Below are 55,766 nucleotides of genomic sequence, written 5' to 3' on the forward strand. Positions count from 1 at the left end.
TTTTCAGCACGCTGCCGTGCCGGCCGGACACTGTTTTTCGCCGGGACAGCTGCAGACGGGCCGTGCCCAGATTGATAGCTGGCAAATCCCCGCGGTTAACGACCAGTCGCGCGGTCGGCTCAGCATGGCCGGGCATGGCCGGGCGTAGCCGGACACGCTGCCTGACCAGCTTCTGGGGAACGCTCGTCTCCTTTGCAACCTCGCGTGTGCAGCGCGTAATGACGCGACGGGCTACACGGTTCACCGCCTGCGCCAGCGCGCGGGGCACGAGCTGACGATCGAGCTCATGCAGGTTATTCAGTGCCTGTTTCAGTCCCTGCACGTTTATCCTCCTCAAGCCAGATTTGCGGCTTGCCGTTGTAAAACTGCCAGCGGGTTACCCGCCAGTGTTTCTCCTGCCATTCAACCCGATCATGTCGTTCGGGCTGATAAGCCCGGTCGAAGACAATTAACGACACGCCCTCTCCGGACAGTGGTCCCATGTCAGCCGTAAAGGCATGTTCAGCTGCGCATATCGTTCGTCCATTAATCACCACGGCCTGACCGAACCGGCGTGCGGTGACATCGTCCATCCTGTCAGTCAGACGGAAAAACGGGCTAGCCAAAAAGCTTAACGGCCACTACGGCCGCCTTACTGTCGGCATTTTCCCAGGCGGTACCTAAGGGCACGGCCCCCTCGGTCTTGCTGGCTACCACCTGATGGCCCTGCTCATAAACAGGCTTGCCGATCTGCACAGAGACATCTGCTTTTTTCGGCAAGGTGAAGACGCCTTCCGCCAGGCCAGTTCCGGCGCAACCTTTCGGGGTATCGGTTACGGCAATAACGATACGATCCCCCACATGCACCATATCGCCGCTTTTATAGTCTTCGTCCGCAATGAACGTCAGCGTCTTACCATCCTGCAAATAATTTTTTGCCATGCTTCTTCTCCTTCACGGTTCCTGATGACCGGATTTCAGGCATAAAAAAAGCCCTTTCGGGCATTCAGATTTTTTACGACATATCAGGCAACGCACTGCACCAGACCACGATAGTCAATCGGCGCAACGCCGGCATCAATACGCACTTTGGTGGTGACACCATCAGCAGTAAAGCCTTCCGTCTGGTCAATAAATGGCGTATCAACACCGTTGAGGTAAGCCACCTCAATCGTGTCCGAGCCCTTTGCGGCAGCCAGATAGAACGTGCTCTGGCTGGCGTCGTCCAGACGCGGTTCGGCAATCACCGTCGCGAAATTCTGCACGGGGTTAATGATACCGGCGTTGATGTCGGCGCCTTTAACAGACGTTGAGCGGATGACCTGGCTGGCAGTGGACTCCATGGCCGTCGGTACCAGCACAAAAGCCGGGCGGATGTTGAGATGGCGTTCGCCTTCTTTCTGACGGCGCATCATCTGGCGGGCTTTGTCCAGAGACGCCACGTCCATTGCCGCTGCTTTCAGCACGTTGGCATGACGCGCGCTGTCAAACAACGGCACATTATCGGTGGAAAGATTCGGGTTAGTGGTCAGAATGGCGTAAACCAGATCCGCCACGGTAGCTTTTGCGGCGCGGCCCAGCTTCATGGGGACATCGGTCAGCATGCTCAGGTCATCATTGATAATGGCCTGGCGCGTGATGCTGAACAGCTCACCGTAAGTGGCCAGAGCAATCGTGGCCTGCTTGTCTGACGTCGTGACGTATTTGTATTCCGCCCCCTCGCGGACCTGACGCAGGGAGGGAAAACCGCCCAAACCCACACGGTGCGCGATTTTGAAATCGGAAAGCTGTCCCTTTTTGGTCCACTCACCGAACGTCTCAGGCGCCTCTTCCCAGCCCTGTAGAAGGGATTTGTAGGACACATCCAGCATGATATTGCCATAATCGGACGTGCTGTGCGTAAACGCCAGCCCGACGATCTGCACCGGGTTATAACTGGCCACACCGAAGCCCCGTTCGGTCAGCGACAGGCGCGCATGTTCACGAAGCGTCATGCCGTTGTAAGGGTTATCCGGCTGGAGTGGCTCATACCCGGCCCGCGCCATGATGGCCTGCCGGATGCCGTCACCGGTAAAATTCCCGTTTCCGGCATAGATGTGAGGTGCGGCTGATTTGTTAGACGGCGTGCTGTCTTTGCCCATCTGCGTCAGCAGCTTCTCGCGTGCCAGCTCAAGCGTGCACGTCGGATCCGCGATGCAGGCTGCCTGCAGGGCACTGTATTTATCACCGAACATCCCAAACAGGTCACTGAGCGCCCGTGCGCGGACACGCTGTTCTTCAATGAACTGTTCACGTAAACCCGCTTCGTTCACACCTGCCTGAGGTGGAGCAGGATCATGCGTCAGGCTGTTCTGCGGCGGCGTCAGCATATTGCGAAGGTTTTCTGGCATTTTTTCGTACTCCTCGATACGTTTTGAATCAATGCGGGCCATTGCCTGAACGACGGGCGCCAGCTGGTCAGCGAAGCCCAGTGAGACGCACTGGGTTCCGTCCATCCAGGTCTCTTCTTTCAGCATCCCGGCGATAACCTCATGGGCCAGCCCTGTTTTGGCGGCATAAGCCGGGATGAGCACAGCTTCTGTTTTATCCAGTAGCTCAGCGAAATCACGCATGTCATCGGCATCACCGCCCGCGACCGCCCAGGGTTTATGGATCATCATGAAACTGTTGGCCGGCATGATGACCGGATTACCGACCATGGCGATGACGGAGGCCATCGACGCGGCCACGCCGTCGACATGAACCGTAATGGCAGCAGGGTGATATTTGAGTGCGTTAAAAATGGCGATCCCTTCAAAAATGCTGCCACCCGGCGAATTGATATGAAGGTTGATGTGTTTAATCTCGCCGAGTGCCTGGAGGTCGCTGATAAACTGTTTTGCCGACACCCCCTGAAAACCGATTTCGTCATAGATATAAATTTCTGCCTCAGTTTCGCCCCGTGCAGCCATCCGGAACCAGGATTCAGTCTTCTTCACCTGTGTCGCCTGACGCTGGCTTATCTGCTTTACTTTCTCGGTCACTGCTGACTCCTTTGTCGTTTGCCGGGTCAGTGTCAAACACCAGCCCCTCTTTCTGGTTTTCATCGACTTCCGCTTTGCGGCGACGTTTAACCTCATCAGGGTTGCGCCCGCATGCCCGTGCCCAGTCGGATTCGGTTGCCGCCCCACCCCGTATCTGAATCTTCCAGGCAGTCGCCTCTTTCACAGGGTCGATCCAGGGCATACCCGGTCCCGAGTAAATGGCGTCATACAATGTGGAAAGTTCGATATCTACGGGTGGCTTAATCACACCCGCTGCAAGCGCCTGCTTCAGCCATGCGCGATAAACCGGCCGGGTGACAGCAGCAATAAAACAGTCCTGCAGAATGAGATATCCGTCCGTAGACTCCACCAGCTCCTGCCGCTGCGCGCTGTATGTGCCGTTGTAATTGCGGGCTGTGCTCGAAAAGCTCAGACGTGTACCGGCAGCCACGGCACGCAGCTGCCCGTTCCGGAATGTTTCAAGGTTGGTGTTGGGCCGGTCTGACTTGATCATGCCAATCTCTTCACCCTGCCGGAGATCGTCATACAACATGCCCGGCTGAATAGTCAGTTCACGCTCACTGCTGCCACTCAGGCTTTCTGAATAGTCCTGCCCGTCACCTTTTTTGATGTACATCCCCAGAGCAGCGGCGATGCGCGCGGCCACCATTTCGCTTTCTTCATAATCTTTTAGTGCGCTCAGGCGGATCATCACACCGGACAGGATGGTAATGCCCCTCACCTGGTGCAGACGCCGTGCAAATTTAAGATGCAGCATGGCGTCAGAAGACACCTCTTTGGTATCAGAGAGCAAACCGCTGACGGGGAGATTTTTATAGACCTGATACTTAAGCGGCTTACCCCACTCGTTCAGCCAGACGCCCTGGATGAGCCCGGCGGCAGGCTCGGAGTTCATGGTCACGAAATCTGGCTCAAGTGCTTCAAGCCAGAAAGGTACGCCGCCATCTGCCCTGAGTCCGGCACCATGGCCGCTCACCAGCTGAGCAAAAACCTCTCCGTCTCTGAGCCAGGTGCGCAGCATCAGACGCTCCAGTACTGGCCGGGAAAACTCGCCGGTGACATCAGGCCGCAGTGACCATTCACCCCATTTTTTGCGTATGGTTTTCACCAGCTCCGTGGCCACACGGCCGTCTTTCAGCAGCGGATGCGGGTCAACGATGATGCCTTTTGCGCCGATAACACGCTCTTCCAGCTTGTCCAGTATGCCAATCACCAGGTCATGATTCGCATCCAGCGCCCGGGCCTGCTGACGAAGGGAAACCGCCCCGGCCTGACTGAGCTGGTTGGCGGAGCGTGTTTCGCGTCTGGCCTTGTGGGTGCGGGTGGGAAGCGCGGCTTCGTAGGCGCGGATCTGCATGCGGGCACGCAGCCTGGCAGCCTTCCACGACGGCGAAAAAACACCGATTGCATTATCCAGGAATGACATCAGAACCTCGCTAAACGATATCCCGTCTGACCACAGTGTTTTTTAAGGTATCCGGCCAGGCGGCGCTCCCACTCCTGCCGTCCCTTTCGAATGTCTGTCAGATTCTCCATCGTCATGGACTGCCCGTTCAGCATGATGGTTTTGCCGCTCAGTACGGCAACCTCTGCCTCGGTGTAATAGCGGATCATGGCTTCCACATCGCTCTGGTTCATATCCAGCCTCCGTTTGTAATCCAGGGATTGTTGGTCATGTCGGGAGTCGGGCCTGATGAGGATTTGCGGGTACGGGCTTTCAGTGGCGGAGACGCACTTTCCAGAGTGTTGTCTGTATCACTGTCTTCAAGCCAGGTTTCCCGACGAGCCCATGAAGGTGCATCGGGCCATTTGACTTTTTCGTAGCCATGCAGAATGACCAGCGCATCGGCATAGACGAGCAGGTCAAACCCTTCATTGGCTCCCCGCCCCGGTTTACGCCACCGGCCTTCTGGCGAGCGCTCCTCATATGTGAGTTCGTCGTAAAACCAGCTCCCGATCCAGGCCGGAAAATGAATGTAATTGGGCCCCGGAGCTTCACGCCACAGCGCGTTGTTCACCCGGTCCTTGAGCGCATCGGTCTGGAGCAGATAAAGCGGAACATCCCCCGCGGCCTTTGCCCGGCGCGCTGAGCGTCCGGTATTGTCAGGCCATGTCCGGGTGATCAGCTTTTCACGCTTATGGCTGTCGCCCTTGAAAAGATAAACACGCTTTCCTTCCCCCTCCCGACGACATTTTCGCCAGAAGCAATAGGCGTTGTCGGTCACACCGTCCTCGCCTCCCGAATCCACAGCCATCGCCATAAGGGACATTCGTTTTGACGGATCGCTGGCCAGCGCCCAGGTTTTGTACAGCACGTCCGAGAGAAGCAGCTCCCAGTCCTCAGGGTAACTGCCGGGATCGAGAGGACGGCTTTCGCCAAGGTCATCGCTGCGTAACGAATGACGGATGTTGTAGCGGTCAACGACCCATCGTTCTCCCATCGAGCCGTATCCGGTTATCTGCACCACGAAACGACGATGCCGGCCGCCCTGCACATCAACGGTCGCAACAAGAAACCTCACCCCGTCTGCAACCGTTCGCTCGGGAATATCCTCTGCCCGGCTCTCCAGATGTTCTCCCTTACGTTGTTCAAGGGCGGACCGGGGAAAATAAGGCCTGCCGAAATCCGTATTGAAGACGGCTTTAAGGGTTTCTTCACTGCCTGTTGCCTGATACTCCTGTTCGGCAGTGAGATATTTATAAATCAGCTGAGTCCATGTCTGATATGCCGCCGCTGGCCCCTCCATCCAGAAAGAGGCAATCCGGGACTGGCGTGCCTTCCCGCTGAGTTGCCCCTCACGATCCATGCTCTGCCCGTCACGCAGCCAGACGCCGCGGCTATTCAGGACACGTTTCATATCGGGTTCAATCAGTTCAGAGCAGGCCGGACACTGCAGACGTGCAGCCTCACTGGCCAGTACCGGATCGGTATAGCCGCGATAGCCTGTCATATTGGCTATTTCCGGCTGGAAATATTCCCCACAATGCGGGCACGGCCAGTACCACCGTCGGCGATCCCCCCGGTTATATAACGAGAGGATCCCTGTTGCTGGCGGTGCTTCATGTGGCGTCGAAGCCTTCCATTTCGTATCGCAAATATCCCGGCCCGGGGAGCTCTCCACCAGCGTCATGCCAGCTGACATAAAGGTGGTGGTGCGTTTGGACGCCAGGGAAAAACCATCCCCCTCTCCGTCTATATCATCGGGCCAGCGGTCATAGTCAGTGAGTGCAACATATCGATAATCGGATGAGGACATGATATTGACGGATGGCCAGCCAATTTTCAGGTAGTTGCCGGCGCGAAAAGTCCGGTCATGCACATTATTATCGCTGGCGCGTGGGCTGAGACGTCTATAAAGCTCAGGGCTGCAGCGAAAAGTGCGTTCAAGGCGTTTCTTTGAATGTTCGCGCGCCTTTTCTTCAGTCATCTGTATCAGCAGGAAATCAGCCGGGTCGCAGACCACAGAATAGGTTATCCAGCCATCAATCAGACCCAGCGTTTTACCCGTCCGCGCGGGGCCGACAAAAACCACCGCGTCATAATTGCGCGACGTCAGGCAGTTCATGGGTTCAACAATATAGGGTGTCAGCGTCGCATCCCAGGGGAGTGAACTGCCGCCACCCAAAGGCACGCGCATGTAACGTTTAACCGCATCAGCTACCGGCATTCGATGCGGAGCCTTGAAGAGTTCGGATACGTCTTGACGTATCTCAGCAGCTGAGGCGTATGTCATGGCTCACTCTCTTCGATAATATCTGCACTGCGGATCTCCGCAGCCAGTGATTCCCGAATTTCATCAACAATGCTTTGTGCTTCTGAAATCTGATGCGGAGACCATCCGCGATCGCGCTCCAGCCTGTCAGGCCATGTATCCAGTACCTGTAAAACAGACTTCGCCATCATGGCCATCTCGCGATGTACTTCATTAGCAGGTACGAGCTGGCTGAGCGCAGCTTCAAGCTTTACGCGCTCATTCTCAGACTGAAACCAGTCCTTCCGGGATTTAGGATCCATGCGAGAGGGATCATGAAGTGTTTCAGGTGTGGCTGCTTCGTCAGGAGTAAAGAGAACAGGACCGATGTCTTTGAGGGCATAGACCGGGTTTCCACGAATGTTTCCGGCGGATGCAATCTGCGCGTTCATGATTTTCTTTCTGACTGTCTTGCGATCTATGCCGAACGCTTCAGCAATTTTCGCAATACTCCAGTTATAGGCATCCCCGATTCTGCTGATGTCTGACATTCCTCACCTCAACACACCAGCTCAGTTACGGATTTCCTTTTTAATATCATGTAATTAACCGCTATCCACCTGTCCCTGCTTTTGGCGAAATGGACACCTCAAAACCTGATTTAGTTCTTATATTCAATTAGTTACGACACGTGGTGGTGTCCCTATGAAAATCGCAAAACTAGCCGTTTTCTGCGGGGCCGCCGCCTCGTGGACGAGGTACCCCACCGGGAGGACCCGCGGCTCAGAAAGGAGTCCGCTCATTCGTGGACCGGCTTTGCTCACTATCATGGACCGGCTTTGCTCAATCTCTCTGATGGCGGCCTTGTCCAGGTTGCAGTTTTCAATGACAGTAAGAAGTTTTTCATTCAACTCCAGGCTGTCACCGTAAGTCATGTGCTCAGGAATATCAGGGATTTCACAGTCCATCAGCAATTCCGGTGGTACCGGAATTACGGGAGTGGGCATTAATTCTGTCTCTGTGCGCGCGCAGCTGGTCAGCAACAGCGGCAGGCACAGGCTGGTGAGCACAGGCGTCTTCATGCATCTCTTTCCTGATACGGGCAATACGCTTCTCGCTTTCGGCATCATTACTTCGCCTGTCTTTATGCGTGATCCGGGCTAAATCCTGAAACAGCATGACTGCTGCCAGTGTGTTTGTGAGGGCGGACTGAGATTTCAGCTGTTCTTTTCGGGCGTCACGCTCAGCCTTTTGAGCCCGGAGCATTTCATTATGGAAATGGTCGGTAGCCCAGCCGAGAATAAGAATAAAAATATAGGGCATGCTGGATAGACACTTGTTCATTTCACCACCAGCGTATAGCCCATATAAAGATAGCAATCGATATAAGACGAATCGCGAAGGCAGCCGCTTTAGTTATTTCAGGGTTATCTGGTGCTTCCAGTTCGAGACCATTTTTCATAGTTAACCTCAACAGAATTCGTTTATAGTTCAGCTATGTTCCTCGTTAGTTGTGTAACGCTGGAAAGCAGAAGCCCCGGAGTGCGGTCAACACTTCGGGGCTTCGTTATCTTTAACTTTTTTTGAGAGTATTTACATCAAAATGACCCACTCACTATCAGCTTCCCCTTCCTTCTTCTTTCTCCACCATCGAACGGTGTGAATCAGGCTTGGTATGCTCGTCAGCATCAAAACGATCCACATTAAAAGAAACAAAAGGTTACTTATGTGCTAATTCCTCCGCTCTTTTAAAGACGGCAGCATCGTATGGCTGATATCCGTTTTCATGAACAATAATGGCCCGGATGAGTTTCAACATCGTCGTGCCGTCTGTTACATCAATATGCTGCTGAGCAGGAATACCGGTTACAGTGGACACACCATCAATGTAAGCCTGCGTATCGCTTTCGTGAGGCGGTGCCCAGCGGTGAATGATGTCCGTGATGGTATTGAGGCCATGCTGAGTATGATAGTGGTTCAGAATAATCATCATGGCGCGAATACCATATTCAGGGCTGATGAACTGACAGAACGATTTATCAGATCGCAGCGATTCAGGAACAAGTCCCCGCCACTCATCACCCCATCGGATATTACCGGGATTATTGTTGCGTATGCCTCGGGCTTCACTCCTTGTCATCTTTCACACCGATACGATTACCGATAAAGCGCAGGATAAAGGCGCGAAGAGAATCGACTCCGATAAATCCAACCACTCCGCCGATTGATATGGTGGCGGTGCGTGGCCAGTCGAGATAAGCCAGCCCGGAAGCGACTGTCAATGTCAGTGCACCGCACAATAATCCTTCAAGGATCATTCTTCTCCAGCCTCCTCCCGTATAGGCTATGCGCAATACAGCCATGAACATGGCCAGCAGAATAGCCCCTACAGGCGTTTCACCCCGCCACCAGCTTTGTACCAGTTCTTGCAGATCTGGCCAGCCACTTGGATTGGTTTGCATTGTTTTCCCCAATAATTCTCCCCAGACATGGGGGGTTAGTCCTGTCAGGCAGTAATAAAAATGAACATTATTGAAATCGAGCTGGTGTAGGCTCACCCGAAAAAAATGAGTGAGCCTAACGGACCACACGGTCAGGAGGTATTTAATATCGGCGTTTAATCAACATCTGATCAGGTGTATAAAAGTCAGGGCTTCGACTAGATGCGCAGTTCACCATTTGATAATGTGCAGTTTCGCTAACTGATCACAAGGTGGTGGAATATGCAGCTAGAGGGCCTTCGTTCACTTCACGCAAGCATGCGTGCAAATAACGTCACACGAACGCAATTTCAATATCGTCATAATAACGTCGTTTTCGATGTGCTTTTTTTTACTGACCGCACGCCCTATAAACTGCTGTTCGGTGCGATTGGGCATAAATGCAGTTTTATTCTAGATGTCCGCCAGGGTTATGACGTCGCTCCAGTCATAAAACCTGAATCGGCTTATTCAGATCTGTGTAAGGCGTTAGGACTGACATTCGATCCAGCCAATCCCTTCCGTCCATCTAAATTTCTGGGGCACTTCGCCCAGCATATTCCTTCTTCCATTGAAAGCACCAAAGAGCCTTCAGTTCCAGTGAATCAGCATGCAGAAATAATTGATGAGGGGGACAAGGTATTCTTCAGTCACTGGCGTAATAATGGGAGCAGTAGCCATGTCAGCGAAAAGAATCTCGACAAAACCTATCGCGCATTTGGGAAGTTAATCTCTGATTTCTGCTTAGACAGAAATATCAGTAGTTGCTGGACCGTACATGACAAGAAAAATTAGCCTGAACGTTATCTGACTATGATAACGTCGGCTGCCACAGAAACCGCATGGTTGACAGATTACGCCAACTTTTACGTACGTAAAGTGGTTTCACGTTCAGGTGATGACGATGTGTGATGCGCTTATCAGCCCAATTAGCGGACGTTTTTTAGCATACGCTGCAAAAGATTATCTTCAGGCCATGAATACTCAGACATGACGCTGACAATATAATCATCAGATTGATTCAGCTTTAACCCCGGATGGATGTCTTCAAGGGGTTGTATTACAACCATATCGATTTCCAGCAGAACCGTCTCAACTGCAGTTCTGTAACATTCTGACTCCTGGAGACTAATTCGGGATTCAAGGGAAGAGATTGACTTAACAAATTCTTGCTTTGATAAAAGCATCTGGGTATGGATAGCATTTGCCAGATTAAAATCACCGATATAAAGGGATTTATCAGCGCTAGATGAAAACGCATGAGGACTTATGCATTCAGTTATGCCAGGTAAATAAGGTCTGTTTACATAATCCATTATCATCCTGCTGGCGATACTGTCAGTGGGCCATGAATGATCTGCTAGCAGCCTATCCATGTAACAGACATATTTCTCATGGCCAGAACCGTTTGATTCAGGCACAGGGATGTGACCCCGTAATAGCTCGACAAAATTGTCATGCAAGTTACCGTAAACTTCATATAACACAGATGCTATCGCAAAACTTAAACTTTCCTGATGGTCCTCACAAATGAGGCCTTTTAAAAGGGGTGGCAGAGAAGCGAGATCTCGAAGTTGTGAATAAACCATCCCCTGAACAGGCAGAGCAATCCTTAATACATCAATCATCCTCAACCCCTCAATCATCATAAACAGCCACGTTGCATCATAAAATCATTCTTACATCGTAAAAAATCCCAATGATTTTTACCCGGCTGGTTAAGAATGCCGTGACATTGCTCAACAGCCTGATTTTTTATACGCTGACACCGCCTGGTGAGTGGCCAGCCACGCTGCTTGACGGGCTTATCGGCAGCGCACTGGGGAGTAAGGTGCTCATGTTGCTCAGGTTCGGCTTCAGAACTGACTGTACTGTATGTTGCGGCTTTTCTGTTGTACTCATTATCCTCTTCAAAGCCCCTCTCAGCTGAAGATATGCATCCGGAAAATAACAAACTGGACGCGAGAATCGCGTATTTCATTTTGTTTTGCACTACGACTTCTCCTTTTCAAACTGAAACCAAATCCATGCTGTACCAATCTTCTACCGTCAAAGGAGAGATTAAAAAGAAATCAAGGCTTCTGTCTGTTGAGAGATGAAAGGCAATGTAACAGTTGGTTCATTACTCTGCTTCCTACAATGACTAGGGTTTTGCTGCAGTTGAAAATCTCTATATCTGCTCGAGTAAACTCTGCTACCTCGTCAGATGGCTTCTCACATACTCACCACCTGACCGAAATAAGAGAAAGAAACATCTACATAAGTAAGTGCATATGGCATAACGTATTGAATTTGCGATACAAGGTTGCGTGATTTGTATCACGTAAGTAAAAAGAAGTGACTAAAACAAACGGGATAAACAATGCGCCTTTATCACGGTACATCTCTCAGTGCCTCTCAAAGCATTATCAGCTCCGGAAAAATCCTTCATGATATTATACGTACCTATGATGAATCATCGCTGTTCCCCACAACGAACGGACTCGTTTATCTGAGCGATAACGTTGGTTACGCGATTTATGTAGCTAACAAAGAAGCCATTTTCCGTAAGGAAGATTTTTTATCTGTGTTCGAAGTGGAAGTGGAAGAAGCGGAATTATTACCTGATTTTGACGAACTCGATTACGTGCATAGGATTAAGCACGCAGAAGCAGCACATTTCAATTACTCTGACTCGCTTGATAAAGCACAATCATGCTGCGTAGCCCGTAGTTTGATTCTACAAACAGACATCAAAAGACAATTAATTTTGCCTTCTAACATGAACCGTGAACATCCTCTCCGGCCTATGACTCGTGAGTTAATCATGCTGAGAGATAAAGGTGATCATCAAGGAGCAGTCAAAATGCTCCATGGTCAGGTATGGAAAATGTTCGATAAGCCCCAGGCTCAATAGCTTGAGGGTTCAAAGCTTGACCAAGATGGTTATACACTGTGCCAACTGAGTTAAGGGTGTCGTGCATGATGGTTTAATTTTGACAGAATACTGAGAATTTTACGTACGTAAAGTGGTTTCACCTGAATAAGGGAGTGGTGTGAGCTGTGCAAACCGGTCCATTTCCAGGGACACATCTAGCATGACAAGCATCCCCTCAACAATGCCTTCCGCCTTTTGCAATTTCTTTCCAATGAGTCCGTCTGAACACTGATGCATTCTCGCCAGACTCATGAAGCTGTGGCCAAGCACGTAATAGTCCACCAGCAGGTCATGCAGATCCTGATTTCTCGCTCTCAGCTTAGCAATACACTGGCTAATGATTAGACCATCCTCATCACAGCATTCTGGTCGGGAAGTGCCCTTCTTTGGGAAAAGCCCATTGAAGCCAGCGGCAACCCGATACCACATGACCTTCTCGGGATGATTGAACGCCCATGCTCCCCAGCGAACCAGTATTTCCTGTATATCTCGCATTGCATTCCACCTGTCCTGTTATCAACCAGACAACGCTCATGAAACATACGCCCATAATGTGACGAAATCACAATCAACTTTATCCCGAGCGCAAAACTCATCTCCTACACCATATTGCCCGCAAGATTTTTTCACATTCTCTTACTGGCAACCTGAGACACTTACCTTATTTGAACTCAGGTATCAAGCTGGTGAGATACATTAGAAGAACAAAGACAAACGCGAAATTTAGCTAAAGATTTAATCTGAAAAGAATGCACTTTCAGATTTACCTACAAAACCATTAATACTTAGAAACACGAAAATGGTATTTTCTGACATTGTGTCAACGTCTATCGACATTGAAATTATAAATCCTGACAAAACTCAGCATATGATTGAATTGCCTTAGGGCTAAAGCGGCTAAATGCCCGTATAGAGGCAGAGCTGATTACAAACCTGACCTGAACGCTCCCTCACCCATTTGGTGAGGGAGATTTTTATAGACAAAGAGGGGATTAATTACGGAGGAATGATGTTCAGATTGGCAATAAGGGGGTGGGTTTTCGCTGCCACATTTTATACAGTGTACAACCCTGCGAGACAGTTATGCCTGGTCTATCCGGATAAAACCAACATCATTATGGTCACAGGAATATCCCTGAATATCATAATCAATTACTTATGTTTGAAATATTTTGAAGAAAATGAGGGCGCTTAAGCTCCATCTTAAATGTTAAATCCTTGTACTCTTAAACTGGAGAACTCAACAATGATTCAAAAGATCCTTGATGGAACGAACTTCCCAAGCATTGATGAAATGAGATATGTCCATATAGCCGAAAAGAAGCAGGACTTTGCTGTTTATACAGGCATGATCCCTGTGGTTTTTTTAAACAACCCAAGAAAAATAAATCTTCACTCACTCCAGATATCTTCTGGATACGGGATGGTATTTTTTCGATCCGGGGCTGAGCAGAAAGTTAAAAGTATATGTAATATTTTTTCAGGATTTGACTGCTATTATTCTACCCATTTCTCCCAAAAGTTGGGGCAAACTGACGACTGGCCTTTAGCTGAAGGGGATTCCATTAAGCCAGCGGCTAAGTCCTGTAACCAATATATTCTTCCTACTGGACTCGAACCACATGAAGGTATTGAGTATCCTCTTATGCACAAAGCACTCAAACATGTTGCGATCTTTGAATATTTCATACCTGTTGAATTCATCACGAATCCCTTATGTCTGGATCTTAAATTTATTGAATATAAAGGAGGTTCAGGAAGGATTTATTATAGACCAGGCCATGACATCACTGCTAAAGAGCTGAAAAAAGAGGTTTCAAACAATATTAATCCCTACGATGAAGAACATGTTCGACGTATTGGCCGTTTGTTAGGGTATCAACCGAGCGATATAGCTCATTTAATAGATTACATCCGAGACCGGGAGAAGTTTTATGCGTGACATATTGATAAATTTCACGCGCTAATAGCATGATCCTCAACTGTACAGGTGAATGAGCTATTTTTGCCAACTCAATCATCCGAAAGCAACAGCATTCATATGCCACTCCACTGATGGGAGTGGCCATCTAATTTACAACCTCTAACATTGCATACCAAACTCAGTACCACCCTCATTATAAAAAACATAACAAGAGCCCTATGATTCACTACTGTAAACATTACTCATTGAGGTAAGAATATCACTTTTCATCTGGCAGCCTCAATTCAAGCATGAAAGATAAAAAACAGAAAAATAATCATGAAAGTGAATGCAAACTGAGCTTATATTTTTACACCTAACATAATTGAGGAGACCACCAATGGAAATGTTAAAATTATCAGTTTTCACATTGAAACCAACTAATTAATTTTTAATATTTATAAGGAACTAAGATGAATACCTTTAAAAGTCTCTGTGACGTGTCATTTGCATTGGTAATTACACTGACAGGATGTTCGACTTACAAGCCTGTCCAACTCCATCAGGAAAGTTTGAACAATGAATATTCCTACTATAAAACCCATCCTTATCTCTATTCGGGTGATGTTGTAAAATATACTCTTAAAGATGGCAGGCATGAAACAATAACAGTCCAAAGTACTACGCCACAAGGTATCATCATCAGCAGTGAGCACCTTATCCCTTATAATCAGATAGTCGCTATAGAACGGAGAGACCTTTCTACGGTGAAAACAGTTGCTTTTGTAGGTGCAAGCTCTGCTGTCGCCTTCATCGCGTTTATGGGGATTATGACTGGAGCTCTCTTTGCTGCATTACTGGGAGTCTGATTCATTGAGCCTACTTCTCCCTGATATCATCTGAGGACAGTTATTGTCTTCTGCATATAAGTAAGATAAACAGGTGATGTTTACGTCCTCCCAGCCCATTTTGACAGGCTCAACAATAAATTCAGGATTAGTGCAGAGTTTAACCTGATACGGCAGTTGCACTAATCTGTTCAAATCTACTTCAGTCGCTCATCAGGCGTGCGCCATCTTAAAAGCCGCTCCAGCGCCGTTTCGCCCTGCATAAAATCTTTGGCCGCTTTAAGTCTCTCTCTGAGCTTTTCCTGCAGTATAGGGTCACAGTTCGCTATATCCTTTTCTGCGTCTATGAAGAATTGCTCGACCCGCATATCTTCTGCCCACTTAGTCATGATGCCCTGGAGTTCACTGACGCTGTTTTTGAAGGCCTCTTCCTTCCGCCGAATAACCTCGCGCTTCTCATACTCAATAATCTGCAGCTCGATACGCTTACGCTGTGCCTCTGCGCGCTCTTTCTGCTCCTGGATTTCTTTTCTCATGATGGGAACGGCTGACTGCGCCGCTTTAATCATTTTGGGTATCTGACTTATCAGGCCACAGGTTTTGGTTTGTGTGAAAACCTGATGCCAGCCTTCAGGCTCATACGGCGAGTAAAGCTGAATCCGGAATCGCCCACAGGGTATATGTCGCCGGCTGTAGTAGTCCAGTTCGGCTGAGTTTTTCCCCCGGGACCAGTTGATCATCTTTTCGTCCCGCACGTAACGGCCCTTTACCTGTTTGACCGGAACCTCTTCTGTCATCTCCACCAGCGAGAACCCCACATTCAAGCCTTCAATACAGATAACGCTTGGGCCCGAGGGCTTCCACAGCGATGGATACAGAAATTCCCGGCTTCCATCCTCACTGACAGTAATATCTCTTCTTCGAAGGCTTTCACTCATCTCCGCCAGCCTAATACGAAGGCCATTTTTTTCAATTGCAGCAAACAGGTTCAGCAGAAATGTCTCAGCATCATTCAGACCGGTGTCAGAAACATTCACATCGAAAAGTTTGCGCTTTGAAGGCTTGTAGTAACCCAACTGAGTGATAGGAGATTTGACCAAAATCTCTTTGGTAGCGGAAAACAACTGCGCCCCCTGGATGGAGCGATTAGGTGATTTTGGCCTGCCCTTAGGAACTGACTTTGGACCGGAGGGTAATGGCTGCTCGCCTTCTGGTTCAGTTGCTTGCTGTACATCAGGCTGATTGGGGGGATTGAAACTTTCCTTATCTTTGTATCGGGGTAGTGAAGGAACAGGCGGTGCAATACCTTTAGCAATCGCTCGCCAGTACCCCTCTAATGGCCTGGGTATTTGTAGTTCTATGCATTTGGCAATCAGAAACTCCTCAGTGACACCAAGCTTAACAGCTGCCTGTTGAACTGGTTCCGACCAAATAAGCTTATGCAAAGACTGTCTGTCATTGATAATCTGCTCTGAAATCGTCATAAATGATCCAGATATAAGTTAATTTTAAATTTGTGAAAGTACTTAAAACCACACTAACTGCAAAAAACTCTACAATAAACCATAAAAATCAACTTACTAAGCATAATTCGTTATGTTAGCTATTTACTAGTAAAACCACCTGTGCGCCTTTATTAATTAGTTAAATTCATGATTTAATTGTTGCATGTAAGAACAGCTTCGCTACCAAATGTAAAGTCAATGAAAACTGAACTGAAACCCTTCTACAGACAGTATTCAATTAGATTAATAACTTAGGTCAATACAAATTCAGCATTGAGCTTAAACCACATTTCATAGATCAAAAACAAAAGGAATAATATGATTCAGAGAATTAAAAATGTATGGGATGAGCGACGAGGTTCCAATGACACTCGCGAGGAAGAAATCCGATCCGAAGCACAGCGCGATCTTTCCCGATTAATCCACTCCTCTCCTTTCCGCAGATTGCAATCTAAAACGCAGGTGCTCGGTTTAGGGGAAAGTGACTTTTACCGCACACGACTAACACATTCGATGGAAGTCGCACAAATTGGTTCAGGTCTTCTTGCTAAATTAAGAATCAAATATCAAGGTAAAGAAGAAGAGCAGTTTTTACCAGATATAGACCTGATGCAGGCTGTCTGTCTCGCTCATGATATCGGGCACCCCCCATTTGGTCACGGTGGCGAAGTAGCTCTTAACTACTGTATGCAAGATTATGGCGGCTTTGAAGGTAATGGTCAGACGCTACGTATCCTTTCCAGGCTGGATAAATACACTCAGGAACATGGCCTCGATCCTACGCGCAGGCTTCTACTGGGAGTGTTGAAGTATCCGGTCAAATACTCAGACTTAGTAGTTAAGAAGGCTAAAGTTACGTCTCCTGAGCAAGGTTTGAACTGGCTCTTCAAGTCATCTGATTTTAAACCACCCAAATGTTATCTGGATTCAGAGAGTGACATTGTAGAATTTGCTCTCTCACCATTTTCTCAAGATGATCGCGCTCAATTTACTTCTTTTGAAAATGGTGAAACAGACGTCGATCATAAAAAAGCCGCATACAAAGCGCTTGATACCACAATCATGGACCTTGCAGATGAAATTTCGTATTCACTTCATGACTTAGAGGACGCAATTTCTCTGGGAATGGTGACTCGAGAAATGTGGATGCAACATTTCTGTGGACATGAAAACCTTTTTACTAACTGCCACGGAATTACATTCGCAGGGACGAGCGAATCTATTGCTGATAGTCTTTTTGGTGAAAGCTATAAACGAAAAGAGTGCATCGGTATGCTTGTTCATTTGATGATTTCCAGCGTAAAGCTCAAAGTGAAGAACGCCTCTTTCGAGTCCGGAATGCTCAAATATAATGCGGTCCTTCCCGACGCCGTAGAAAAACTTAGATTAAAAATCTTCAAGCTGGTCAAGGAAAAAGTAATAAAACATGAAAACGTGCAGCTTCTTGAATTTAAGGGACAAAAGTTAATTGTCGAGCTGTTTAGTGTATTAGCTAGTGATCCTGATAGATTTTTACCGGCATCAACAAGAGAAGTTTACAATCGACAGATTAGCTCAGGTAAAAATGCGGGTATGCGGGTTATATGTGATTATGTTTCTGGAATGACAGATGACTATGCAACGAAGCTTTATGAAAAAATCCTTGTCCCTCGAAAAGGTTCTATTTTTGATAGGCTGTGATGTGAAGAATAAAGTTCATAATTTAAATTAAAATAATCTTAAGATGCTATCGCAAATATTTCAGTTGCGCGCATACTTAGCTGTAATATTTGAAATGCATTTGAGTGTTTTATAACACTCAAATGCTTAAACCCCATCATAACATTGAAGTTAAACAACACAAAAAAAAAGCATATTAAAAACCAACCCAGCTAAACCTCGACGGACCCAAGGGTTAAAATGATATAACTTTGAACGACTATCGATATCATTAAATCAACTTATAGAGTTGTTGAATTGGAGGGTTTCTTTTATGTATGTCGTCATGGCATACGTTACACAAGGTAATTAAATTATCAGCAGTATTCTCACCACCTTTAGCATGGTGTTTGATATGGTGAAGCTCAAGGAGATGCCTTCGATCATGCGGCATTACATCTTTATAATTCCAGTTGCATATTTTACAACTATGCTTATCCCGCTCTAAAACCTGGATTCTTACAATGTCAGGTATTCTTCTGTCATGAGGTTCTGCTTGTCTATCTTCTTCTAAAATGTATGCCCCTACTGGCAAATCAGGCCTGCCAGAGTTTTTTGTTGCAATCGGCCAACCATCCTCTGTTCGTAACTCACGACATCTTCGAGCCCATTCACTATTACCATTGGCGAGATAGGCGAGTTCTTCACCTGTAATTATCCGGCCAACGTTATGTCGGAAATATTCTATTATTTTTTCCTTCATACCTACTTTTTTCTTTCGAATATCATTAGCAATATTCCAACGGCGGGCAGCCTCCCAATCTTCCTCGATTGACATTAATACATAAGTATCTGTCTTTAAAGAACTCAAGGAATCAAAATGAATTTCATATTGCTTTAAATCGCCTTCATCAATCATTTGTTTAAGAACGATACCACTCAAAATTTGCCAGCCAAATTGAACCCTAAGTTCTCTTATACGCCTTGCGTATTCACTGATACCAGCAACTACCATAAGTTCATCACCATGTATCAGACACTTAGAGTATCGCTTTAAATAGGTAAGAATTCTTTCCCGAGCAGAATCTACAGATTCTTCCCTGATTAAAGATCCTCCAAGGTCTCTTAAAGTGTGGTTGGCTGGAACGAGAGCAAGTACTTGTTCCCGCAAAGAGTCGCTTTGAAGTTTGTTTTCAAAAGCTTCGATGAGACTTAACAACTCTTTACGCAATTGCTCCGGTTCTTTTCGCTTTGATCTTCTTGCCATTAGTGATTTTCGAATCCATTATTTTTTTTACGAAGCGAGCAATGTGCTCTGCAAATTTTGGCGGTACCGCATTACCAATCTGACGTGCTACTTCCGTTTTTGAACCATGAAAAATGAAATCATCGGGGAATGACATCAGTCTGGCGGCTTCGCGATGAGTAATTGGGCGATGCTGCTCAGGATGAAGATAACGTCCCTTCTCCGGCTTAAAGAACTCTGTACGTATAGTCACAGAGGGTCTTTCCCACCAAAGGCGCCCGAATAAGTCTGTTCCGCCTGATGTCTTTTTGATCCAGCAGGCAGGGGTTAAATCAGGTCGATTCTTCTGTAAGTCGAAACGGTTACCACCAGGAGGCACCGCCAGATACCGTTCTCTGGAAATCTCAGTTGGATTACGACCAAAGTGAAGATTCATCGGAGGCAATTCATCTCGAATCTCAGTACCCACTGGTTCGGGTAAATCCCCGATCGCCTGATGTGTAGAAATCCAGACAGGAAGCGCGCCAGCTTTCTCCGGAGATCGATGTGAAGGGGCTGGAGGAAAAGCGGGAACGTTACCCAGCTCAAAACATTCACGTTTGATACCAATGGCTATAGTTCTCTTCCTGGTCTGGGGCACACCGTAGTCAGCAGTGTTCAGCACTTTCGGGTCTAGAAGCACGAAGCCCATAGATTCAGCTCTGGAAGAAATATCGACAAACTCGTCGCTTTTCAGCAGACCAGGAACATTTTCCATCACGAACATGTACGCACCAGAGCGCTGAATGATGTCCATATAGGGCTCCCACAGGGCTCTGCGATGATCGCCTTCCCTGTTCTTGTTCAGAAGGCTAAATCCTTGGCATGGTGGCCCTCCAATTACGATATCGGCAGGCGGAATCTCATTTGAAGCAATCCATTCCTCAATATTGGCTTGGATGCCATGTGAGTTGAAGTTTGCATTGTAAGTTTTGATCGCTGCAGCATCGTTATCAATGGCAAGAATGCCTTCAAAGTGTGCCGAATTTTCCCCATGACAAAACCCAGTGGAAAGCCCACCAGCTCCACAGAAGAGATCTATCACCTTGAATTTATTGCTCATAAACTGCACCGCTTAGTTATGCTGACTTCAATTAGCTATAATTTATCATATTTTAATGCTGTATAAATACTCATATCCTAAGCCTAAAGTGCTTTGAGTAAAGGTTACCTGCTACCTCAAAAATCTTGGTGTTACTCAATGGGGAGCAGGTTGAGAAATGAACTAACGCTTTGAATTATTCAAAATATATTAGAAAAACCTCCCAAACCTAGAATGATTTAGGGAGGCGCATTTTCATATAGTTATGATATTTTGTATTTCAGTTTCCACATTTAAAAGTTGACTTATTTTATTGTGTAACTCTAAATTATTATTAGGTGTCTCAATGGAGACTATCAGACTAAACCTAGCCATACTCGTTTGCCGATTTTCTTTTTTTAACTCTTTCCACCACCCACCTACCGGATAAACGGCGATATATTTTTTGTCTGCAAGATCAGCTGCAGTTCCAGTCCATATGTCACTATGGATGGAACCTCGAGTTCTTAAATTTGGTCCCAATAACCATTTCGAAGAGTCACTATCTCCAATATCATAGTCTGGATTAGACTCCCGGAATTTCTTATTAATTCTTGCGACAAACTCCTGTGAATCTTCACCAGCAGAATTAAAATCAAACCTTAATCCAAACGATGCATATTTGAATTTATTCTCCCATCCTCTTTCTCCAGGGTTTGGCTCAACAAAATATGAGAGTGTTACTCTAAGTTTGACTTCTTCGGCACCAAGTTTTTCTAATTCTTCAGAAGGCCAAGGGAGCGAATACAAAGCCATTTTATTCATCTTACCTTCTTGGTTGTATGGCTGTATGTTCTCCTCAATAACTAAATTAACCGATTTATCTCCACTAGTAATAGCTTTTGATAATTCAGGATATCCATAACCGGCAGTTCTTAAAATATTCATTACTGCTTGTTTGTTTTTAAAAGGATGGTATCTTTCAAGTATTTTCTTAGGCCATTGCGCGCTATGAATGACTAAAGCTCTAATTGTTTCAGGCAAATAGTCTGGATATTGGCTCCAAACCTTAGAGATAAAATTACTTGCGATTGCTGTTGCCGCACTCGTTTCGATGAAATTATTGAAATGACTGCCTGAACTGAAATCATTTGAGGTTGTTAACAGACTTAATTCCTCAAGATCAGCAGCAAAGTTATAGACGCCATCAAGACCATAGTTACCGCCTTCGAAAACCACATCTGGTTTAAATGGCGAGGTAGCTATCCACTCCATAGATGTTGTTGAAGATGGGCCAAGATCTGTCAATTCTGCCAACGGAACATAACCCTTTTCTAATACATTATCCTCACTCGCCCAATATCCTACCGAAATTGCATTCCAAGAATTAGCAGGGTCTTCTATCGACGCAGTTATATTAGAATCTGGATAATCCTTGATATACTCTGGAGCCATATTACCACCCGAAACAACAAATAGCCTGCGAGTATCATCGTCGGGAGAACCACTACAAAGAAGATCTATTGATGCTGACCAACTAGATGGAACGCCTCTTAAGTCATAAGGCGATGTAATAGCCATCGTGTATATTCTTTGGTTAAATGGCCTTATTGATTCAATATTATAAACAGCATCACTTATTATGGAACCATATAGTCTTCGCTCATTTTCACCGAAATCTGGAAGAATTTTAACGGATTCAAGCAATGCATTAATATTAATTTTTTTGTTTTGCAATGCAATTTTTAGATCTCCATAAAGAGCCAATCCAGAAACAGACGTTCCATGACCTTTCGCATCATTTAAATTCCATTGAGGTTCAGCTACAAGAACGCATTCTTCGCTTGTAAATTCTTTCAATAGCGGGTGAGCGAAATTTAAACCTGTATCGAGTATACATATTGCAGTCAAGTTTTCATGGTAGTCATAACTAATTCCTTCTATCCATTCATGTTGCTCAGAAGGTGTCATATTCAAAAAAGTATTACTAATGGTTTGAGCTGGCCTTATTTCCGCTATGGCTTCTATTAATAATTGTAACTCAGTTAGTTGCTTAGTAGTTGCGCATACTATTTTAACCAATCTATCTTTGAATTTTATGATGTCTGTTTTAACTATTATATTTAATTTTTCAGCAGCGTTAACAAGTTTTCTCAATATTACATCAGCATCAAAGATCGATGTATCTAACCATAGCTCGACATCAAGAATTTCATTTTCATCTTGCGTCAAGGGGCTGCAGCTAAACCAGAGGGACTTTATATCGCCAAACTCAATTTCTGAAATTGATTCAATGAACCTTTGATTCTTAGGCTTATCATATTTAGTATCTTTTGTACCATATTCAATAAGTATTTCTTCAAGTTTACCTATTTTATTTATCGGCATTGAAACATTGGCGACAACCCTTCCATCAAGTTCATTGACTGATAAAAGGCTCATCCCGTGAGAACTCAATGATGACAATGCTAATCTTTCATTAACATCTAGATTTTTTTTGAAAGTTAGGACTAGATGCTGTGGCTTTTCACTTTCACTCAAGTGATAATCGGTAAATTCCTGTGACTCATTAAACTTTTCGATTGCGTTAGTAAATGAGCTTTTGACTTTGGCAAAGTGAGCGTTCCGTTTAACTGGCTTTGCTTTTATCTTGACAGGTGGGAGAACTGGAGAGAAATCATATAGCCGCTGTGCTGGACTTAATTTAATGTGTCCTTTCATATAACCCCAATTTATTTATAGCTTTTCCTCTCAGCAAGTATTTTCTCAAGATCTAATTGCTGAAGTGTTTTTTTATTCGTGATGATGGCTAGTTTAATGGCATCATCACAGCTTTTAGACACCTCCGAGAAGCTTAGACCATTAGCTATTGCTAACAACTCTGCCCAATCAGAAATATCAATTTTGAAACTATTAAACTTGGTTTTTATAAGTTCAATTAAATTTTCCTTTTCAGGAAGATCATATTCAATTACATCATCAAACCTGCGATACAATGCACTATCTAAAATATCTTTATGGTTTGTGGCACTTATGATAAGACTATCAGATGAATGCTCATCCATTAGTTGCAAAAAGGTGTTCAAAACTCTTCTTATTTCACCAACATCGTTTTCCATCGTTCTTCTTGACCCAATTGAATCGAACTCATCAAATAAATAAACACCTCTATTATGAGAAATGTAATCGAAGATACTTCTTAATTTTACAGAAGTTTCCCCCATATATTTAGTTATAAGTGAATCCATTCGTACAGTGAACAACGGAAAGTGGAGTTCATTTGCTACAACGCTTGCAGTTAATGTTTTACCTGTTCCAGGTGGGCCGTATAATAACACGTGCCGCCGAGGTGCAAGACCATAGCTCCTTATTTTTTTCGAGTTTTTATTTTCATCTAAAAATCTTTCCACCTTTTCTCTAACTGATTTCTTTAAAATTATTTCATTAAGCGAAACAGTAGGGTGCGAAATGGTAAATAAATCATTTGAAGAGTGATTTATTTGTGCTGTACTTGAAGAGTGAACGCGCGGAAAACTATCTTCACCTTTATGATTGAGAGATAACTTACCTTTTTCAACCAAATCTCGTAGTTCACTTGCGAGATTGGCGTGTCCAATTTTTGCTTCATGTGCAGCAATTTGTAAAACTATAGTTAGAAATTTTCTATCATCTCTCAAAATAAAGTTTTTAACTAATAATTTCAACTGGTTAGCACTAGCCATTTTAACCTTTCCCGGTAGGGTTTAAATATAATCAACCTTATAGCTAACTGATGAAAGACTTAGATATTAATGGTTACCATCGTGAGCAGAATCATCTCTCAAACACGCTTTTTGATCAATCATAGTTTAACTGTAAACAGCTCTTGTAGCTACACATGCTTAAAGTATTCAACTCCCTTTATTCGCTTGGTCATCTTTCTCAACTCGACACTGCACTTTGCACTCAAAGCTGACTCACGGAGGTATGTCGCACGCATCAGGCTGTAGAGGCTTATGACCAAGCAGTAATGGGTGTTTTCATGCCATGGATAAGCCGCTGGTGAGTTATACAAATAGCATCGTACGCTGTAGCGTATAACCATGTCATACAGGTAAGTTTCGTCAGGCAACTCTGCAGCCCCACTTTCACCGTTTCTGCACCAGCTGATGAACTGCCCGAGTATGGCAAACTTCCCATGACGCAGCAGCCTCTTTACATGCAATCCAGTTGGCTTATGGGAAAATAGGTAACAACACGGTCCCCAAAACAAAAATGCTTATAACTACAACGATAAAGAATGCATCAACAAAAGGTATGCGTGGAATACTTGATTTATTAACCGATGTAGGGTCGTATTGCTTTGAATATATCCTGATCTCACAACCATAGGTAATAACTATAATTGAAAGGCCAATCAGAAACCCTAACGCGCCATGAACTACGGTTTTTTGTACATCCGGCTCCTGAAGTGTTTTTTTTATGCTCTCAAGTAAAGCATACAAAAGAGGCAAGACAGCATAAAACCAGTCAAAGCTGAATTCACGGGTTTTCGCCCTGAAGTAGGTTAGAATCCAGAGGCATAGAAACACATTTAAGCCTACTATGCATTTATCAAAATCACTATCCATGATTAGGTTCATTGCTGTGGTAATGCAAAAAATCAGCACAACAATGACATTCGCCATTTTTGATAGAACAATTCTTTTCACAAAACCCTTAATAACCTGCCATGCCATAACAATTCCTTTTTTCAAAAATGATAAAATAAACTCTTAGCTTTGTATTTACGTGCCAACTTTTAACTAATCACACTTAATCTCGGTAGTACTTCTTATCTAAATCATTATGTTAAGCAGAAATAGTTAGCTTTTCCTGATACCACTCTTATGCTGTAAGAAGTTAGTGCAGTGTATTATGAATACGGTCTATCATGGCCCATTGCTGCACCTTCACCTCACAGTGTCTTTCATAAAGTACTGATGGATGCGAGATAAATCCTTTCTTAAGTTTCAAATTATCCATTTATCATTCACTTTCAATTTTTTCGACAACAAATCCATCCTGCCTGAAAAAACTAAGAATCCTGTCAATGTTCACTATGCCCCATTGATTCGATATTACAACAAGCTCACCAGATGCAAGCTCTATAGCGTCATTCATATGATAACGGTTTTTCCTGCCATCACTTACCGAATCAGCCAAGGCAATTGTTCTGTTCTTTATAACGCCCTCAAGCTTACTTTTAATTTCCTCAAGACTCTCTGGGTTTTCTTTTTTTATCCAATCAGTGAAAATTTCCAAAGCTAACTTCCTTTTATTCAATTCAAGCCCTTTATATTTATAGCTTGAATAGTCCTTTTCCGTCTTGCTCAGACTTGCAATTTGCTCTGTTCTTTTCTCTCTAAACCTTACTTGATATTCATTTAGTTCAGGTACGGGTATGATCTGTTCAGCATTAATTAAAACATCCCCTTTGAAGTTATAAGGAGTAATTTTAACACAACTGATATCAACGCCTTTATCCCTTAACCAAATTGCTGTAGTTGTGAGTTCTTTGCTAAATCCTGCAGATGCCAGAATAATTCTCACATCTTTTCCGAACTCAACAAGCTCAGTGTCCTGAAGTTCGACAAAATCTAGGATTCCCTCCCTGGCATCAATTTCCAATCCATTTTTTGAAAGGTAGTCCTGATAATATTCACATGCTTTTGAAAAGCTCATTGTTGAAATCATCGCGGCGTACCGCAGTGCCTGAAGCTCCATATGAGCGCCAAACTCATCTCGTTTCAATTCAATGACTACCAAGTTTGCCTGTTTATCTATTGCCAGAATATCGATTCTGCGACGGCTATCTTCCCAATCAGAAAACTCTTCAGCAATGACGAGGCAGTCGGGAGCCAAAATGGCAATGTTATTCTTAATTGCTTCCTGTAAATCATATCGCTCTTGTAGCCCTTCGATAGTGAACGTTGTTCTATCTAACGGCGTTAAAGTCTTGTTTGATATATTATAGAGAGCCACATAAACTCCTTTTTATGTAATAGTGACTGCGCAGTGATTATATAGCGGTCATTTGAAGTGAATATACCTTCCTTTCTGACAGTAATTCAATTGAAAAATTAATATTTTAAAGTATAGAAATTTGCATGCTCAAGCTTAGTGCCGGGTATCTTTAGCCTTCAACATCGCTTTTATCTTCATGATATGTCCAAGAGCCGTATCAGTGCTCACTGGCGCATAAAGCTTCTCAATCTGAGGGCGAGGCGCTGGAATACACTCGCCTGCCTTTATCCGTTTGGCCATCTTACTCAACTCAACACGGCATTTTCCACGGAGCTCTGACTCGCTAAGGCATTTGGCGCGCATCTGGCTGTACAGGCTTGTGACCATCCAGTAATGGGTGTTTTCCTGCCATGGATAAGCCTCAGAGGAGCTATACAGACCACGACGTGCGCTGTAGCGCATGACCATGTCATACAGCGCATTCTCATCCGGCAACCCTAAAGCGCCACTTTCACCGTCTTTGCACCAGCGGATGAACTGCCCGGGAGATGGCCAGAACGGTGAGCCACTGGCTCGCGCACGTCTCATCCCCACCGAAAGCTGCTGCTTTGAGTTTATGCCGTTTTCGACAAATGCAGCTATCCACTGACGCTTTGCCGCGGCTTCATCCCGTGGGTCTTTCAGCGTGGTGCTGATGGACGCCGGAAAGACCAGCTTCAGACTGCGAAAGAGAATGTCTACGAGTTGCTCGACGGACGAATCTACGCCGCGGTTGTCCTTCGGCTCAAAGTTGCCTGCCAGACCGGGGACTTCGCCTTGCTGCTGAGCATCGAAAACTGCTTCGCGATTTGTCATAAGAAATTATTCTCCCACTCGCTGAGATCGTTCCAGTGTGGCTGGTCCGCTCCGGCTGGCGTTGAATGCCCCCGCCACGCAGCCTGCTTGTTCTGGTAGCTGAGCTTCTGGCTGGCAGTGATAAACCAGTTTTTTGGTTTTTCATGTGAGAACTCGATATCGAGTTTCTGTAGCTCGTAAACCAGGTCCACGTTTGTGTAGAGCTTTTGCCACGATGCGAAGTCTGCGTGGTTGAGCTTCACGATGTTGCCTTCGAATGCGTATCGCGATCTCGGTATGAAATCCGCATTCGTTGCGTGAGCAACGGGTGTTATGTTTTTAGATTCATTGACTGGTTCTAATGACTGATTCAGTGACCCGTTTTTGGGTACATTCAAAGACCCGTTTTTGGGTGCATTCAAACTCCCGTTTTTGGGTATATTCCCGTTTTTGGGAACATTACCAGTTTTGGGTTGATTAGCCTGAACTGAATCGCCCCGTTTTCGGGGGTATTCAGAATCGACATTCAACCTCAAAACTCTGACCCGCTTCGTTGCACCTTTGCGTTCGCCAGTGTCGGTAATAAGGCCACCTTCAATCATCTGGCTAATCCATTTTCCAATGGTCTTTTTATCGAGTCCGGTATCTTTAATAAGCCTCATAATGCTCGGATAGCAACAGTGGTACTCGTCTGCCCTGTCCGCCAAAGCAAGGAGAAGAAGCTTTTGAGAAGCCTTGAGATCAAGGTTCCATACCCAATCGGTTGCTATCCGACTCATGCGTTTAAGCCTTTAAGTTATTATCTGGATTAACAAAATTTTTACTTTTTACTCATGTTTTGGAGGGGGAAACAAATCAGGTAAATCAGGCCGAATTTGAAAGGCTTTTACTTTCCCTTCAGTTGCTTGAACTATGCGTACCACACGTTCTGGTGAGACTTTTTTTCTCTGGTGCAACCAGGACCAAACATTTGGCTGACTAACACCCACCTGAGCAGCAAGCTTCTTTTGACTTCCTGCAATTTTAACGGCCTCTTTAATCGCTTCATGAACCATGCTCTAAACCTTATGCTTGAAAAACCGTAAAACAATAACCATAAAAATACCCATAAGCAATACCCATAGGTATTTGACTGGCGATACCTCTGGCTATATGTTCGATTGAATAACCCTTTAGATTCGCTTCAGAGGAAAATGAATACGTTATCGGAAAGATTGAAAAAGGCCATGGAGATGAGGGGCTTCTCTCAAGCAAAACTTGCTGAATCAGCAGGGATGTCTCAACCTAGCATATGGAAAATCACAGCAGGCAAAAGCAAAACCTCCAAGAAAATTGTAGATATCGCTAAGGTTTTAGATGTAAGTCCTGACTGGTTAGCAAATGGCGCGGGGGGGATGTTTAATAACTTGGATCAAACTAAAAATTCAGACTTCCACCTAGATAAGGATAAGGCAGAAATACACTATAACGATGTAAAAGCAGTCAGAATTTGGGATGAATCGGGACCGACTGACTCATTTACTGTAGTTCCAGACCTGATTACCTCCTTGGATGTCAGAGCTTACTTGTTAAAGCATGATACTGGCTATCCCGACCTACCAGCAGGATCATTAGTAGTTATTGATACCAATGAAAAACCTGCATCACGCGACTACGTTCTTGCTGATATAGAAGGCAAAACATCAGTATACCGCTATTCAATTGGAGCAGGCGGGACCTTACTGGATCCAGACTCAAGAGTTGAGCCGATTTCAATTGAAGATGGTGTAAAAATTATTGGTTTGATAATTTTTATGTCACGCTCACTTAAGCGATAGCTTGTGATAACCGCCTTAGATAATTTTTTACTAGGGCGGACTTCAACATAAATTCCAGCCCCAATTCGAAGTAATTCGATACTCATCTAGCTCTCCCACTTCTATTCAGAAGATTCGTGCCCTAGCAAAACCATACCCTTAGGTATCTATTGATGTCGCTCACTAGTTTGCTCGCATAAGAAAGAATCAATTTAACGATATGATTATTAAAACCTTTATTTCATCTTCATCAACCTCAAAACCTATAGCTATTGACGCGCCACTATAACCCAGGGTATTTTTATGGGTAATGTACATACCTTTTATGGGAGGCAAAGCAATTTAGTTCTTTAAAAACGAGCGGGAAGCTCTATGCCGGTGCCGAGAACGCACCAACTCTCTTGCGACTGATTGCATTGTCAGGACATTGCAATCAGTCGTTTACCGAGCGATTTATAACGAACTTTCACCTTCAGAGAGGGGAACCGTTATGAAAAGAAATGCCAAATGGCGCAGACACCTGAGCCGTGTTCGTGCAGTGGTTAAGCACCGTCAGGCTATTGAGGCCGGGTCACTACCGGTAGAGCTATACAACCCTGCCGCAACAGATGAAATCCTCAGAGACGGTGCATCAAGCCACAAAGAGCTATCCCGTGTGGATAAAGCGCTTTCCTTTCAGCCGTCGAAAATCTATGACAGTTTCGATAATTGCTGTCTGCCGCAAGTTGCTCTCTATCGTTTAGGAAAAAATAAGACCGCTTTTGGTCGAAAAGGTTGAACCTACTTCTGGCAATGCTTGAGTGAGGACAGTCAATGCAAATCTATAGCGCTTTTTTTCATCCGAATGGTTTTATCGTACAGTCGGACCATCCGGATGATTTTTGGGTATTACTGAGTAAAAACTTAGGTTGGGGTAAGTTTTGTAAGATTGATGATATGGACGCAATTACAGGTTGTGCATCGCGTTTTGAATTGCGTGAAATACGTCCGGCATCCGGGAAAGCCCCACATCCAGTAATTTCAGATTCAAATGTTTTATGGCATCTTCTGGAAGCTTACGAAGTGTTGAAATCATCGACGCCTTGTCTTCAACAGGAGCCGAGGAATTTTTGATAATGGCTTCTAATTTATCGACTGTATTGCTATGTAATCTGACGTTGATAACATTGAGAATAGCGCCAAGCCCGCCATCGTTCCGAATGAAGTCGATTCCTTTACTGGTGATCTTTAGCTGTCCGCTATCAACTTCAAATTCATCATCCAGGTATTGGTCTATTCTGCAGGTGAGCAAGCCGTGGCCCTGAAGATAAATAAGGTTTGCAATCAAGTTTAACTGACCATCAAACTTAGCTTCCATTTCATTATAAATCTGATAGTCCAAGCCATCCGGTGTAGCGTTATAAAGCGCGAGAAGCAGCTCCCGCTGAAGTTCCCGGTCGAATTTATCCACGTCACATCCTCCACCGTGAAAATTTGCAAAGGTCAGATTTTCTTTTGCCAGTAAAACCCCCTTAAATCAACCCGTTAAAGCTGCTACGCAGCATGATGGAACTTACCGATCATCTTTAACACGACAACCCGCCACGGCGGGTTTTTTATTGCCTTTAACCCGGAGACTACTATGTCCAAAGCCAAACCTACCGAAGCCCTGTCTCAGAAAGAAATGCAACGCCTCGCACTCATCCATGTGCAGGCCTATGTGAATGCCTGCCACTGTCAGTCCCGTACTGATGTGCTTCAGGCACTGACTCACTGGCACGATGTGGGCGCTGAAATGGAGGACTTTATTCGCCATACACGCATCATCATTATCCATTAACCCAGTCTTAACCCCTTTCGTTCATTCCCTATGCCACCCGGCATGAAAAGGCAATCAACTGACCTGGAGGTCACCTATGCAAAATCGTGAAGCAGCCCAATGCGCTTCTGAGGCCCTGCTATCAGCCGCGAAGCTCATTACCGGTTCGTTCGCAAAACTGGACGCACTTGAGCAGGAGGGCAAAGTTTCTGAGGAGGAGTCAGAACATTACCACTTTCACGTTATTGAATCGCTGGATGACATGTATGAGTCGGTCCTGAATCCGATTTTTGAGCTCCACCCTGACCTGCGTCCGGTATGTCCCAGCTGTGAATCAGCCGAAGAAGAAAACTAAGACAACGCCTTTACCGTCCGACTGAACCGGCCGCCAGCAAAGGCGGCTTTTTTTACGCTTAAACGGAGACATTAGACTGAAATGGCCAAACCTCAGTCACCCGTACGAATCAGGCAACGTGCCAGACTAAAACTGACGCAATGGCATGCCGGTACTCTGCGTGCCAGAAAAACATACCGATACCGTTATCTGACTATTCCCGTCTCGCCTGGCTGGCGCCTGTTATCTAAAGACAATGGTCTTCACTGGTCATTGCTCAGCCACGCTGACTACGACAACCAGATTTAGTCCCCTCCCCATAACACAGAGGAACATTCCCCATGATGCCGCAACACATCAAGGGCGATGCTGCTTTTGCTCGCCCTTTTCATGCCATTCGCTCTATTGAATTTTCAGACAAAAACATCCTGACGGGTGCCAGTTTCTCGTCACCCCCACCACCCGCCTTACCCCCTCAGCCACCGCTGCCGTTGTTACAGGTGGGATTCGACCGGGTGATTGAAATTTTTCTGCAGCCAGGTAAGCCATGATGAACGCCACCAATTCACCGGTTTCAGCCTCAGATGCGTGTCTGTCGCCAGACCACCGTGCAGCTGAGATCCTCACCACCTCACCTCTGAGAAAAGGTAAACAGCCGATAAAACTGCCTGTCGCTTCTCCTGCACCATCACCTTTTTTGCGGCTGGCCATCATCGCTGCTGAAACCGAAAATGCCGGCGCTTATGCCTTTGCGGCTGCGACCTGGCTGGCTGCGTCAGAGCTGGCTCGCCAGCCCAGTAACAAACGATGGGCCGAGGACCGAAGTAATTTTTGTGAGAATGCCCTGATGCGCGGCTGGGGCATACGTGAAGATAAAGAGGAGGATTAGCATGAGCGCATTATCGGAAATTATGTCCGGTCAGTGCAGCAATGACACTGGCAGCCTGGTAATAATCATGTTGCTTTTCCTTCTGCACATTCTTATCCAGCTTGCGGTCGCGTTCACAGTCATTCACCAGGGGCTGCATGAAAATCCCTGAATATCCACCAGCCTCACCCCTTACCAAACATTCAATCCATGTCACAAGAAATGCCCGAACAGCCAGATAAAACCATTACGCCTGCTATTGGGAGCATTCATTCAGTCCGTTACCGTTGGTGTGGGCTTGCTGACGGGAATGCTGAGCACGGCCTCATTACTTGTGGCTATCAGCTGGATGATTTGCCGTTAAGTCACTGCCCGGCTTAACAGCCGGGTTTCACAAGTTCGCTGGAATACTCCACTGCGGACAATGATCTTACCCTGGAGGGAAATATGCTCAATCTGCACTGCGTGCCGATTTCAATGTATTGCAAACAAACAGGAGAAACACCCGAAGCTGTGACCAAACGCGTTCTGCGTGGGTTCTGGCTGGAAGGGAAACATGTTCTTAAGGTCAATGGAGCCAAAGAACGCTGGATTGATTTAGAAGAGGTAAACAAATGGGCACGACAAACGTCCGACTGCCACGCGGAGTAACCCTTCGCAAACATCGAAATGATGACACGATCAATATTACGTTCACCTATAAAGGTGTGAAGTGCAGAGAGCCACTTTCACATCTGGCGGTAAATCCCAAAAACATCAAATACGCGGAGAGATTACTGGGCGAAATTTATAACAACATCGGGCGGGGAGCGTTTAATTATGCCGACTATTTTCCTAAGTCTTCCAAGCTGAAAATATTCGGCAAAACGGGTAACGGCAGTCAGATCAGACACTACCTCACGGAGTATCTCTCCATCTGCCAGACCCGCAATCTCTCGCCATCCACCATTCGGGGCTATAAGAAGTGTATGGAGGCCCTGAGGGACCTGCACGAGATACGTGCAGCAGAACTGACGCCAGCGCTGTTAAAAAACTGGATTAAAAATCAGACCACCGTGCTGAAAACCATCCGGAACCAGCTTTCATTTCTGCGCTCGGCTCTGGATGAAGCAGTGATTGACGGGGTTATCCCGGTCAATCCGGTGTCGCTGGTCAAAGCATCCCGTTACCGCAGCCAGCGGTCAGAAGATAGCCACTATGTGGTTGATCCGCTCTCACCGGATGAAGTGACGGCCCTGCTTCGTGCTGCCGGTAACCGGCAATGGGAAAATCTCTTCCGGTTTGCCATCAATACAGGGCTGCGAAGTTCTGAACTCTGTGCGCTGGCGTGGAAGGATATTGATTTCGACAAACGGAAAGCCAGTGTACAGAACGCGAGTGTAGTCGGGATCATCAAGACGACCAAAACACGCGCAGGTAAACGAAAGGTCGATCTGAATGATGAAGCCCTGGAGGCGCTTAACCAGCAAAAGGCGTTCACCTATAAGAAGGAAGCCTTTGTGTTTGAAGATCCCAAAACCGGTCAGCCCTGGGCAGGTGCGGATGCCATCCGCAAAAAAGCCTGGGTGCCGGCCATAAAAAAAGCGGGCATCCGTTACCGCAATCCTTACCAGACCCGGCACACGTTTGCGACGCAACACATCAGTCAGGGTGCGAACCTGTTCTGGCTGGCTTCACAGATGGGTCATAAGGGGCCCGAAATGTTGTTTCGCCACTATGGATCCTATATGGAAGAGTATGACGGTCACACGGATAAAAGGGTCCTCAGACTCGTTGAAAACCCCTCAAAAGGAGCCGCATGAACAGTCGCGTACCCTTTGTCAAAAAAAACACCTTAAATTCATACCATTACGGAGCACCCAGCCGTGTTCAACTCCCGCCAGCCCAAAATTCTTGACCGATGATTACCAGAGTCATTCGGTTAAGTCCTGAAAGCCCGCACGGTGTAAACCCTGCGGGCTTTTTTGTGCCTGAATTCTTTGAGACAATCCCATTCAATCAAGACAAAATGGATAAGCATCTAGTCAATCACTGAAAGGCTTCCCATTGAAATTTAAGCATTTTATCAGTGAGCTTGACGACCTGGTTATCCCTTCATTCTGGTATTGCCGTTTGTGTTATTGATACGAAAAGCGGCCGAAATAAGGTATAAAGCCGCATGAAAATTCCAAATAGACTCCAACCCCTCGTTGATGATGGCCTGATCGACGAAGTACTCCAGCGACTGAGAAGCGGCAAAGAAGCTGACGTTTACACCGTCTTAACTGGCGGCAAAATCCAGTGCGCCAAAGTGTATAAAGAAGCCACGCAGCGTAGCTTCAAACAGGCGGTGCATTACCAGGAAGGTCGCAAGGTCCGCAACTCGCGTAATACCCGCGCGATGCAAAAAGGCTCCAAATTCGGGCGCAAGCAACAAGAAGAGACCTGGCAAAGCGCAGAAGTTGATGCATTATTCCGCCTGGCCAATGCTGGCGTACGCGTGCCTCAGCCCTATATTTGCATTGACGGCGTGCTGTTAATGGAGCTGGTCACGGACGCAGAAGGCATGGTTGCGCCTCGGCTGAGTGACGTGATGCTTTCGGAAAAGGACGCCATTACAGATTTCGACACCATGATTCGTAACATCGTGCGCATGTTGTGTGCAGGCATTGTGCATGGCGATCTGTCGGAGTTTAACGTGTTGCAAGACGCCAACGGGCCGGTCATCATCGACCTGCCACAAGCGGTCGATGCCGCTGCCAATAACCACGCCGAATCGATGTTTGAGCGCGATGTTAATAACATCACCGCTTACTACGGTCAGTTTGCACCGCAGTTATTGCAAACACGCTATGCGAAAGAAATCTGGCAGCTATATGAAGATGGAAAACTAACGCCAGAAACGCCGCTTACCGGTCTCTTCTTCGAGGAAGTGCACGAGGTTGATGTGGATTCGCTGATGGATGAAATCATTGCAGCCGAGGATGAGTTCTACGAACGTCAGCGCGCAGCAAAGGAACGTGAAGATGAATAAATACTGCGCCAGATTTCAGGCAAACTTGCAATGAACGCCTGGGCGACGGCATTTTTGTTGCCGCCAGGATTCCACAACGTCACCATCGTAATATTCAACCCCTGATTGCCCACTTCAGTGCACAATATCTGCACATCATGCCATTGCTGCGCCTGAAAATGCGTCGGCAAGAATCCCCAGCCTGCACCTCTTTCCAGCAATTGCTGCAGAATGGCACGATCGTTAACGAACAGTGATTTGCCCGAGATTTGCAATCGTCGGCTAACTTGTTCATCGCTGACGTGATGCATCACCAGCTGCGGAACCAGCGAAAGATTGAGGAGCGTCACCGGCTGAGGTTGATCATTAAACAATCCCCTGGCAGCGTAGAAATTGAGTTCGACGGTTCCCAAAGCCTGCCACTCCATCTCATTACCCAACGTTCGATGCTGTGCCTGGCAAATGGCAACATGTGCTTGCCCATTTTTAAGCGCCCTTTCAGCCTCGTCACGTGTGCCGCTCCATGCGCTGAACCGGATTTTATTCGCTGCCATATGTTCAATTAAGGCACGGAGAAATGCGTGCGGCACGAATGGATCGTAAACCAGCACTAACTCTTCTTCGACTGCGGCAGGTAGACCACGTGCAAACGATTCAAATGCCTGCGCCTGACGAAGAAAAAGATGTGCCTGGCGATGCAGCTGTTGGCCGTTGTCAGTCAGGCGCAACCTGCGCCCCTCCCGAAAGAACAGCGTATAACCCAGTGCATCTTCCAGATAATCCAGCAGGTCACGCACCGTAGTGCGGTCCTTTCCCAGCAGCTGAGCAGCTTTCGACACGCTGCCAGTTTCAGCGATCATGGCAAACGCTTCAATTTGCGAAAATGAATAGCGTAAAGCAGACATACAACGCTCCAATAATTGAGGGGATTATCCCCCTTTGAATGATTTTATCAGGGGATAAACCATTCATATACTGCTACGCATTCATTCCTGAAATGGTAGAAAACATAATGAGTAAACGTCTTTTACAACCGATGCTGCTGGCCGCCTCACTGAGCACTCTTACTTTGTCATTCGCTTCACCTGTCTTCGCGGCGGAAACGCAAAACTGTGGTGGCGTGATGCTCGCGTCTTGCCCGCAGCCTTTTGATAAAAAGCTGCCGGATCCCCATCAGATGTTGAGCTGGAGCCAGGCGGATCGCGTGGTAGGATTTCGTAATGATTACCGCAATTACGCGGGTGATGTTTTTCATCACGGCGAGTCAACGCCGTTAAAAACGGCCAACCAGTCACTAAGCAACGCCAGCTATACCTTCAACGGCAAAAACTATTCGTTGCAAGATTACCTGAAACGGGAAAATGTCAGCGGTATGCTGGTGCTGAAAAAGGGTCAGATCGCCTATAAATATCTGGGTGAAGGTAATAGCGATCACACGTTATGGACTTCGCGCTCCGTGGGAAAATCCGTGGTTTCAACGTTAGTGGGCATCGCCATCAAACAGGGTAAAATCCATTCACTTAACGATCGCGTCACCGATTATGAGCCGGACCTAAAAACAACCGCCTGGAATGGCGTGACGCTGAAGCAACTGATTCAACATACTTCAGGTGTCGCCTGGAATGAGGATTACACCAATCCTGACTCTGACTTTGCGCATCTGACGCAGTGCGAAGCACGTCCAGGTACCTATGATTGTGTACGAAGCATCATCAAGCAGTTGCATCGGGCCCACCCGGCCGGAGAATCGTGGTCGTACTCATCCGGTGGTGCGTGGCTGCTTGGTGACGTACTGGAAAAAGCGACTGGCATGTCTATCGCAGCGTGGCTTGAGCAAAGTCTCTGGAAACCTTACGGCATGGCAAGTGATGGCGTCTGGCACGCCTATGAAAAAGGAAAGCACGACGTTGGCGCGCATGGCTTTAACGCCACGCTGGAAGACTGGGGCCGCTTCGGTTTATTCATCATGAATAATGGTCGTTTGCCGAATGGTCAGCAAATGCTGCCCGACGGCTGGCTGGATGAGGCATCCAGCTGGACGCAGGCGCGCAATTCGGTGTCAGCCGCCCATCCTGATGGCACCTATGGTTATCAGTGGTGGAACAACGCCGTTGCCGCCAATGCGCATAATGTTTCACCCAGCGCTGATAAATCGCTGAAAAATTCGCTGTGGGCACTGGGTATTTATGGTCAGGTGATTATGGTCAATCGTGCTGAAAAGCTGGTTATCGTGCAGTGGTCGACCTGGCCTGAAGCGGAGCCGAAAATGAATGCTCAGCCGCTGGAAGCCGCACTCATGTACAGCGCGATTGCGCAGCAGTTAGCGGACTGAAACTTTTGAGCCATCACCAGGATGGCTCTGTTTTCTCTTCGATGACCTAAAATGCTATGTATGCGTGATTTTCCCACCGAAACTAGACCTTTTTCATTCCTGGTTTATTCTTAAATCTTTCCATCGTGGCTTATGCCAGGATGAATACCTGAGACGACATATTTCATGAAAGAGGGAATTATGAAAAAGACAATTATTGCAGTATCGGCTCTTCTGCTGGCTTCTTCGGCTTTTGCCGCCACTACACATGCAACTGATGAAACCGTCGCTAACGCGCAGGCTGGCGCAAACACTGCCAAAGAGAAACTGCATCAGGCGCAGAACGAAGGCAAAGAGCAGCAGCTGAAAGCTAAGCATGCCGCAGAAGGTAAAAGCGATAACCTGAGCAGCAAAGCAAGTGAAGGTACGCAAAAGGCCTGGAACAAAACCAAAGAAGGCTCTGAAAAAGGTTGGGATGCCACTAAAGAAGGCACCCAGAAAGGCTGGAATAAAACCAAAGAAGGTGCCAGCGATCTGAAAAAGAAAGTTAGCGAATAACTTTCCACGCTCCACAATGAGGCCGCGACAGCGGCCTTTTTTAATGTCTTCTTCTGCCCTTTTGCATCTTCCATCCAATCCCCTTAGACTTTACCCATCACCCAATCAACCCGTTCCTCTTATGTCTGACACCTTTAAACGCCAGCCGCTGCCCTTACCCAATGGCCACAATAAAGTGCTGCTGCACTCCTGCTGTGCCCCCTGCTCGGGCGAAGTGATGGAAGCGATGCTGGCTTCCGGCATTGACTACACCATTTTCTTCTACAACCCGAACATTCATCCGCTGAAAGAGTATGAGCTACGCAAAGAGGAGAACATCCGCTTTGCCGAACAGTTTGGCGTGCCGTTTGTTGATGCCGATTACGACAAAGATAACTGGTTTGAACGTGCGCGTGGCATGGAGTGGGAGCCGGAGCGCGGCGTGCGATGCACCATGTGTTTTGATATGCGCTTTGAGCGTACCGCGCTGTATGCGCATGAAAACGGCTTCCCGGTAATCACCAGTTCTCTCGGCATTTCGCGCTGGAAGAATATGCAGCAGATTAACGACTGCGGTGTTCGTGCCGCAGCCCACTATCCTGACATGCTTTATTGGGAGTTTAACTGGCGCAAAGGCGGGGGATCGTCACGCATGATCGAAATCAGCAAGCGTGAACGTTTCTATCAGCAGGAGTATTGCGGCTGCATTTATTCGCTGCGCGACAGTAATCGACATCGCGTTGCCAGCGGTCGCGAGCGCATTGAAATTGGCGTGCAGTATTACCAGCCAGACGAAGAGTAAAATAAAGGGCAGGAAATCCTGCCCTTTATTTTTGTTAACGAAACACCAGCGTTAATACCACGATGATCACCATCATTAAGATCAGATGGAACACCACCTTATTGAGATTCCGGTTCCGCATATCGTCTCCATGTGCTTAAAACCACTGACCGAAACGCTTGATGTAGAGCATTTTCATGCCCTGCGCGACCACGCAGTAGCCGAGAAGCGTTGCCACCAGCCATGGGAAGTAGGTCCACGGCAGCGGCACTAAACCCACCATGGTGCCAAGCGGCGAGAACGGCAGCAGAATACCGGCGATCATCACACATGCGGTAGTCAACAGCACCGGCAGCGCAGCACGGCTCTGAATGAACGGAATCTTCTGCGTGCGCAGCATGTGCACCACCAGCGTTTGTGACAGCAAGCCTTCAATAAACCAGCCTGACTGGAACAGCGACTGCATTTCTGGCGTATTCGCCGCAAATACGTACCACATCAGCGCAAAAGTGGTGATATCAAAAATTGACGATGTTGGCCCAATCCACAACATAAAGCGTTTGATATTACGCGCATCCCATTTGCGTGGTTTACGCAGGAATTCGCGGTCCATTTTGTCCCACGGCAGCGCCAGCTGGGACAGATCGTACATCAGGTTCTGGATCAGCAGATGAATCGCCAGCATCGGCAGGAACGGAATAAAGGCGCTTGCGACCAACACCGAGAACACATTGCCAAAGTTAGAACTGGCGGTCATATTCAGGTACTTGATGATATTGCCGAAGGTTTCGCGTCCTTTCATTACGCCCTCTTCCAGCACCATCAAATCCTTCTCCAGCAGAATGATATCGGAAGATTCTTTCGCGATATCGGCCGCGCTATCGACGGAAATCCCCACATCGGCATCACGCAGCGCTGGCGCATCATTAATGCCATCACCCAGGAAGCCAACGGTATGTCCCTGCTGCTGCAACGCACGCAGGATGCGAGATTTCTGTAGCGGCGTGAGTTTAGCGAAGACGGAACTTTGCGCCGCCGCGGCCGCCAACTGCTCGTCACTCATCAGGGCAATTTGATCGCCGGTAACAATCGCACCGCTATCAATGCCAACCTGCTGGCAGATGCGCGCCGTCACCACAGGATTGTCGCCGGTTAATACTTTAACGCTGACGCCATTTTCACGTAGTGCGCCGATCGCTTTAGCCGCGCTCTCTTTCGGCGGATCGAGGAAGGTCAGCAGCCCTTCAACGGTTAATCCCTGTTCATCCGCCACGCTTAGCGGCTGCTGTAAACCAGGCTCCGCCAGCACGCGACTGGCCACCAGCAGCACCCGGAAGCCCTGTTCATTATATTGATGCGCCAGCGCGAGCAGTTCTGCACGGCGCGTTTCGTTCAGCGGCTGTACCAGCTTGCCTTCACGCTCGGCGGTGGCGATGCTCAGCATCTCTTCCACCGCCCCTTTGCAGATCAGCATCTGCTGATTCAGGCGACGATCGCGTACCACCACCGATACGCGACGACGGATGAAATCAAACGGCAGTTCATCCACTTTGATGTAGCTGTCGCCCACCGCCTCGCTGACGCGGTTTTTGCCATACTGCAAAATGGCACGATCCATCAGGTTCAGCGTGCCACTTTGATAGTGGCTGTTGAGCCAACTCAGCATCAGCACACGTGAGTTTTCTACTCCAGCACAATCCAGATGATGCTCGAGAATAATGTTGTCCTGCGTCAGCGTGCCGGTTTTATCGGTACACAGGATGTCCATCGCGCCTAGGTTTTGAATCGCGTTCAGGCGTTTGACGATCACTTTGCGGCGTGACATGGCAATCGCGCCTTTCGCCAAATTGGAACTGACGATCATCGGCAGCATTTCCGGCGTCAAACCTACCGCCACTGCCAGCGCAAACAATGAGGCGTCCAGCCAGTCCCCTTTGGTTAGGCCATTAATCAACAGAACGATCGGCACCATCACCAGCATGAAGCGGATCAGCAGCCAGCTGACGCTGTTAACACCGCGGTCAAAGGCGGTTTGTGAGCGGTTACCAACAATCGATTTCGCCAGACTGCCGAAGTAGGTTTCGCTGCCGGTCGCCACCACCACGGCTTTGGCGCTGCCGCTGGAGACGTTGGTGCCCATCAGGCATACGCTGCCCAATTCCAGCAGTGAAGCGCCCTGCTCGCTGGTGCTGCTACTTTTGCTGGTGACATTGGCCGTGACGTCATACTTTTCAACCGGCAAAGATTCGCCGGTCAAAATCGCCTGGCTGATAAACAAATCGCGCGAATCCAGCAGACGCACATCGGCAGGAACTAAATCCCCTGCGGAAAGATAGATAATGTCGCCCGGTACCAGTGTGGCGATATCCACTTCCTGTTTAACAGGCGGTTCCTGCGCCGATTCGCGACGCAGCACAGTAGCGGTGGTGCGCACCATGGATTTCAGCGCCTGCGCCGCTTTGTTGGTGCGGAACTCCTGCCAGAAACGCAGCAAACCGCTGAGCGTTACCATCGTCACAATGATGATGACACCGGTCAGATCGGTCTCCTCCCCCTTGCGCAGCGGCAGCCAGTAATCGGTGAAAAAGCTCACCAGCGCCAGCGCCATCAAAACATAGATAAACGGGTTGTTGAACGCTTGCAGCAGTTGCACCAGCGCCGGCGGCGCTTTGTCATGTTCCACCTGATTACGGCCATACACCGCTAAGCGCGCTTCGGCTTCACGCTCATTCAGGCCAAGCGCATCGCTGCGCAGGCGTACCAGCGTTTCATCGGCGGTAAAACCGGCTTCATCTTCAATCAGATAACGAGGGTTTTTTTGACGCGGCTGGCGCGTAGTGTTCCAGGCTTTTTTGTCCTGGTTGAGTTTCATGTCAGTCATGATGACATTCCTCTTTTTTACGGCAATAAATATCCCTGCGTGCCGGGCACACAAAAAGGGGGAATTAAATTAACGCTTAAGCGTTGTTAAATTAAAAATAACCTGTCGGGAATTTCCATATCACCTCCCGGAAATTAATGGCGGATCGACGTCCTCGTTAAATAACGAGTCATTATTAATGACGATGGAAAACACCACGCAATAAGTCAGTAACAACCTGACTCGTGCGCAGGGAAATTTAGCACGCTGAGATTCAGCGCGCGCATCGAGGCGGAGGGAAAAGTGCGTTTAAAATCATGTGCATGATGCTATTCCCACGGGCTTTAGCCCGCTACAGTGTAGTATAAGAGGGAACAATCATCAGAAAAAGGAGGATTGCTGCCCGCCATAGTGGCAAGCAGCGACAAAAGAATTCGCGCGTCAGCTTGCCTTGTGTTGCCATCTAAAAGGGTGACTGTCCAACTGAATTCTCCTGCTTTGAAATTGCGGCTATTATATTCCTGGCAAAGGCGAAGTAAAGTTAATTATCTGTAACTCAACACTCATTTAAATTCCGTTGTAGTTGAGTTGATATTAACTATTCCGGTCGCCATTAATAGCGACCCTACAAGGAAATTTGTTTTTCGTAGGGTGCGCATTTATGCTCACCGGGCAAACAGCTTTAGGTCTAGAACAAGCCTTATAACTGAACCACACGACTTAGACCATTAATGCATATGCATAGCCTCAAATTGACTATTCTTCACTGCCGCGCTCTCGTAAACTCGCGTTACTTTTTAAGGCAAGGAAACAACATGAAAAAAATCATTCCCTCACTGCTGGCGCTATCGCTGGCGGCCGCCTTCTCGGTTCAGGCAGCAACACCAAAAGATACTCTGGTTATTGCGCAGTCAACGGATGATGCCGATAGCTTCGATCCCGCCCAGGGCTTTGAGCTCACGACGGTGCAAGCGTTCACTAACATCTATCAACGTCTGGTTCAGTCCGATCCCACTAATCCCACCGATTTGCAGCCAACGCTGGCCACCTCCTGGAAAGCCGGCGATGATAATCGCAGCCTGACGTTTGAACTACGCAAAGGCGCACAGTTCGCCAGCGGCAACCCGCTGCGTCCGGAAGACGTCATCTTCTCACTCGGTCGCGTAGTTAAACTGAACCTCGATCCCTCCTTTATTCTTACCCAGCTCGGCTGGAATAAAGACAATGTTGATACCTTCCTGAAAAAGGTCGATGACAATCATGTACAGATTAGCTGGAGCGCCAACGTCAGCCCGGCCTATGTACTGAGCCTGCTGTCTGCGCCAGTCTCCTCAATTGTGGATGAGAAAACCGCGCAGGCGAATGCGAAAAACGGCGACTTTGGCCACGCCTGGCTCGGCACCCATTCGGCCGGCAGCGGCCCGTATCAGATTCGCAAAGTGGTGCTGCATGAAGCGATTCTGCTGGCGGCGAACCCAACCTCTCCAGCGGGCGCACCGAAGCTGAAAAATATCCTGATCAAAAACGTGCCGGAACCGGCTGCGCGTCGCCTGCTGCTGGAACAAGGTGATGTGGATATCGCACGTAACCTTGGTGCCGACCAGATTGCCTCATTAAAAGGCAAAGCGGGCGTGAAGACGGAAGCCATTCCTATGGCGTCGCTCTATTACATTCAGTTCAATACCGGCGATAACCCGGTGTTGAAAAACCCGGCACTGTGGGAAGCGGCACGTTACCTGTTCGATTATAAAGGCATCGCCAACGACCTGCTGAAAGGCCAGTTCGACGTGCACCAAACTTTCCTGCCGAAAGGTTTCCTCGGTGCAATTAACGACACGCCATACAGCTACGATCCTGAGAAAGCCAAAGCGATTCTGAAGAAAGCCGGCCTGACCAACGTCAGCTTTACGCTCTCCACCAGCAACCAGCCACCTTATCTCGATATCGCACAGGCGTTGCAGGGCAGCTTCGCTAAAGGTGGTGTGAAAGTAGAAGTGCAGCCGGGCCTGAGTTCGGAAGTCTCTACCCGCGTGAAAGCGCACAAATATCAAGCCACTCTGAACGCCTGGGGCGCGGACTATTTCGATCCGAACACCAACGCCGCTTCCTTCGCCTACAACCCGGAAGATGGCAGTAAAACCGTGGCGTACCGTTCTGACTGGCACATTCCAGAGCTGAACAAGCAAACCCTGGCCGCCACCGCCGAGAGCGATACCAATAAGCGCGTTGAGCTGTATCAGGCGATGCAGCGTGAAGTGCTGAAAAACTCGCCGTATGTGATTGGCTTGCAGGCAAAAAACCTGATTGCGCTGCGCGACAATCTGCAAGGCTATGTGCAGGGCATCAACCCAGACATGGTGTATTACTCGCAGGTTTCTAAGTAATGGCAGTGTCAGCTTCACAGGCCGGGTTCGCCCGGCCGCTCTGGCAACGCGTTAGCCACCTCGTCACCAGCCTGCTTTCTCTGCTGGTGACGCTGCTCGGTTTGTTAGCGTTCACTTTTATGCTGTCGCATCTGTCGCCTGTCGATCCGGTGCAGCAGATCGCCGGCGATCACGCCAGCGAGGCCACCTATGCGCAGGTACGCCACGATCTCGGGCTCGATCAGCCGGTGCTGGTGCAGTTCTGGCGCTATATCAGCCATCTGGCGCGCGGCGACCTCGGCTTGTCGCATCTCACCAATCAACCAGTCAGCGCCGACCTGATGCGTACTTTCCCGGCCACCATCGAATTGGCGACCTGCGCGATGATTTTTGCCGCGGTGTTCGGCATTGCCCTGGCGCTGCTGGCAGCGTGGAAACCGGGTAGCATTATCGACAACATCGCGCGTTTTGTTTCGCTACTCGGCTATTCTGTGCCGGTGTTCTGGCTCGGTTTGCTGGGGTTGCTGCTGTTTTACGCCGTGCTGCACTGGTCGGCCGGACCGGGCCAGCTCGACGACATCTGGATCTACACGCTGGAGCCGAAAACCGGCTTTGTGCTGATTGATAGCTGGATGTCCGGCGATCCCGACATGTTCCGCAATGCGATTGCCCACCTGTGGCTGCCGGTGGTGATTCTTGGTCTGCTGGCGATGGCGGGCATTACGCGCCTGCTGCGCGCTGCGCTGCTGGAAGAGAGCAACAAAGAGTATGTGGTACTGGCGCGCGCCAAAGGCGCCAGCCGCAGCCGCATCCTGCTGCGCCATATTTTCCCTAACGTGCTGGGCACGCTGATTACCGTCATCGCCCTCTCCTACGCCACGCTGCTGGAAGGTTCGGTATTGACCGAAACGGTATTTGCCTGGCCGGGCGTCGGTCGTTATATGACTAACGCGCTGTTTTCCTCTGATGTACCGGCGATTCTCGGCTCGACCTTGCTGATTGGCAGCTGCTTCATTCTGCTCAACGCGCTGGCCGACGCCCTGACCTGGTTAACCGATCCGAGAACCCGATGACTCAACAACTCTCTGAACTGGAAACGCTGCGCCCGCGCCGCCGTCGCGCCCGCGTGACCTCGCTCACTATCGGCCTGACGCTGGTGGTGATTGTGGTGGCGATGGCGCTGTTCGCCCCCTTGCTGGCGCCGTTTGATCCCAATGCGCAGATCATCTCCCAGCGTTTACAAGCGCCGTCGGCGCTGCACTGGTTCGGCACCGATGGCTTTGGCCGCGATTTGCTGTCGCGCGTGATTTATGGTGCGCGCCCGACGTTGCTGCTGGTGTCGCTGATTCTGGTGCTGACCATTCCGGTTGGCCTGCTGGTCGGCATCACTGCCGGTTACGTGGGCGGCTGGACCGAACGCGTATTAATGCGCATCACCGATATCTTCCTGTCGCTGCCGAATCTGGTGATCGCGCTGGCGCTGGTCGCCATGCTTGGTCCTGGTTTGATGAATGGCGCGCTGGCGCTGGCGCTCACCAGCTGGCCGCCGTTCGCGCGTCAGGCGCGTGCCGAAACGCTGGCGCTGCGCCGCAGTGATTATCTTGCGGCCGCGCGGATGCAGGGCATCACCGGCTTGCGCCTGATGTTTGGCCACATTCTGCCGTTGTGTATGCCAACGGCGGTGGTACGCGCCGCGCTGAGCCTCGGCGGTATTATTTTGTCTGCCGCCGGATTGGGCTTCCTCGGCATGGGCGTGCAACCGCCAACCGCCGAATGGGGTTCGATGGTGGCCGAAGGCAGTAAAGTGATTTTCGACCAATGGTGGGTTGCCGCCGCGCCCGGCGGAGCCATTCTGTTCGCCAGCCTGGCGTTTAACCTGACAGGCGATGGCCTGCGCGATCGACTGGATACTCGCCATGCCAAATGACCTGTTAATTGATGTACAAGGCCTGACGATCCGCAGCGATGATGCGCTGCTGGTTGACAATATCGGCTTTCAAATTGGCCGCGAACGCGTTGCGCTAGTGGGGGAATCCGGTTCCGGTAAATCGCTGACCGCCCGCACGCTAATGGGCTTGCTGTCGCCTTCGCTGCAGCTGCAGGCCGACCGTTTGCAGATTGTCGGCACCGATGCATTGAGCCTGCGCGAGCGCGACTGGATCCAGCTGCGCGGCAGTAAAGTGGCGATGGTGATGCAGGATCCAAAATACGCGCTCAATCCCACGCGCACCATTGGCTGGCAGGTGGAAGAGCCGCTGGTGCTGCACCACAAATTGAGCCGCGCCGAGCGCAAAGAGAAGGTGTGTGAAATGCTCGATGCGGTCGGCTTGCCCGATCCGCGTCAGTTAATGAAGCGCTATCCGCATCAACTCTCTGGCGGCATGGGACAACGCGTGATGCTGGCGATCGCCCTGATTACCGATCCCGAATTGCTGATTGCCGATGAACCGACGTCGGCGCTCGATCATGCTATGCGCGATCAGGTGCTGGCGCTGATTCGCCGTTTAGTAGAACAGCGCAATATGGGTTTGCTGCTGATCAGCCACGATCTGCAACAGGTTGCCGAACACTGCGAACGCGTGATGGTGATGTATCAGGGCCGGGTGCTGGATACCTTGCCGGCGTCTGAGCTGTCCAACGCCAGCCATCCTTACACCAGCACGTTGTGGGCCTGTCGTCCGAGCAAAGCCACGCACGGCGAACGTTTACCGGTGCTAGACCGTGCCGCGCTGGAGAGAAATTATGATTGAGTTAGCCAACCTGAGCGTGTCGCACAAGCAAGGTTACGAGCTGCGCACCGTAGTGCACGATGTGTCGCTGCAGGTGGCCGCGGGGGAATGCTTTGGTCTGGTCGGTCCGTCGGGCTGCGGCAAGTCGTCGCTGCTGTGGGTGCTGGCCGGATTGAATCCGCACTGGAGCGGCAGCATGTCGCTGGCAAACACCGTCGTGCAACCGGGCAAAGCGTTTACCGGACAGTTGCGCCGCGATGTGCAGATGGTATTTCAAGATCCATATGCCTCGCTGCATCCACGTCATCGTCTGCGCCGCACCCTGGCAGAGCCGCTGAAAATGCTGAAGCGTGATAATATCGACGATCGTATTAACGCCGGTTTCCGCCATGTCGGGTTGGATCCGGCGCTGGCGGATCGTTATCCGCATCAGCTTTCGGGCGGCCAGCGTCAGCGCGTAGCCATTGTGCGTGCCCTGCTGCTGGAGCCGAAAATCCTGCTGCTGGATGAGCCGACTTCGGCGCTGGATATGTCAGTGCAGGCCGAGATCCTCAACCTGCTCAACGATCTGAAACAGAAAGATGGGTTAACCATGGTGCTGGTCAGCCACGATCCCGACGTGATCGATCACATGTGCGATCGCGCGGCGCGTATGGCACAGGGCCGCATTGTGGAGCAACATTCAACCACAAGGAACACCGTATGACGGTTAAGTTACGTCCGCTGGAGCGGGAAGATTTGCGCTTTGTGCACCAATTAGATAACAACGCCAGCGTGATGCGTTACTGGTTTGAAGAGCCTTATGAAGCGTTTGTCGAGCTTTCCGATCTGTATGACAAACATATTCACGATCAAACCGAGCGTCGTTTTGTCGTGGAGCATGATGGGCATAAAGCGGGTCTGGTGGAGCTGGTCGAAATTAATCACGTGCATCGCCGCGCAGAGTTCCAGATCATTATCGATCCCTCTCATCAGGGCAAAGGATTAGCCACCAAAGCGGCAAAGTTAGCCATGGATTACGGTTTTTCGGTGCTGAATCTCTACAAACTCTATCTGATTGTTGATCAGGAGAATAAGAAGGCGATTCACATCTACACCAAGCTCGGCTTTGAAGTGGAAGGCGTGCTGAAGCACGAATTTTTCATTAATGGCGAGTACCGCAATACTATCCGCATGTGCATTTTCCAGCAGCAATATCTGGCGCAGCATAAACCCGCCACGGCGATGGTGAAACCTACCGCGCAGTGATGACGATTTGGTCGTTATGAATGGCGACCCTACGTTAATGCAGCCGGGTTTTCGTAGGGTGCGCATTCATGCGCACCTGAATATCAGCCGCGCGCGCCTACTACGTTCAGCTTCGGCTGCGGATGTTCAGGTTTGAGATTGTACATGCCGCCATAGAAAGGATCGACCAGCAGCCAGCCGGGGAAGCCCAGCAGCGGGATATTGCCGATCAAATACCACAGATTCGCGTTGGCCTCGATCGGCAGCGTTACCGGCACGTAGCCCGGACTCTCCAGCATCACCTGATAATGCTTCTTGCCAAAGTAGTTACCGGTGGATTTTGCCAGCTCGACGGTTTGCGGCGTATACCCCTGCGCTACCGCGCGGCCGGTCTCATCTTGCACGGTGAAACGTGCGCCTTGCGGCACAGAGTCAATTTTTACCGGTTGCGTTTCAGTGCCGACAATGGTGGCGCAACCGCTCAACAGCAGCGCACAGGCAGGAAAAAGGTGTCGCAGGTTCATAGCAGGTCCGCTTCAGCATCAGAAAGGAGAGTTTACCCCGCCCTTCTGAGCTTAATCGCGCTAGTACTGATGCTTTTCTGCGCTTTATTACGGTTGACAACAGGCGGCAATCGCCGCGATATCCTGCGGTGTGGTGCGGCAGCAGCCGCCAATCAGACGCGCGCCGGCCTGTTGCCATTCGTGGAACTTGTCGTGCAGCGTGCAACCCGACGGTGCCGAGTGCCAGGTTTTGCTGCTGGCATCGTACTGCTCACCGGAGTTGGGATAAACCAGCAGTGGCTTATCGCTCTGCGCCTGCAAGTTGCGCAGGGCTGGCGTTACGCTCTCCAGCGCCACGCAGTTGATGCCAATTGCTAGCACCTGCGGCGCGCCATTCACCAGCTCGGCCACTTGGCTCAGCGGCGTTCCATCGCTGATGTGCTCAGCGTCGCGCAGGGTAAAGGAGAACCATGCGCAACTGTCAGGGAACTCGGCCAGCAAGCTTATCAGCGCCTGCGCTTCGGCAAACGACGGCAGCGTTTCACACGCCAGCAGATCAACACCCGCCTCCAGCAACGCCTTCACGCGTGGACGATGGAACGCTTTCATCTCCTCTTCCGGCAGCGCGTAATCACCGCGATACTCGGCGCCATTGGCCAGAAACGCACCGTACGGCCCGACAGAACCGGCCACCAACAGCGGTGCGGTGCTGGCAGATGATGCGCGATAGTCGTCGCGCGCACGCTGCGCCAGCTGCACGCTTTGTTTGATCAGGACCAGCGCCTGCGCTTCATCTAATCCACGCGCGGCAAACCCCTGCGGCGTGGCCTGATAGCTGGCGGTGATTGCTACATGCGCACCTGCGGCAAAATAATCGTGATGCACCTGATAAATCAGCTCAGGATTTTCCATCAGCACTTTGGCCGACCACAGCGCATCGGCCAGATTGCAGCCGCGCGCCTCCAGTTCGGTGGCCAGCGCACCATCCAGAATCAGCGTGTCAGTGTGGGTTAGTGCCTGGGCGATGGGATTACGCGGCATCGTTGGCCTCCTCAGCCTTAAGAGATGATTTACGTCGTTGCGTGACATGGTAGGCGGCATAGCAGAACAGCACAAAGGGAATGCCGCACCATAGCGCAATACGCTGCGACGGATCGAACGCTAAACCGACGCATGCTAACAAGCACAACAGGAAACCGAGAATCGGCGTGAGCGGATAAAGCGGCGCGCGATAGGCAAGCTGTTGCAATGTGCCGCCCGCCTGCAGATGGCGACGACGAAACACATAATGCGAGGCGCAAATACTCAACCACACTGCCACCACGGCAAAACCCGCAATCGCCGACAGTGCGACAAACACCGTGTCCGCCGCAATCACGCTTGAGAATAGCGCCAGCAGCCCGCCCAGCATGCTTACCGTTAACGCCAGCACCGGAATGCCACGCCGGTTCACGCGCGCAAAACAGCGCGGCAAGGTGTTCTCATTGGCCAGCGACCACAGCATGCGGCCGGAAGCGTACAAGCCGGAGTTAGCCGCTGACAGGATGGCGGTCAGAATCACAAAGTTAAACATATCCGCCGCGTAAGGGATGCCGATCTTTTCAAATACCAGCACAAACGGACTTTTGACAATGCCCGCCTGATCCATCGGGATCAGTGCCGCCAGCACGAACACCGTGCCGATAAAGAAGATGATCAAGCGTGCAACCGTGGTACGGATCGCCAGCGGCAGCGCTTTTTGTGGCTGTTCGGTTTCACCGGCGGCGATACCGATCAATTCCGTGCCGGAGAAAGCGAAGTTCACCGCCACCATGGTCATCAGAATCGGCAAGGTGCCGTGTGGCAGCCAGCCTGATGCGGTGAGATTGTGTAATCCCGGCGCCGCGCTGCCATCTTTCATCGGAATAAAACCGAAGATCGCGCCCGCGCCAAGGATAATAAAGGCGATGATGGTAACCACTTTGATGATGGAGAACCAAAATTCGCCTTCGGCAAAGAAACGCGTCGAGACGATATTTAACAGGTAAATGGCGCCACAGAACACCAAGCACCACAGCCATACCGGCACGCTCGGGAACCAGTACTGCATACAAAAGCCGGCGGCAGTCAGGCTGGATCCCAGCGCAACCGTCCAGGTCAGCCAATACAGCCAGGCGACGGTATAACCGGTTGCCGGGCTGAGATAACGTGCAGCATAGACGTGGAACGCGCCGGTTTCCGGCATCGCCACCGCCAGTTCGCCGAGGCACACCATCACCAGCCATACCACCAGCGCGCCAATCAGATAGGCCAGCAAGGTACCGGCAGCGCCGGTAGTTGAAATGATGTAACCGGTATTGAAAAACAATCCGGTACCAATCACACCGCCCAGCGACAGCATGACCAGATGCCGTACCTTCATGGTGCGCTTAAAGTTTTCCTGTGGAGGAAGATCCTGAGTTTGCATCAATATTATCCGTATGGACGTCTGAACATCTATATGGACACAGGGTTATACGCGTCGGCGTGACGATTTGCAACGTGGCAGAAGGTAAGGATTTAGGGGAAAGGTGTGCGGCCCCGCGAATACGGGGCGCAGCATCAGGCGCCGAAAACGCCCTGCAGATAACGCTCAAGCGCCACGCGCGAGCTGAAGCCGTGCGGAATGCCGTAATGCTCCTGCGAATCGCCCATTAAATAGAGCGGGAATTGGGTGTAGTGATCGCAGGTTTTCATTTCCGACGCCGGTTCAGCAAAGCCGTGGCTTTTCTCTTTCAGCGTAGGGTGAATAATCAACGCAGTACGTCCCATACGCGCTTCACGATTGACGTAGACATAGTTTTCGCCGCGACGATAACCGTAAATCTTTGGCGTCTGGGTATCCATTTCGAAGCCCGCTTTCTCTAGTACGCGTGCTACCTCATCGGGTCGTAAATACATGCTTGCTCCTCTCTTCTCACAGCCCCGCAACCTTACAACAGCAGGATGGCATGGGCATTCGGAATTTTCCCTAAAGCCTGGCACATCCCTGCGTTTAGTCACGCTTCGTCTACACTCAGTATTACGTTTTAAATCAAAGGGAGCTAAAAAATGTTTAATCGAAGCGCAAAAAACGATGACATTGATATCAATCAGGATGTAAACGAACTGGCCGATTCGCTAGAGGCGTTACTTAAATCTTATGGCAGTGAAGCTAAAGATGAGGTTGATAATGCACGCAGCCAGGCGCAGGCGTTGCTGAAACAGACGCGTGCCAAACTGAGCGGCGGACAGAGTCGCGTGTCACAAGCGGCACGTGATGCGGGTACGCAGGTTGATGCCTATGTACATGACAAACCGTGGCACGGCGTTGGTGTGGGTGCTGCAGTCGGTCTGGTGCTCGGCGCGCTGTTGGTGTCTTCTCGCCGATAAGCTTGCCAGTGCAGGTAAATAGCCTCGCCTCGTGCGGGGCTTTTTTGTGGGTGCGATCTGTGCGCGCTTTCCCTCATCCCAACCTTCTCCCGCAAGCGGGAGAAGGGGCCGATCGCGCTTCGTAAAAAAACTATTGAGTACCACCTAACTATCCCCTCGCCCGCTTGCGGGAGAAGGAGCCGATCGCGCTCCGTAAATAACTATTGAGTACCACCTAACTATCCCCTCGCCCGCTTGCGGGAGAAAGAGCCGATCGCGCTTCGTAAATAACTATTGAGTACCACCTAACTATCCCCTCGCCCGCTTGCGGGAGAAAGGGCCGATCGCGCTTCGTAAAAAAACTATTGAGTACCACCTAACTATCCCCTCGCCCGCTTGCGGGAGAGGGTTAGGGTGAGGGCCAAACCGCACAAAATTCGACCTAATCTCCCACCTCATTCCCTTTACAAAAAATTTTTCCGGCCTGGAAGGCGCATGATCTCTGGACTTAGCGATTATCTGAAGATCAAAATAACAAAACCCTATATCTGGTGGGCTTGACCCTAAAGAGCACTACATCTAGTATCTAACTCATCAACCAGCTACCAAATGTCGTCAAGGACGAAGTTCGATGCAAACCGGATTTTGCTTCGTATCTCGCAATCTGACCGCAATCAAAGGGAAATACGAATCATGCGCATTATTATTTACACCAAAGACAACTGTGTCCAGTGCAATGCGACAAAAAATGCCATGGACCGCAAAGGTATCGATTACCAGCTGATCAACCTTGATACCCAACCCGAAGCGATCGACAACCTCAAATCTCTCGGCTATCGCCAGGTGCCGGTGGTGATGACGCATGACGATCACTGGAGTGGCTTCCGCCCCGATAAAATCGCCGGTCTGCGCCAGCTCGCGACAGTCGGGGGATAAGGCCATGTTTCCACTGGTGTACTTTTCTAGCCAGTCGGAAAACACGCACCGATTCATTACTCGTCTGGGCCTGCCCGCCCGCCGCATTCCGGTTGACGGCACGCAGCACCTGCATATTGAACAGCCCTATATTTTAGTGGTGCCGAGCTACGGCGGCGGCAGTTCGCGCGGCGCAGTGCCCAGACAAGTGATTCAATTCCTCAATGATGATGCCAACCGACGCGGGATCCGCGGGGTGATTGCTGCCGGTAACCGCAACTTTGGTGAAGGCTATTGCCTGGCGGGCGACATCATTGCGCAGAAATGTCAGGTTCCCTATCTCTACCGCTTTGAGCTAATGGGAACCCCCGACGATATCGCTAATGTAAAAGCGGGAGTGACCCAATTTTGGCAACGACAGACACCCTGAACAGCACGCAGCTGGACTATCACGCGCTCAACGCGATGCTGAACCTGTATGATGCCGATGGCCGCATCCAGTTCAGCAAAGATCACGAAGCCACGCGTCAGTTCTTCCTGCAACATGTGCAGCCCAACACCGTGCAGTTCGCCTCGGCAGGCGAGCGCCTGCGCTATCTGGTGGCCGAAGGCTACTACGAAGCCGACGTGCTGAATCAGTACGCTTTCGATTTCCTGTGTCAGCTGCACGACGAAGCGGACGCAGCGAGTTTCCGTTTTCACACCTTCCTGGGTGCGTGGAAGTTTTACACCAGCTACACGCTGAAAACATTCGACGGCAAGCGCTATCTGGAAAGTTTTGAACAGCGCGCCTGCATGGTGGCGCTGACGCTGGCTCGTGGCAATGAAACCTTAGCGCGAGAGTTACTGGCGGAGATGCTTAGCGGCCGCTTCCAGCCCGCTACGCCAACCTTCCTCAACTGCGGTAAGCAGCAGCGCGGCGAGCTGGTCTCCTGCTTCCTGCTGCGCATCGAAGACAACATGGAATCGATTGGACGCGCGGTGAATTCCGCGTTGCAGCTGTCCAAACGCGGCGGCGGCGTAGCGTTTTTGCTCTCAAACCTGCGTGAATCCGGTGCGCCGATTAAGCGTATTGAAAACCAATCGTCCGGCGTGATTCCGGTAATGAAAATGCTGGAAGACGCGTTTTCCTACGCTAACCAGCTTGGTGCGCGTCAGGGCGCGGGCGCGGTGTGGCTGAATGCCCACCATCCGGACATTTTCCGCTTCCTCGATACCAAACGCGAAAACGCTGACGAGAAAATTCGTATCAAAACCCTGTCGCTTGGCGTGGTGATCCCGGATATCACTTTCCAGCTGGCGAAAGAGAATCGCGATATGGCGCTGTTCTCGCCGTACGATGTTGAGCGTATTTACGGCAAGGCGTTTGGTGATATCAGCATCAGCGAGCTTTATGACGAAATGCTGGCAGACGATCGCATCACCAAGACGTTCATTAAACCGCGCGATTTCTTCCAGACGCTGGCGGAGATTCAGTTTGAATCGGGCTATCCGTACATCATGTTCGAGGATAGCGTTAACCGCAGCAACCCGATTGCCGGCCGCATCAACATGAGCAACCTGTGTTCCGAAATTTTGCAGGTCAACAGCGCCAGCGAGTTCTATGACGATCTCAGCTATCGCCGCGTCGGCAAGGATATCTCCTGCAACCTCGGCTCGCTCAACATTGCGCATGCCATGGATTCACGCAATCTGGCGCAGACCGTGGAAACCGCGGTGCGCGCGCTGACCGCCGTCTCTGAAATGAGTGAGATTAACTCGGTGCCATCGGTAGCGGAAGGTAATCGTCGTTCGCATGCGATTGGCCTTGGTCAGATGAACCTGCACGGTTATCTGGCGCGTGAAGGTATGGCGTACGGTTCAGAAGAAGCGCTGGATTTTACCAATCTCTACTTCTACTGTGTCACCTATTACGCCGTGCGCACCTCGAATCTGCTGGCGCAGGAACACCAGAAGAGTTTCGACGGTTTCGCCGAGTCGCAATACGCCAATGGCAAATATTTCGATAAGTATGTCGAGCAAGCCTGGCAGCCGCGCACCGCGCGCGTGGCACAACTGTTTGCCGATGCCGGGATTGCCCTGCCGACGCAGGCTGATTGGCAAGCGCTGCGCGAAGCGGTAATGCAGCATGGGTTATACAACCAGAACCTGCAGGCGATTCCGCCAACCGGTTCGATCTCGTACATCAACCACGCCACTTCAAGCATTCACCCGATCGTGTCGCGCATTGAGATTCGTAAAGAGGGCAAAACCGGCCGCGTCTATTATCCGGCACCGTTTATGACCAACGACAATCTCGACCTTTATCAGGATGCGTACTCGATTGGTCCGGAAGCGATTATTGATACCTACGCCGAAGCCACGCAGCACGTCGATCAAGGCTTGTCATTAACCCTGTTCTTCCGCGATGACGTGACTACGCGCGATATCAACAAAGCGCAGATTTATGCGTGGAAGAAAGGTATCAAAACGCTCTATTACATTCGTCTGCGCCAGATGGCGCTTCAAGGCACCGAGGTGCAGGGCTGCGTCTCCTGCTCACTGTGATAAAAACTATGCAACTAAAACAAATCCAAGCGATTAACTGGAACCGCATCCAGGATGAGAAAGACCTCGAAGTGTGGAACCGCCTGACCAGCAACTTCTGGCTGCCGGAAAAAGTGCCGCTCTCCAACGATCTGCCAGCTTGGCAGTCGCTGGACCACCAGCAGCAGCAGCTGACTATTCGGGTATTTACCGGCCTGACGCTGCTCGACACCATCCAGAACGTGATCGGCGCACCGGGCCTGATGGAAGACGCTATTACGCCACACGAAGAGGCGGTGCTCTCCAACATCTCCTTTATGGAAGCGGTGCATGCGCGTTCGTACAGCTCGATTTTCTCCACGCTGTGTAATACCGCGGATGTCGATGCGGCCTATCGCTGGAGCGAAGAGAATCAAGCCTTACAGAACAAGGCGAAGATTGTGCTGGAGCACTATCGCGCCGAAGATCCGCTGAAGAAAAAAATCGCCAGCGTGTTCCTTGAATCGTTCCTGTTCTACTCCGGTTTCTGGCTGCCAATGTATTGGTCGAGCCGTGGCAAGCTGACCAACACCGCCGACCTGATCCGGCTGATCATTCGTGACGAAGCGGTGCACGGCTACTACATCGGTTACAAGTACCAAAAAGCGTTAGAGAACGTCGATGCTGGCCGACGCGAAGAGCTGCAGCAGTTCGCGATTGATTTGCTGCTGGCGCTGTATGAAAACG

The 55,766-nt window shown here is 49.2% G+C and carries 62 protein-coding genes (2 of these 62 running past the window's edge); 28 read left to right on the forward strand and 34 right to left on the reverse strand.

The window, feature by feature from the left end:
* The 12 genes from ACIP6T_RS10920 to ACIP6T_RS10975 all read right to left on the reverse strand — a co-directional run.
* A protein-coding gene (locus ACIP6T_RS10920; protein ID WP_400457127.1) for a phage tail protein crosses the window boundary here: on the reverse strand, positions 1-328 show its 5' portion. 239 nt of this gene lie to the left of the window's left edge; the window shows 328 of its 567 coding nt (coding positions 1-328); the start codon lies at positions 326-328; its stop codon lies off the left edge, out of view.
* The gene (locus ACIP6T_RS10925) at positions 294-605 is read right to left on the reverse strand and encodes a hypothetical protein (RefSeq protein WP_097118642.1); all 312 of its coding nucleotides are present in this window, start codon (positions 603-605) and stop codon (positions 294-296) included. The genes ACIP6T_RS10920 and ACIP6T_RS10925 overlap by 35 nt, the downstream gene beginning before the upstream one ends.
* Complete coding sequence (locus ACIP6T_RS10930; protein ID WP_400456881.1) at positions 598-921, reverse strand: DUF2190 family protein; 324 nt, start codon at positions 919-921, stop codon at positions 598-600. Before ACIP6T_RS10930 ends, ACIP6T_RS10925 begins: the two co-directional genes overlap by 8 nt.
* 83 nt (positions 922-1,004) lie before the next feature.
* Positions 1,005-2,930, reverse strand: coding sequence for a ClpP-like prohead protease/major capsid protein fusion protein (locus tag ACIP6T_RS10935; RefSeq protein ID WP_400457129.1), 1,926 nt, complete (start codon positions 2,928-2,930; stop codon positions 1,005-1,007).
* Positions 2,931-2,943: 13 nt separating this feature from the next.
* The gene (locus ACIP6T_RS10940; RefSeq protein ID WP_400456883.1) at positions 2,944-4,449 is read right to left on the reverse strand and encodes a phage portal protein; all 1,506 of its coding nucleotides are present in this window, start codon (positions 4,447-4,449) and stop codon (positions 2,944-2,946) included.
* The gene (locus tag ACIP6T_RS10945; protein WP_097118646.1) at positions 4,449-4,661 is read right to left on the reverse strand and encodes a hypothetical protein; all 213 of its coding nucleotides are present in this window, start codon (positions 4,659-4,661) and stop codon (positions 4,449-4,451) included. The genes ACIP6T_RS10940 and ACIP6T_RS10945 overlap by 1 nt, the downstream gene beginning before the upstream one ends.
* A complete protein-coding gene (locus tag ACIP6T_RS10950) occupies positions 4,658-6,757 on the reverse strand; it encodes a phage terminase large subunit family protein (RefSeq protein WP_400456886.1) in 2,100 nt (699 codons plus the stop codon). Before ACIP6T_RS10950 ends, ACIP6T_RS10945 begins: the two co-directional genes overlap by 4 nt.
* The gene (locus ACIP6T_RS10955; protein ID WP_097118648.1) at positions 6,754-7,266 is read right to left on the reverse strand and encodes a DUF1441 family protein; all 513 of its coding nucleotides are present in this window, start codon (positions 7,264-7,266) and stop codon (positions 6,754-6,756) included. Before ACIP6T_RS10955 ends, ACIP6T_RS10950 begins: the two co-directional genes overlap by 4 nt.
* 123 nt (positions 7,267-7,389) lie before the next feature.
* On the reverse strand, positions 7,390-7,683 hold the full coding sequence (locus ACIP6T_RS10960) for a hypothetical protein (RefSeq protein ID WP_400456889.1): 294 nt from the start codon (positions 7,681-7,683) through the stop codon (positions 7,390-7,392).
* The gene (locus tag ACIP6T_RS10965) at positions 7,673-8,059 is read right to left on the reverse strand and encodes a hypothetical protein (RefSeq protein WP_400456891.1); all 387 of its coding nucleotides are present in this window, start codon (positions 8,057-8,059) and stop codon (positions 7,673-7,675) included. The genes ACIP6T_RS10960 and ACIP6T_RS10965 overlap by 11 nt, the downstream gene beginning before the upstream one ends.
* Positions 8,060-8,435: 376 nt before the next feature.
* On the reverse strand, positions 8,436-8,855 hold the full coding sequence (locus ACIP6T_RS10970) for a structural protein (protein ID WP_400456893.1): 420 nt from the start codon (positions 8,853-8,855) through the stop codon (positions 8,436-8,438).
* Positions 8,842-9,177, reverse strand: coding sequence for a phage holin, lambda family (locus ACIP6T_RS10975; RefSeq protein WP_400456895.1), 336 nt, complete (start codon positions 9,175-9,177; stop codon positions 8,842-8,844). The genes ACIP6T_RS10970 and ACIP6T_RS10975 overlap by 14 nt, the downstream gene beginning before the upstream one ends.
* 261 nt (positions 9,178-9,438) lie before the next feature.
* Here ACIP6T_RS10975 and ACIP6T_RS10980 point away from each other — a divergent pair, with 261 nt between their 5' ends.
* Positions 9,439-9,990 carry a DUF6037 family protein gene (locus ACIP6T_RS10980; RefSeq protein ID WP_400456897.1) on the forward strand — a complete coding sequence of 184 codons (552 nt, stop codon included), beginning with the start codon at positions 9,439-9,441 and terminating at the stop codon, positions 9,988-9,990.
* Between the two features lie 134 nt (positions 9,991-10,124).
* Here ACIP6T_RS10980 and ACIP6T_RS10985 read toward each other — a convergent pair whose 3' ends face one another.
* Positions 10,125-10,823 (reverse strand): hypothetical protein, encoded by a 699-nt coding sequence (locus ACIP6T_RS10985; protein ID WP_400456898.1) that lies wholly within the window; start codon positions 10,821-10,823, stop codon positions 10,125-10,127.
* A 17-nt stretch (positions 10,824-10,840) separates the two neighbouring features.
* On the reverse strand, positions 10,841-11,188 hold the full coding sequence (locus ACIP6T_RS10990) for a hypothetical protein (RefSeq protein ID WP_400456900.1): 348 nt from the start codon (positions 11,186-11,188) through the stop codon (positions 10,841-10,843).
* Between the two features lie 369 nt (positions 11,189-11,557).
* Here ACIP6T_RS10990 and ACIP6T_RS10995 point away from each other — a divergent pair, with 369 nt between their 5' ends.
* Positions 11,558-12,091: a hypothetical protein gene (locus ACIP6T_RS10995; protein ID WP_400456902.1), complete on the forward strand. Its 534-nt coding sequence runs from the start codon at positions 11,558-11,560 to the stop codon at positions 12,089-12,091.
* 99 nt (positions 12,092-12,190) lie between these two features.
* Here ACIP6T_RS10995 and ACIP6T_RS11000 read toward each other — a convergent pair whose 3' ends face one another.
* A complete protein-coding gene (locus ACIP6T_RS11000; protein ID WP_400456903.1) occupies positions 12,191-12,607 on the reverse strand; it encodes an antiterminator Q family protein in 417 nt (138 codons plus the stop codon).
* A 751-nt stretch (positions 12,608-13,358) separates the two neighbouring features.
* Here ACIP6T_RS11000 and ACIP6T_RS11005 point away from each other — a divergent pair.
* A complete protein-coding gene (locus ACIP6T_RS11005; RefSeq protein WP_400456905.1) occupies positions 13,359-14,054 on the forward strand; it encodes a hypothetical protein in 696 nt (231 codons plus the stop codon).
* A gap of 434 nt (positions 14,055-14,488) precedes the next feature.
* Entirely contained in the window at positions 14,489-14,884 is a 396-nt protein-coding gene (locus ACIP6T_RS11010; protein ID WP_400456907.1) for a hypothetical protein, read from the forward strand.
* 176 nt (positions 14,885-15,060) lie between these two features.
* Here ACIP6T_RS11010 and ACIP6T_RS11015 read toward each other — a convergent pair whose 3' ends face one another.
* A complete protein-coding gene (locus ACIP6T_RS11015; protein WP_400456909.1) occupies positions 15,061-16,347 on the reverse strand; it encodes a hypothetical protein in 1,287 nt (428 codons plus the stop codon).
* A gap of 339 nt (positions 16,348-16,686) precedes the next feature.
* Here ACIP6T_RS11015 and ACIP6T_RS11020 point away from each other — a divergent pair, with 339 nt between their 5' ends.
* Complete coding sequence (locus ACIP6T_RS11020; protein ID WP_400456912.1) at positions 16,687-18,048, forward strand: anti-phage deoxyguanosine triphosphatase; 1,362 nt, start codon at positions 16,687-16,689, stop codon at positions 18,046-18,048.
* Positions 18,049-18,298: 250 nt separating this feature from the next.
* Here ACIP6T_RS11020 and ACIP6T_RS11025 read toward each other — a convergent pair whose 3' ends face one another.
* From ACIP6T_RS11025 to ACIP6T_RS11070, 10 genes are all read right to left on the reverse strand, one after another.
* Entirely contained in the window at positions 18,299-19,273 is a 975-nt protein-coding gene (locus ACIP6T_RS11025) for an HNH endonuclease (protein WP_400456914.1), read from the reverse strand.
* Positions 19,230-20,354 carry a DNA cytosine methyltransferase gene (locus ACIP6T_RS11030; RefSeq protein WP_400456916.1) on the reverse strand — a complete coding sequence of 375 codons (1,125 nt, stop codon included), beginning with the start codon at positions 20,352-20,354 and terminating at the stop codon, positions 19,230-19,232. Before ACIP6T_RS11030 ends, ACIP6T_RS11025 begins: the two co-directional genes overlap by 44 nt.
* A 234-nt stretch (positions 20,355-20,588) precedes the next feature.
* The gene (locus tag ACIP6T_RS11035) at positions 20,589-23,033 is read right to left on the reverse strand and encodes a S8 family peptidase (protein ID WP_400456918.1); all 2,445 of its coding nucleotides are present in this window, start codon (positions 23,031-23,033) and stop codon (positions 20,589-20,591) included.
* 11 nt (positions 23,034-23,044) lie between these two features.
* Entirely contained in the window at positions 23,045-24,034 is a 990-nt protein-coding gene (locus ACIP6T_RS11040) for an AAA family ATPase (protein ID WP_400456920.1), read from the reverse strand.
* Between the two features lie 149 nt (positions 24,035-24,183).
* Positions 24,184-24,564, reverse strand: a complete 381-nt coding sequence (locus tag ACIP6T_RS11045) for a replication protein P (protein ID WP_400456922.1) — start codon at positions 24,562-24,564, stop codon at positions 24,184-24,186.
* Complete coding sequence (locus ACIP6T_RS11050) at positions 24,527-25,030, reverse strand: hypothetical protein (protein ID WP_400456924.1); 504 nt, start codon at positions 25,028-25,030, stop codon at positions 24,527-24,529. The genes ACIP6T_RS11045 and ACIP6T_RS11050 overlap by 38 nt, the downstream gene beginning before the upstream one ends.
* Positions 25,031-25,319: 289 nt before the next feature.
* Complete coding sequence (locus tag ACIP6T_RS11055; RefSeq protein WP_400456926.1) at positions 25,320-26,315, reverse strand: hypothetical protein; 996 nt, start codon at positions 26,313-26,315, stop codon at positions 25,320-25,322.
* A gap of 135 nt (positions 26,316-26,450) precedes the next feature.
* The gene (locus ACIP6T_RS11060; protein WP_400456928.1) at positions 26,451-27,152 is read right to left on the reverse strand and encodes a replication protein P; all 702 of its coding nucleotides are present in this window, start codon (positions 27,150-27,152) and stop codon (positions 26,451-26,453) included.
* On the reverse strand, positions 27,149-27,910 hold the full coding sequence (locus ACIP6T_RS11065; protein ID WP_400456930.1) for a helix-turn-helix domain-containing protein: 762 nt from the start codon (positions 27,908-27,910) through the stop codon (positions 27,149-27,151). Before ACIP6T_RS11065 ends, ACIP6T_RS11060 begins: the two co-directional genes overlap by 4 nt.
* 48 nt (positions 27,911-27,958) lie before the next feature.
* On the reverse strand, positions 27,959-28,186 hold the full coding sequence (locus tag ACIP6T_RS11070; RefSeq protein ID WP_400456932.1) for a transcriptional regulator: 228 nt from the start codon (positions 28,184-28,186) through the stop codon (positions 27,959-27,961).
* Between the two features lie 138 nt (positions 28,187-28,324).
* Here ACIP6T_RS11070 and ACIP6T_RS11075 point away from each other — a divergent pair, with 138 nt between their 5' ends.
* Together ACIP6T_RS11075 and ACIP6T_RS11080 are read left to right on the forward strand one after the other, a co-directional pair.
* Positions 28,325-28,948: a helix-turn-helix domain-containing protein gene (locus ACIP6T_RS11075; RefSeq protein ID WP_400456934.1), complete on the forward strand. Its 624-nt coding sequence runs from the start codon at positions 28,325-28,327 to the stop codon at positions 28,946-28,948.
* A 469-nt stretch (positions 28,949-29,417) separates the two neighbouring features.
* On the forward strand, positions 29,418-29,705 hold the full coding sequence (locus ACIP6T_RS11080) for a hypothetical protein (RefSeq protein ID WP_400456936.1): 288 nt from the start codon (positions 29,418-29,420) through the stop codon (positions 29,703-29,705).
* 168 nt (positions 29,706-29,873) lie between these two features.
* Here the strand turns inward: ACIP6T_RS11080 and ACIP6T_RS11085 are convergent, their stop codons facing one another.
* On the reverse strand, positions 29,874-30,377 hold the full coding sequence (locus tag ACIP6T_RS11085) for a hypothetical protein (protein WP_400456938.1): 504 nt from the start codon (positions 30,375-30,377) through the stop codon (positions 29,874-29,876).
* Positions 30,378-30,548: 171 nt separating this feature from the next.
* Between ACIP6T_RS11085 and ACIP6T_RS11090 the strand changes: the two genes are divergently transcribed.
* From ACIP6T_RS11090 to ACIP6T_RS11105, 4 genes are all read left to right on the forward strand, one after another.
* Positions 30,549-30,746: a hypothetical protein gene (locus tag ACIP6T_RS11090; protein ID WP_400456940.1), complete on the forward strand. Its 198-nt coding sequence runs from the start codon at positions 30,549-30,551 to the stop codon at positions 30,744-30,746.
* 76 nt (positions 30,747-30,822) lie between these two features.
* Positions 30,823-31,080, forward strand: a complete 258-nt coding sequence (locus tag ACIP6T_RS11095) for a hypothetical protein (protein ID WP_400456942.1) — start codon at positions 30,823-30,825, stop codon at positions 31,078-31,080.
* Positions 31,081-31,400: 320 nt separating this feature from the next.
* On the forward strand, positions 31,401-31,610 hold the full coding sequence (locus ACIP6T_RS11100; RefSeq protein ID WP_400456944.1) for a hypothetical protein: 210 nt from the start codon (positions 31,401-31,403) through the stop codon (positions 31,608-31,610).
* Positions 31,607-31,948 (forward strand): ANR family transcriptional regulator, encoded by a 342-nt coding sequence (locus ACIP6T_RS11105; protein WP_400456946.1) that lies wholly within the window; start codon positions 31,607-31,609, stop codon positions 31,946-31,948. Before ACIP6T_RS11100 ends, ACIP6T_RS11105 begins: the two co-directional genes overlap by 4 nt.
* A 10-nt stretch (positions 31,949-31,958) precedes the next feature.
* Here the strand turns inward: ACIP6T_RS11105 and ACIP6T_RS11110 are convergent, their stop codons facing one another.
* Complete coding sequence (locus ACIP6T_RS11110) at positions 31,959-32,087, reverse strand: hypothetical protein (protein WP_400456949.1); 129 nt, start codon at positions 32,085-32,087, stop codon at positions 31,959-31,961.
* Positions 32,088-32,374: 287 nt separating this feature from the next.
* Here ACIP6T_RS11110 and ACIP6T_RS11115 point away from each other — a divergent pair, with 287 nt between their 5' ends.
* The 3 genes from ACIP6T_RS11115 to ACIP6T_RS11125 all read left to right on the forward strand — a co-directional run bounded on the left by ACIP6T_RS11115 (position 32,375) and on the right by ACIP6T_RS11125 (position 34,940).
* Complete coding sequence (locus ACIP6T_RS11115; protein ID WP_097118679.1) at positions 32,375-32,578, forward strand: excisionase; 204 nt, start codon at positions 32,375-32,377, stop codon at positions 32,576-32,578.
* Positions 32,542-33,729, forward strand: coding sequence for an Arm DNA-binding domain-containing protein (locus ACIP6T_RS11120; protein ID WP_400456951.1), 1,188 nt, complete (start codon positions 32,542-32,544; stop codon positions 33,727-33,729). Before ACIP6T_RS11115 ends, ACIP6T_RS11120 begins: the two co-directional genes overlap by 37 nt.
* A gap of 356 nt (positions 33,730-34,085) precedes the next feature.
* Positions 34,086-34,940 carry a PA4780 family RIO1-like protein kinase gene (locus tag ACIP6T_RS11125; protein WP_400456953.1) on the forward strand — a complete coding sequence of 285 codons (855 nt, stop codon included), beginning with the start codon at positions 34,086-34,088 and terminating at the stop codon, positions 34,938-34,940.
* On the opposite strand, the gene ACIP6T_RS11130 is transcribed toward ACIP6T_RS11125, so the two are convergent.
* On the reverse strand, positions 34,907-35,824 hold the full coding sequence (locus ACIP6T_RS11130; RefSeq protein WP_400456955.1) for a LysR family transcriptional regulator: 918 nt from the start codon (positions 35,822-35,824) through the stop codon (positions 34,907-34,909). The genes ACIP6T_RS11125 and ACIP6T_RS11130 overlap by 34 nt on opposite strands.
* 107 nt (positions 35,825-35,931) lie before the next feature.
* Here ACIP6T_RS11130 and ACIP6T_RS11135 point away from each other — a divergent pair, with 107 nt between their 5' ends.
* From ACIP6T_RS11135 to ACIP6T_RS11145, 3 genes are all read left to right on the forward strand, one after another.
* Positions 35,932-37,251 carry a serine hydrolase domain-containing protein gene (locus ACIP6T_RS11135; protein WP_400456957.1) on the forward strand — a complete coding sequence of 440 codons (1,320 nt, stop codon included), beginning with the start codon at positions 35,932-35,934 and terminating at the stop codon, positions 37,249-37,251.
* A gap of 180 nt (positions 37,252-37,431) precedes the next feature.
* Positions 37,432-37,788, forward strand: coding sequence for a hypothetical protein (locus ACIP6T_RS11140; protein ID WP_064739688.1), 357 nt, complete (start codon positions 37,432-37,434; stop codon positions 37,786-37,788).
* A gap of 121 nt (positions 37,789-37,909) precedes the next feature.
* Positions 37,910-38,569 (forward strand): epoxyqueuosine reductase QueH, encoded by a 660-nt coding sequence (locus ACIP6T_RS11145; RefSeq protein ID WP_097096347.1) that lies wholly within the window; start codon positions 37,910-37,912, stop codon positions 38,567-38,569.
* Positions 38,570-38,705: 136 nt separating this feature from the next.
* On the opposite strand, the gene mgtA is transcribed toward ACIP6T_RS11145, so the two are convergent.
* A complete protein-coding gene (gene mgtA, locus ACIP6T_RS11150; RefSeq protein ID WP_400456960.1) occupies positions 38,706-41,429 on the reverse strand; it encodes a magnesium-translocating P-type ATPase in 2,724 nt (907 codons plus the stop codon).
* 794 nt (positions 41,430-42,223) lie between these two features.
* Between mgtA and ACIP6T_RS11155 the strand changes: the two genes are divergently transcribed.
* The 6 genes from ACIP6T_RS11155 to speG are packed head-to-tail and all read left to right on the forward strand — an operon-like array spanning position 42,224 to position 47,748.
* Positions 42,224-43,792 carry an ABC transporter substrate-binding protein gene (locus ACIP6T_RS11155; protein ID WP_097096345.1) on the forward strand — a complete coding sequence of 523 codons (1,569 nt, stop codon included), beginning with the start codon at positions 42,224-42,226 and terminating at the stop codon, positions 43,790-43,792.
* Positions 43,792-44,844 (forward strand): ABC transporter permease, encoded by a 1,053-nt coding sequence (locus tag ACIP6T_RS11160; protein WP_400456963.1) that lies wholly within the window; start codon positions 43,792-43,794, stop codon positions 44,842-44,844. Before ACIP6T_RS11155 ends, ACIP6T_RS11160 begins: the two co-directional genes overlap by 1 nt.
* On the forward strand, positions 44,841-45,698 hold the full coding sequence (locus ACIP6T_RS11165; RefSeq protein ID WP_400456965.1) for an ABC transporter permease: 858 nt from the start codon (positions 44,841-44,843) through the stop codon (positions 45,696-45,698). Before ACIP6T_RS11160 ends, ACIP6T_RS11165 begins: the two co-directional genes overlap by 4 nt.
* Positions 45,688-46,521 carry an ABC transporter ATP-binding protein gene (locus ACIP6T_RS11170; RefSeq protein ID WP_097096343.1) on the forward strand — a complete coding sequence of 278 codons (834 nt, stop codon included), beginning with the start codon at positions 45,688-45,690 and terminating at the stop codon, positions 46,519-46,521. Before ACIP6T_RS11165 ends, ACIP6T_RS11170 begins: the two co-directional genes overlap by 11 nt.
* Positions 46,514-47,206, forward strand: coding sequence for an ABC transporter ATP-binding protein (locus tag ACIP6T_RS11175; RefSeq protein ID WP_400456968.1), 693 nt, complete (start codon positions 46,514-46,516; stop codon positions 47,204-47,206). The genes ACIP6T_RS11170 and ACIP6T_RS11175 overlap by 8 nt, the downstream gene beginning before the upstream one ends.
* Positions 47,203-47,748: a spermidine N1-acetyltransferase gene (gene speG, locus ACIP6T_RS11180; RefSeq protein ID WP_007886431.1), complete on the forward strand. Its 546-nt coding sequence runs from the start codon at positions 47,203-47,205 to the stop codon at positions 47,746-47,748. Before ACIP6T_RS11175 ends, speG begins: the two co-directional genes overlap by 4 nt.
* Before the next feature lie 83 nt (positions 47,749-47,831).
* Here speG and ACIP6T_RS11185 read toward each other — a convergent pair whose 3' ends face one another.
* The 4 genes from ACIP6T_RS11185 to ACIP6T_RS11200 all read right to left on the reverse strand — a co-directional run bounded on the left by ACIP6T_RS11185 (position 47,832) and on the right by ACIP6T_RS11200 (position 51,149).
* Entirely contained in the window at positions 47,832-48,251 is a 420-nt protein-coding gene (locus tag ACIP6T_RS11185) for a hypothetical protein (RefSeq protein ID WP_400456970.1), read from the reverse strand.
* A gap of 87 nt (positions 48,252-48,338) precedes the next feature.
* A complete protein-coding gene (mmuM, locus tag ACIP6T_RS11190) occupies positions 48,339-49,271 on the reverse strand; it encodes a homocysteine S-methyltransferase (protein WP_400456972.1) in 933 nt (310 codons plus the stop codon).
* Positions 49,261-50,676, reverse strand: coding sequence for an S-methylmethionine permease (mmuP, locus tag ACIP6T_RS11195; RefSeq protein ID WP_400456974.1), 1,416 nt, complete (start codon positions 50,674-50,676; stop codon positions 49,261-49,263). Before mmuP ends, mmuM begins: the two co-directional genes overlap by 11 nt.
* A 134-nt stretch (positions 50,677-50,810) precedes the next feature.
* Positions 50,811-51,149, reverse strand: coding sequence for a DUF2002 family protein (locus ACIP6T_RS11200; RefSeq protein ID WP_007886422.1), 339 nt, complete (start codon positions 51,147-51,149; stop codon positions 50,811-50,813).
* A gap of 150 nt (positions 51,150-51,299) precedes the next feature.
* Here ACIP6T_RS11200 and ACIP6T_RS11205 point away from each other — a divergent pair, with 150 nt between their 5' ends.
* From ACIP6T_RS11205 to nrdF, 5 genes are all read left to right on the forward strand, one after another.
* Positions 51,300-51,620: a DUF883 family protein gene (locus ACIP6T_RS11205; protein ID WP_097096338.1), complete on the forward strand. Its 321-nt coding sequence runs from the start codon at positions 51,300-51,302 to the stop codon at positions 51,618-51,620.
* A 672-nt stretch (positions 51,621-52,292) separates the two neighbouring features.
* Complete coding sequence (gene nrdH / locus ACIP6T_RS11210; protein WP_400456977.1) at positions 52,293-52,535, forward strand: glutaredoxin-like protein NrdH; 243 nt, start codon at positions 52,293-52,295, stop codon at positions 52,533-52,535.
* A 4-nt stretch (positions 52,536-52,539) separates the two neighbouring features.
* Positions 52,540-52,944 (forward strand): class Ib ribonucleoside-diphosphate reductase assembly flavoprotein NrdI, encoded by a 405-nt coding sequence (gene nrdI / locus ACIP6T_RS11215; RefSeq protein ID WP_097096336.1) that lies wholly within the window; start codon positions 52,540-52,542, stop codon positions 52,942-52,944.
* Positions 52,923-55,061, forward strand: coding sequence for a class 1b ribonucleoside-diphosphate reductase subunit alpha (gene nrdE / locus ACIP6T_RS11220; RefSeq protein WP_400456979.1), 2,139 nt, complete (start codon positions 52,923-52,925; stop codon positions 55,059-55,061). Before nrdI ends, nrdE begins: the two co-directional genes overlap by 22 nt.
* A gap of 8 nt (positions 55,062-55,069) precedes the next feature.
* Positions 55,070-55,766, forward strand: partial view of a class 1b ribonucleoside-diphosphate reductase subunit beta gene (nrdF, locus tag ACIP6T_RS11225; RefSeq protein WP_400456980.1) — the 5' portion only. Its footprint extends 263 nt past the window's final position; 697 of the gene's 960 nt are visible here — the first part of the coding sequence; its start codon is at positions 55,070-55,072; the stop codon falls past the right edge of the window.

Origin of the sequence: Pantoea sp. NPDC088449 (assembly GCF_044753225.1) — a bacterium.
Classification (GTDB): Bacteria; Pseudomonadota; Gammaproteobacteria; order Enterobacterales; family Enterobacteriaceae; genus Pantoea; species Pantoea floridensis.

Excerpts from the sequence above, each read along its gene's own strand:
- ACIP6T_RS11075 (WP_400456934.1), top strand. The coding sequence starts at position 28,325 with ATGAATACGTTATCGGAAAGATTGAAAAAGGCCATGGAGATGAGGGGC.
- ACIP6T_RS11095 (WP_400456942.1), top strand. The coding sequence starts at position 30,823 with ATGCAAAATCGTGAAGCAGCCCAATGCGCTTCTGAGGCCCTGCTATCA.
- ACIP6T_RS11130 (WP_400456955.1), bottom strand. The coding sequence starts at position 35,824 with ATGTCTGCTTTACGCTATTCATTTTCGCAAATTGAAGCGTTTGCCATG.
- ACIP6T_RS11165 (WP_400456965.1), top strand. The coding sequence starts at position 44,841 with ATGACTCAACAACTCTCTGAACTGGAAACGCTGCGCCCGCGCCGCCGT.
- ACIP6T_RS11060 (WP_400456928.1), bottom strand. The coding sequence starts at position 27,152 with ATGACAAATCGCGAAGCAGTTTTCGATGCTCAGCAGCAAGGCGAAGTC.
- ACIP6T_RS11080 (WP_400456936.1), top strand. The coding sequence starts at position 29,418 with ATGAAAAGAAATGCCAAATGGCGCAGACACCTGAGCCGTGTTCGTGCA.
- ACIP6T_RS10955 (WP_097118648.1), bottom strand. The coding sequence starts at position 7,266 with ATGTCAGACATCAGCAGAATCGGGGATGCCTATAACTGGAGTATTGCG.
- ACIP6T_RS11170 (WP_097096343.1), top strand. The coding sequence starts at position 45,688 with ATGCCAAATGACCTGTTAATTGATGTACAAGGCCTGACGATCCGCAGC.
- ACIP6T_RS10985 (WP_400456898.1), bottom strand. The coding sequence starts at position 10,823 with ATGATTGATGTATTAAGGATTGCTCTGCCTGTTCAGGGGATGGTTTAT.
- ACIP6T_RS11125 (WP_400456953.1), top strand. The coding sequence starts at position 34,086 with ATGAAAATTCCAAATAGACTCCAACCCCTCGTTGATGATGGCCTGATC.
- ACIP6T_RS10950 (WP_400456886.1), bottom strand. The coding sequence starts at position 6,757 with ATGACATACGCCTCAGCTGCTGAGATACGTCAAGACGTATCCGAACTC.
- nrdH (WP_400456977.1), top strand. The coding sequence starts at position 52,293 with ATGCGCATTATTATTTACACCAAAGACAACTGTGTCCAGTGCAATGCG.
- ACIP6T_RS11100 (WP_400456944.1), top strand. The coding sequence starts at position 31,401 with ATGATGCCGCAACACATCAAGGGCGATGCTGCTTTTGCTCGCCCTTTT.
- ACIP6T_RS11005 (WP_400456905.1), top strand. The coding sequence starts at position 13,359 with ATGATTCAAAAGATCCTTGATGGAACGAACTTCCCAAGCATTGATGAA.
- ACIP6T_RS11070 (WP_400456932.1), bottom strand. The coding sequence starts at position 28,186 with ATGGTTCATGAAGCGATTAAAGAGGCCGTTAAAATTGCAGGAAGTCAA.
- ACIP6T_RS10945 (WP_097118646.1), bottom strand. The coding sequence starts at position 4,661 with ATGAACCAGAGCGATGTGGAAGCCATGATCCGCTATTACACCGAGGCA.
- ACIP6T_RS11025 (WP_400456914.1), bottom strand. The coding sequence starts at position 19,273 with ATGGCAAGAAGATCAAAGCGAAAAGAACCGGAGCAATTGCGTAAAGAG.
- ACIP6T_RS11035 (WP_400456918.1), bottom strand. The coding sequence starts at position 23,033 with ATGAAAGGACACATTAAATTAAGTCCAGCACAGCGGCTATATGATTTC.
- ACIP6T_RS10960 (WP_400456889.1), bottom strand. The coding sequence starts at position 7,683 with ATGGACTGTGAAATCCCTGATATTCCTGAGCACATGACTTACGGTGAC.
- ACIP6T_RS11000 (WP_400456903.1), bottom strand. The coding sequence starts at position 12,607 with ATGCGAGATATACAGGAAATACTGGTTCGCTGGGGAGCATGGGCGTTC.
- mmuP (WP_400456974.1), bottom strand. The coding sequence starts at position 50,676 with ATGCAAACTCAGGATCTTCCTCCACAGGAAAACTTTAAGCGCACCATG.
- ACIP6T_RS10995 (WP_400456902.1), top strand. The coding sequence starts at position 11,558 with ATGCGCCTTTATCACGGTACATCTCTCAGTGCCTCTCAAAGCATTATC.
- ACIP6T_RS11140 (WP_064739688.1), top strand. The coding sequence starts at position 37,432 with ATGAAAAAGACAATTATTGCAGTATCGGCTCTTCTGCTGGCTTCTTCG.
- ACIP6T_RS10940 (WP_400456883.1), bottom strand. The coding sequence starts at position 4,449 with ATGTCATTCCTGGATAATGCAATCGGTGTTTTTTCGCCGTCGTGGAAG.
- ACIP6T_RS11205 (WP_097096338.1), top strand. The coding sequence starts at position 51,300 with ATGTTTAATCGAAGCGCAAAAAACGATGACATTGATATCAATCAGGAT.
- ACIP6T_RS11200 (WP_007886422.1), bottom strand. The coding sequence starts at position 51,149 with ATGTATTTACGACCCGATGAGGTAGCACGCGTACTAGAGAAAGCGGGC.
- ACIP6T_RS11015 (WP_400456909.1), bottom strand. The coding sequence starts at position 16,347 with ATGACGATTTCAGAGCAGATTATCAATGACAGACAGTCTTTGCATAAG.
- ACIP6T_RS11110 (WP_400456949.1), bottom strand. The coding sequence starts at position 32,087 with ATGCAGCCCCTGGTGAATGACTGTGAACGCGACCGCAAGCTGGATAAG.
- ACIP6T_RS10965 (WP_400456891.1), bottom strand. The coding sequence starts at position 8,059 with ATGAACAAGTGTCTATCCAGCATGCCCTATATTTTTATTCTTATTCTC.
- ACIP6T_RS10980 (WP_400456897.1), top strand. The coding sequence starts at position 9,439 with ATGCAGCTAGAGGGCCTTCGTTCACTTCACGCAAGCATGCGTGCAAAT.
- ACIP6T_RS11010 (WP_400456907.1), top strand. The coding sequence starts at position 14,489 with ATGAATACCTTTAAAAGTCTCTGTGACGTGTCATTTGCATTGGTAATT.
- ACIP6T_RS10975 (WP_400456895.1), bottom strand. The coding sequence starts at position 9,177 with ATGCAAACCAATCCAAGTGGCTGGCCAGATCTGCAAGAACTGGTACAA.
- ACIP6T_RS10935 (WP_400457129.1), bottom strand. The coding sequence starts at position 2,930 with ATGGCTGCACGGGGCGAAACTGAGGCAGAAATTTATATCTATGACGAA.
- mgtA (WP_400456960.1), bottom strand. The coding sequence starts at position 41,429 with ATGACTGACATGAAACTCAACCAGGACAAAAAAGCCTGGAACACTACG.
- ACIP6T_RS11050 (WP_400456924.1), bottom strand. The coding sequence starts at position 25,030 with ATGGCATGGCAGGTTATTAAGGGTTTTGTGAAAAGAATTGTTCTATCA.
- ACIP6T_RS10970 (WP_400456893.1), bottom strand. The coding sequence starts at position 8,855 with ATGACAAGGAGTGAAGCCCGAGGCATACGCAACAATAATCCCGGTAAT.
- ACIP6T_RS11135 (WP_400456957.1), top strand. The coding sequence starts at position 35,932 with ATGAGTAAACGTCTTTTACAACCGATGCTGCTGGCCGCCTCACTGAGC.
- mmuM (WP_400456972.1), bottom strand. The coding sequence starts at position 49,271 with ATGCCGCGTAATCCCATCGCCCAGGCACTAACCCACACTGACACGCTG.
- ACIP6T_RS11155 (WP_097096345.1), top strand. The coding sequence starts at position 42,224 with ATGAAAAAAATCATTCCCTCACTGCTGGCGCTATCGCTGGCGGCCGCC.
- nrdI (WP_097096336.1), top strand. The coding sequence starts at position 52,540 with ATGTTTCCACTGGTGTACTTTTCTAGCCAGTCGGAAAACACGCACCGA.
- ACIP6T_RS11030 (WP_400456916.1), bottom strand. The coding sequence starts at position 20,354 with ATGAGCAATAAATTCAAGGTGATAGATCTCTTCTGTGGAGCTGGTGGG.
- ACIP6T_RS11090 (WP_400456940.1), top strand. The coding sequence starts at position 30,549 with ATGTCCAAAGCCAAACCTACCGAAGCCCTGTCTCAGAAAGAAATGCAA.
- speG (WP_007886431.1), top strand. The coding sequence starts at position 47,203 with ATGACGGTTAAGTTACGTCCGCTGGAGCGGGAAGATTTGCGCTTTGTG.
- ACIP6T_RS11065 (WP_400456930.1), bottom strand. The coding sequence starts at position 27,910 with ATGAGTCGGATAGCAACCGATTGGGTATGGAACCTTGATCTCAAGGCT.
- ACIP6T_RS11020 (WP_400456912.1), top strand. The coding sequence starts at position 16,687 with ATGATTCAGAGAATTAAAAATGTATGGGATGAGCGACGAGGTTCCAAT.
- ACIP6T_RS10930 (WP_400456881.1), bottom strand. The coding sequence starts at position 921 with ATGGCAAAAAATTATTTGCAGGATGGTAAGACGCTGACGTTCATTGCG.
- ACIP6T_RS11185 (WP_400456970.1), bottom strand. The coding sequence starts at position 48,251 with ATGAACCTGCGACACCTTTTTCCTGCCTGTGCGCTGCTGTTGAGCGGT.
- ACIP6T_RS11115 (WP_097118679.1), top strand. The coding sequence starts at position 32,375 with ATGCTCAATCTGCACTGCGTGCCGATTTCAATGTATTGCAAACAAACA.
- ACIP6T_RS11160 (WP_400456963.1), top strand. The coding sequence starts at position 43,792 with ATGGCAGTGTCAGCTTCACAGGCCGGGTTCGCCCGGCCGCTCTGGCAA.
- ACIP6T_RS11175 (WP_400456968.1), top strand. The coding sequence starts at position 46,514 with ATGATTGAGTTAGCCAACCTGAGCGTGTCGCACAAGCAAGGTTACGAG.
- ACIP6T_RS11145 (WP_097096347.1), top strand. The coding sequence starts at position 37,910 with ATGTCTGACACCTTTAAACGCCAGCCGCTGCCCTTACCCAATGGCCAC.
- ACIP6T_RS11105 (WP_400456946.1), top strand. The coding sequence starts at position 31,607 with ATGATGAACGCCACCAATTCACCGGTTTCAGCCTCAGATGCGTGTCTG.
- ACIP6T_RS11120 (WP_400456951.1), top strand. The coding sequence starts at position 32,542 with ATGGGCACGACAAACGTCCGACTGCCACGCGGAGTAACCCTTCGCAAA.
- ACIP6T_RS11040 (WP_400456920.1), bottom strand. The coding sequence starts at position 24,034 with ATGGCTAGTGCTAACCAGTTGAAATTATTAGTTAAAAACTTTATTTTG.